At 62.4% G+C, this 57,671-nt stretch carries 45 protein-coding genes and 4 pseudogenes (1 of these 49 running past the window's edge); 20 read left to right on the top strand and 29 right to left on the bottom strand.

Annotation, left to right across the window (positions count from 1 at the left end; genetic code table 11):
- The 3 genes from H5V44_RS10105 to H5V44_RS10095 all read right to left on the bottom strand — a co-directional run.
- Positions 1-462, bottom strand: partial view of a DUF1102 domain-containing protein gene (locus H5V44_RS10105; RefSeq protein ID WP_185192992.1) — the start only. The gene continues 657 nt to the left of window position 1, outside the view; 462 of the gene's 1,119 nt are visible here — the first part of the coding sequence; it begins with the start codon at positions 460-462; its stop codon lies beyond the left edge, outside the window.
- Positions 463-535: 73 nt separating this feature from the next.
- Positions 536-1,117 carry a hypothetical protein gene (locus H5V44_RS10100; RefSeq protein WP_185192991.1) on the bottom strand — a complete coding sequence of 194 codons (582 nt, stop codon included), beginning with the start codon at positions 1,115-1,117 and terminating at the stop codon, positions 536-538.
- 95 nt (positions 1,118-1,212) lie between these two features.
- Complete coding sequence (locus H5V44_RS10095; RefSeq protein WP_185192990.1) at positions 1,213-1,734, bottom strand: hypothetical protein; 522 nt, start codon at positions 1,732-1,734, stop codon at positions 1,213-1,215.
- A gap of 635 nt (positions 1,735-2,369) precedes the next feature.
- On the opposite strand from H5V44_RS10095, the gene H5V44_RS10090 reads away from it, so the two are divergent.
- Positions 2,370-2,945, top strand: coding sequence for a DUF7344 domain-containing protein (locus H5V44_RS10090; RefSeq protein ID WP_185193262.1), 576 nt, complete (start codon positions 2,370-2,372; stop codon positions 2,943-2,945).
- A gap of 156 nt (positions 2,946-3,101) precedes the next feature.
- On the top strand, positions 3,102-3,872 hold the full coding sequence (locus H5V44_RS10085) for a hypothetical protein (RefSeq protein WP_185192989.1): 771 nt from the start codon (positions 3,102-3,104) through the stop codon (positions 3,870-3,872).
- Between the two features lie 365 nt (positions 3,873-4,237).
- Here H5V44_RS10085 and H5V44_RS10080 read toward each other — a convergent pair whose 3' ends face one another.
- On the bottom strand, positions 4,238-4,522 hold the full coding sequence (locus tag H5V44_RS10080; RefSeq protein WP_185192988.1) for a hypothetical protein: 285 nt from the start codon (positions 4,520-4,522) through the stop codon (positions 4,238-4,240).
- Positions 4,523-4,760: 238 nt separating this feature from the next.
- Here H5V44_RS10080 and H5V44_RS10075 point away from each other — a divergent pair, with 238 nt between their 5' ends.
- Positions 4,761-5,279, top strand: coding sequence for an NUDIX domain-containing protein (locus tag H5V44_RS10075; RefSeq protein WP_185192987.1), 519 nt, complete (start codon positions 4,761-4,763; stop codon positions 5,277-5,279).
- A 260-nt stretch (positions 5,280-5,539) separates the two neighbouring features.
- Here the strand turns inward: H5V44_RS10075 and H5V44_RS10070 are convergent, their stop codons facing one another.
- Positions 5,540-6,595, bottom strand: coding sequence for a winged helix-turn-helix domain-containing protein (locus H5V44_RS10070; RefSeq protein WP_185192986.1), 1,056 nt, complete (start codon positions 6,593-6,595; stop codon positions 5,540-5,542).
- Between the two features lie 856 nt (positions 6,596-7,451).
- On the opposite strand from H5V44_RS10070, the gene H5V44_RS10065 reads away from it, so the two are divergent.
- Positions 7,452-8,669, top strand: a complete 1,218-nt coding sequence (locus tag H5V44_RS10065) for a glycosyltransferase (RefSeq protein ID WP_185192985.1) — start codon at positions 7,452-7,454, stop codon at positions 8,667-8,669.
- Positions 8,670-9,164: 495 nt separating this feature from the next.
- Here H5V44_RS10065 and H5V44_RS10060 read toward each other — a convergent pair whose 3' ends face one another.
- Together H5V44_RS10060 and H5V44_RS10055 are read right to left on the bottom strand one after the other, a co-directional pair.
- Positions 9,165-10,589 (bottom strand): hypothetical protein, encoded by a 1,425-nt coding sequence (locus H5V44_RS10060; protein ID WP_185192984.1) that lies wholly within the window; start codon positions 10,587-10,589, stop codon positions 9,165-9,167.
- A 395-nt stretch (positions 10,590-10,984) separates the two neighbouring features.
- Positions 10,985-12,763: an ABC transporter ATP-binding protein gene (locus tag H5V44_RS10055; RefSeq protein WP_185192983.1), complete on the bottom strand. Its 1,779-nt coding sequence runs from the start codon at positions 12,761-12,763 to the stop codon at positions 10,985-10,987.
- Between the two features lie 160 nt (positions 12,764-12,923).
- Here H5V44_RS10055 and H5V44_RS10050 point away from each other — a divergent pair, with 160 nt between their 5' ends.
- Positions 12,924-13,370 (top strand): lasso peptide biosynthesis B2 protein, encoded by a 447-nt coding sequence (locus H5V44_RS10050; protein WP_185192982.1) that lies wholly within the window; start codon positions 12,924-12,926, stop codon positions 13,368-13,370.
- A 111-nt stretch (positions 13,371-13,481) separates the two neighbouring features.
- Here the strand turns inward: H5V44_RS10050 and H5V44_RS10045 are convergent, their stop codons facing one another.
- Entirely contained in the window at positions 13,482-13,625 is a 144-nt protein-coding gene (locus tag H5V44_RS10045) for a putative RiPP precursor (RefSeq protein ID WP_185192981.1), read from the bottom strand.
- Positions 13,626-13,664: 39 nt separating this feature from the next.
- Entirely contained in the window at positions 13,665-13,826 is a 162-nt protein-coding gene (locus H5V44_RS18150) for a lasso RiPP family leader peptide-containing protein (RefSeq protein WP_185192980.1), read from the bottom strand.
- A gap of 122 nt (positions 13,827-13,948) precedes the next feature.
- Here H5V44_RS18150 and H5V44_RS10035 point away from each other — a divergent pair, with 122 nt between their 5' ends.
- Complete coding sequence (locus H5V44_RS10035; protein ID WP_185192979.1) at positions 13,949-15,433, top strand: sulfatase-like hydrolase/transferase; 1,485 nt, start codon at positions 13,949-13,951, stop codon at positions 15,431-15,433.
- Between the two features lie 66 nt (positions 15,434-15,499).
- Positions 15,500-17,380: an asparagine synthase (glutamine-hydrolyzing) gene (gene asnB, locus H5V44_RS10030; protein ID WP_185192978.1), complete on the top strand. Its 1,881-nt coding sequence runs from the start codon at positions 15,500-15,502 to the stop codon at positions 17,378-17,380.
- Between the two features lie 27 nt (positions 17,381-17,407).
- Here asnB and H5V44_RS10025 read toward each other — a convergent pair whose 3' ends face one another.
- The 7 genes and pseudogenes from H5V44_RS10025 to H5V44_RS09995 form a co-directional block, all read right to left on the bottom strand.
- The gene (locus tag H5V44_RS10025) at positions 17,408-19,294 is read right to left on the bottom strand and encodes an asparagine synthase-related protein (RefSeq protein ID WP_185192977.1); all 1,887 of its coding nucleotides are present in this window, start codon (positions 19,292-19,294) and stop codon (positions 17,408-17,410) included.
- A 148-nt stretch (positions 19,295-19,442) separates the two neighbouring features.
- Positions 19,443-20,396, bottom strand: coding sequence for a hypothetical protein (locus H5V44_RS10020; RefSeq protein WP_185192976.1), 954 nt, complete (start codon positions 20,394-20,396; stop codon positions 19,443-19,445).
- Between the two features lie 212 nt (positions 20,397-20,608).
- Positions 20,609-20,896, bottom strand: a complete 288-nt coding sequence (locus H5V44_RS17825) for a PqqD family protein (protein WP_221625672.1) — start codon at positions 20,894-20,896, stop codon at positions 20,609-20,611.
- Positions 20,897-21,048: 152 nt separating this feature from the next.
- Positions 21,049-22,179 carry a nucleotidyltransferase domain-containing protein gene (locus tag H5V44_RS10010; RefSeq protein ID WP_185192975.1) on the bottom strand — a complete coding sequence of 377 codons (1,131 nt, stop codon included), beginning with the start codon at positions 22,177-22,179 and terminating at the stop codon, positions 21,049-21,051.
- 155 nt (positions 22,180-22,334) lie between these two features.
- Positions 22,335-22,477 (bottom strand): annotated as a pseudogene (locus H5V44_RS17565) (ISH6 family transposase); the annotation flags it as partial.
- 299 nt (positions 22,478-22,776) lie between these two features.
- Positions 22,777-24,273: a hypothetical protein gene (locus H5V44_RS10000; RefSeq protein WP_185192973.1), complete on the bottom strand. Its 1,497-nt coding sequence runs from the start codon at positions 24,271-24,273 to the stop codon at positions 22,777-22,779.
- A 442-nt stretch (positions 24,274-24,715) separates the two neighbouring features.
- Entirely contained in the window at positions 24,716-26,503 is a 1,788-nt protein-coding gene (locus tag H5V44_RS09995) for a hypothetical protein (protein WP_221625671.1), read from the bottom strand.
- Positions 26,504-26,669: 166 nt separating this feature from the next.
- Between H5V44_RS09995 and H5V44_RS09990 the strand changes: the two are divergent.
- Positions 26,670-27,969, top strand: a pseudogene (locus H5V44_RS09990) (ISH6 family transposase).
- An 87-nt stretch (positions 27,970-28,056) separates the two neighbouring features.
- A pseudogene (locus H5V44_RS09985) lies at positions 28,057-28,911 on the top strand (IS4 family transposase); the annotation flags it as partial.
- A gap of 12 nt (positions 28,912-28,923) precedes the next feature.
- Here H5V44_RS09985 and H5V44_RS17980 read toward each other — a convergent pair.
- Positions 28,924-28,998: pseudogene (locus H5V44_RS17980) on the bottom strand (IS6 family transposase); the annotation flags it as partial.
- A gap of 130 nt (positions 28,999-29,128) precedes the next feature.
- Between H5V44_RS17980 and H5V44_RS09975 the strand changes: the two are divergent.
- Positions 29,129-30,541 carry a flippase gene (locus tag H5V44_RS09975; protein ID WP_185192972.1) on the top strand — a complete coding sequence of 471 codons (1,413 nt, stop codon included), beginning with the start codon at positions 29,129-29,131 and terminating at the stop codon, positions 30,539-30,541.
- A gap of 343 nt (positions 30,542-30,884) precedes the next feature.
- Entirely contained in the window at positions 30,885-32,357 is a 1,473-nt protein-coding gene (locus H5V44_RS09970) for a sulfatase (protein ID WP_246403899.1), read from the top strand.
- A gap of 1 nt (position 32,358) precedes the next feature.
- Here H5V44_RS09970 and H5V44_RS09965 read toward each other — a convergent pair whose 3' ends face one another.
- Positions 32,359-33,504, bottom strand: a complete 1,146-nt coding sequence (locus H5V44_RS09965; RefSeq protein ID WP_185192971.1) for a glycosyltransferase family 4 protein — start codon at positions 33,502-33,504, stop codon at positions 32,359-32,361.
- Positions 33,504-34,676, bottom strand: coding sequence for a glycosyltransferase family 4 protein (locus H5V44_RS09960; protein WP_185192970.1), 1,173 nt, complete (start codon positions 34,674-34,676; stop codon positions 33,504-33,506). The genes H5V44_RS09965 and H5V44_RS09960 overlap by 1 nt, the downstream gene beginning before the upstream one ends.
- Before the next feature lie 405 nt (positions 34,677-35,081).
- Here H5V44_RS09960 and H5V44_RS09955 point away from each other — a divergent pair, with 405 nt between their 5' ends.
- The 3 genes from H5V44_RS09955 to H5V44_RS09945 are packed head-to-tail and all read left to right on the top strand — an operon-like array spanning position 35,082 to position 37,816.
- A complete protein-coding gene (locus H5V44_RS09955) occupies positions 35,082-36,275 on the top strand; it encodes a DUF58 domain-containing protein (protein ID WP_185192969.1) in 1,194 nt (397 codons plus the stop codon).
- Positions 36,268-36,873 (top strand): hypothetical protein, encoded by a 606-nt coding sequence (locus H5V44_RS09950; protein WP_185192968.1) that lies wholly within the window; start codon positions 36,268-36,270, stop codon positions 36,871-36,873. The genes H5V44_RS09955 and H5V44_RS09950 overlap by 8 nt, the downstream gene beginning before the upstream one ends.
- A gap of 22 nt (positions 36,874-36,895) precedes the next feature.
- On the top strand, positions 36,896-37,816 hold the full coding sequence (locus tag H5V44_RS09945) for a hypothetical protein (protein ID WP_221625670.1): 921 nt from the start codon (positions 36,896-36,898) through the stop codon (positions 37,814-37,816).
- 25 nt (positions 37,817-37,841) lie between these two features.
- Here H5V44_RS09945 and H5V44_RS09940 read toward each other — a convergent pair whose 3' ends face one another.
- The 5 genes from H5V44_RS09940 to H5V44_RS09920 form a co-directional block, all read right to left on the bottom strand.
- Complete coding sequence (locus H5V44_RS09940) at positions 37,842-38,879, bottom strand: DUF1616 domain-containing protein (RefSeq protein ID WP_185192967.1); 1,038 nt, start codon at positions 38,877-38,879, stop codon at positions 37,842-37,844.
- Between the two features lie 52 nt (positions 38,880-38,931).
- On the bottom strand, positions 38,932-41,190 hold the full coding sequence (locus tag H5V44_RS09935) for a DUF4129 domain-containing protein (RefSeq protein WP_185192966.1): 2,259 nt from the start codon (positions 41,188-41,190) through the stop codon (positions 38,932-38,934).
- Between the two features lie 81 nt (positions 41,191-41,271).
- Positions 41,272-42,309 carry an AAA family ATPase gene (locus tag H5V44_RS09930; protein ID WP_185192965.1) on the bottom strand — a complete coding sequence of 346 codons (1,038 nt, stop codon included), beginning with the start codon at positions 42,307-42,309 and terminating at the stop codon, positions 41,272-41,274.
- A complete protein-coding gene (locus H5V44_RS09925) occupies positions 42,302-43,351 on the bottom strand; it encodes a DUF4350 domain-containing protein (protein ID WP_185192964.1) in 1,050 nt (349 codons plus the stop codon). The genes H5V44_RS09930 and H5V44_RS09925 overlap by 8 nt, the downstream gene beginning before the upstream one ends.
- Positions 43,351-43,626 (bottom strand): hypothetical protein, encoded by a 276-nt coding sequence (locus tag H5V44_RS09920; RefSeq protein ID WP_185192963.1) that lies wholly within the window; start codon positions 43,624-43,626, stop codon positions 43,351-43,353. The genes H5V44_RS09925 and H5V44_RS09920 overlap by 1 nt, the downstream gene beginning before the upstream one ends.
- 364 nt (positions 43,627-43,990) lie before the next feature.
- On the opposite strand from H5V44_RS09920, the gene H5V44_RS09915 reads away from it, so the two are divergent.
- The gene (locus tag H5V44_RS09915) at positions 43,991-46,621 is read left to right on the top strand and encodes a right-handed parallel beta-helix repeat-containing protein (protein WP_185192962.1); all 2,631 of its coding nucleotides are present in this window, start codon (positions 43,991-43,993) and stop codon (positions 46,619-46,621) included.
- 57 nt (positions 46,622-46,678) lie between these two features.
- Here H5V44_RS09915 and H5V44_RS09910 read toward each other — a convergent pair whose 3' ends face one another.
- The 3 genes from H5V44_RS09910 to H5V44_RS09900 all read right to left on the bottom strand — a co-directional run bounded on the left by H5V44_RS09910 (position 46,679) and on the right by H5V44_RS09900 (position 49,347).
- A complete protein-coding gene (locus H5V44_RS09910) occupies positions 46,679-48,334 on the bottom strand; it encodes a MinD/ParA family ATP-binding protein (protein WP_185192961.1) in 1,656 nt (551 codons plus the stop codon).
- Positions 48,335-48,463: 129 nt separating this feature from the next.
- On the bottom strand, positions 48,464-48,802 hold the full coding sequence (locus tag H5V44_RS09905) for a hypothetical protein (protein ID WP_185192960.1): 339 nt from the start codon (positions 48,800-48,802) through the stop codon (positions 48,464-48,466).
- A gap of 290 nt (positions 48,803-49,092) precedes the next feature.
- Positions 49,093-49,347, bottom strand: coding sequence for a hypothetical protein (locus H5V44_RS09900; protein WP_185192959.1), 255 nt, complete (start codon positions 49,345-49,347; stop codon positions 49,093-49,095).
- A gap of 226 nt (positions 49,348-49,573) precedes the next feature.
- Here H5V44_RS09900 and H5V44_RS09895 point away from each other — a divergent pair, with 226 nt between their 5' ends.
- Positions 49,574-50,164, top strand: coding sequence for a metal-dependent hydrolase (locus tag H5V44_RS09895; RefSeq protein ID WP_185192958.1), 591 nt, complete (start codon positions 49,574-49,576; stop codon positions 50,162-50,164).
- 59 nt (positions 50,165-50,223) lie between these two features.
- On the opposite strand, the gene H5V44_RS09890 is transcribed toward H5V44_RS09895, so the two are convergent.
- Positions 50,224-52,194, bottom strand: coding sequence for a PGF-pre-PGF domain-containing protein (locus H5V44_RS09890; RefSeq protein WP_185192957.1), 1,971 nt, complete (start codon positions 52,192-52,194; stop codon positions 50,224-50,226).
- A gap of 234 nt (positions 52,195-52,428) precedes the next feature.
- Between H5V44_RS09890 and H5V44_RS09885 the strand changes: the two genes are divergently transcribed.
- The 4 genes from H5V44_RS09885 to H5V44_RS09870 all read left to right on the top strand — a co-directional run bounded on the left by H5V44_RS09885 (position 52,429) and on the right by H5V44_RS09870 (position 56,737).
- On the top strand, positions 52,429-53,334 hold the full coding sequence (locus H5V44_RS09885) for a hypothetical protein (RefSeq protein ID WP_185192956.1): 906 nt from the start codon (positions 52,429-52,431) through the stop codon (positions 53,332-53,334).
- Positions 53,335-53,448: 114 nt separating this feature from the next.
- Positions 53,449-54,210, top strand: a complete 762-nt coding sequence (locus H5V44_RS09880) for an ABC transporter ATP-binding protein (protein ID WP_185192955.1) — start codon at positions 53,449-53,451, stop codon at positions 54,208-54,210.
- 2 nt (positions 54,211-54,212) lie between these two features.
- The gene (locus tag H5V44_RS09875) at positions 54,213-55,436 is read left to right on the top strand and encodes an FtsX-like permease family protein (protein WP_185192954.1); all 1,224 of its coding nucleotides are present in this window, start codon (positions 54,213-54,215) and stop codon (positions 55,434-55,436) included.
- A complete protein-coding gene (locus tag H5V44_RS09870) occupies positions 55,433-56,737 on the top strand; it encodes an ABC transporter permease (protein WP_185192953.1) in 1,305 nt (434 codons plus the stop codon). Before H5V44_RS09875 ends, H5V44_RS09870 begins: the two co-directional genes overlap by 4 nt.
- A 216-nt stretch (positions 56,738-56,953) precedes the next feature.
- On the opposite strand, the gene H5V44_RS17270 is transcribed toward H5V44_RS09870, so the two are convergent.
- Positions 56,954-57,520, bottom strand: a complete 567-nt coding sequence (locus tag H5V44_RS17270) for a TrmB family transcriptional regulator (protein WP_343067732.1) — start codon at positions 57,518-57,520, stop codon at positions 56,954-56,956.
- Positions 57,521-57,671: the final 151 nt, after the last annotated feature.

The following is a 57,671-nucleotide window of genomic DNA, read 5'->3' as shown; positions in this document are numbered from 1 at the left end:
CTTCGCGTTCAGGCTGTTCCCCTCGGCGACGATGTCGCTGCCCGGGTCGCCGTCGCGGTAGAACTCGATCTTCGGGTCGCCGTCCGGCGTCGTTGCGGGGTCGGCGGTCTCCAACCACGCCCCGATCGGCTGCGTGCCCTGGTTCCGAATCTCGAAGACGTCGTCGAACCGAGAGACGGCATTGGCGTTGACGCCGCTTCCCGCCGGCGGGTCGTTGCTGTTTGCGCCGGTGAGATCCAGGGTGAACGTCCCCCCATCGAACTGTGCGTAGGCCGAGTTCGGGGTTTGATTCCCGCTGTCGTCGGTGCACGGCCCGATGCGGAGGAACGCGTCGGCGTCATCGGCGACCTGGACGCTGATGCTTCGGTCGGCGCTCACGCTGGTGAACGCGCCGGTGCCCACTGCTGCCGAGGTGCCTGCCGTCGCCGCGCCGAGCGTGGCGAGGAACGTTCGTCGGTTCATATTTGATCGTCGCTGCGAAGACCCACCGGCGGAATCGAACCGCCGTACGCCAGCGTGGGCACCAGTTCATAACTCAGAATGAACTGGGTTTTTGCGCCTGTGCCTGAATCGTCACCTCGTCTAACAGTGATTCAGGTGTCGAGTCGCCGGTCGTATCGACGACCAGATGGATTTTTACTTCGAGACCGACGCCAACCTGTACGGCGTTGTCGATTCCTTCGACCGTCACCACTTCATTCGGGGTCAAGCGTGAGACAGGATTATCTTTAATGGGATTCCCGCGAGATACCCTGCCCAGTTTGAACGTGACCTGTGGTGACGAGTCTGTGATGTAGAGGTATATCGTCTGTGTCCCCTGATTTCGGATTCGGAACACGTCGAACAGCTCCGTCACGGCGTCGTCGTTCACGCCGTCACCGGGTGGTGTCTCGTCGCTTCCATCGAGTTGCACGACAAGTTCGCCATCGTTACTGCTCGCGTAGTCGCCGTTCGGGCCGGACGAGGGCTCCATCGCGAGGAACGCGTCGGCGTCATCGGCGACCTGGACGCTGATGCTTCGGTCGGCGCTCACGCTGGTGAACGCACCGGTACCTACCGCTGCCGAGACGCCTGCCGCCGCCGTGCCAACAGTGGCGAGGAAACTTCGTCGGTTCATTGTCAAGTACTGTTATACTGTCGGCTATAGTCACGTGAAGGATTTCGACACCTCGGGGTGTCGAAAATTTTCACGTAGTTATAGCCAACAGTATATTATAGGTCGTCGAAGCTAGCAGCAGCCTCAAACGTGATCGGGTCGGCGCTGATCGCGCTAGCGTCGGGGCTGCCGAAGAAGAACACGCCGATGTGCTCCAGCTTATCACCTGGACCAAGGAAGACGAGGTCCGGATTTCCGTCGCCATCGGCGTCGGGGGCAGTGTCGATGTTCAGCTGGCCGTCGTTGTTGTAGTTCCCGGCGCTGGCATCGTAATTGCTCCCGCCACCAGGCCCGCGGAAGTCCTGATCCTCGTGAAAGAGCGCGAAGTTTCCGTTCGGGCTCGCTGGGTGAGTGTAGCCGACGTACACGCCCTGCGTGCCCTGGTTCTCGATGGTGAGTATGTCGTCGATGATTGTCGTGGCGTTGTCGTTGATCCCCGTCGCGCCGGAGTCGGTACCGGTGATGTCGAGGCTGACCGTTCCACCGGAGGTGTCGACGTATTCCTGCGCGTTCGGAGTCTGCGAGCCACTGCGTTCGTCAGGAATAATCCTGAGCAGCGCGTCGGAGTCGTCCGCCACGGTGACTGCGACACTCCGACTGGCACTCACACTCGTGAACGCACCCGTACCCACTGCAGCTGCGCTACCTGAAACCAATGCGCCCAGACCGGCGATGAACTTCCGTCGGTTTGCCATAGTTGGTCTTACCTCGTTTACCGCACACGACCCACAGCCGACGCGAGACATCCCGCGTCACCCCGGATCGCTTCACTTCTCCCATTGGTATGTACCCATATCATAATGATTCGCCAGAAACATTTCCGGGAGAGTTTGAAGATCACCCGCGCGGGTTCTGCCTCGGCCTGAATCCACCCACCCGAGGCTTAACTTTGGCCTGAATCCACGCACAGGTGTTTATTCCCTGATTAAACCGCGACAGCGCCGACCACCAGCCCGAAGTTCACCGGCCTCGTCGCGGATCACCCGGATCGAAGCGTCGTCGGACCCAGCCGCTCCAGCGACGACAGGCGCGTTATCGACTCGTTTCTATATGTGGGAATGGTAGCGGCGGTAGCAACAGCGGCTTTTTCAGTACAGAACGTCTTATCCTTAGCGCGAGCGCCGACAGAAAGCACAGTTATCAAATTTAATATTCCAAATAACGGCAACAGCCGCAGAATTTATTGTTATTGACACAAATTAATATGACGGAAATGGCGTCGGCACAGCAGGTGGATGGGGGTAGCAAACCGGCGACAGAACTATCGGAGGACGAGCTGTTCGACTTGCTCTCGAACCAGCGGCGGCGATTCGCGGTGCATCTGCTGAAACACGAGTCGGAGACGATGGAGATCGGCGATATGGCCGAGCAGATCGCCGCGTGGGAGAACGACATCGACACCGCGGAGCTCACCGGCAGCGAGCGCAAACGGGTCTACACCGCGCTCCAGCAGTCACACCTGCCGAAGATGGACCGCGCGGGCGTCGTGGAGTTCAACAAGAACCGCGGCGTCATCGAGCCCACGCCGGCTGTGGAGGACGTCGACCTGTATATGGACGTCGTCGAGGGGAAGGAGATCCCCTGGAGCAGCTACTACCTGGGTCTCTCGGGGGTGGCCGTGGTGCTCACCGGCGCGGTGTGGGTCGGCGCGTGGCCGTTCGCGCTTCTCCCGGACGTGGCGTGGATGCTCGCGGCCGCCGTTGCGTTCACCTTCTCGGCGGTCGTACACAAGTACTACACCGCCGAGATGAAGGTCGGCGAACCCGAGGAGCCGCCTGAACTCCAGTGACCCGGCTCGGTCGCGTCGGACAGCTCACACACCGGTTCAAGCCCTCCCGTACGGTCTTCAAGCAGTGCAATACGGTGATTCCAACGGGGCATAACCATATGGGCCCACAACATATAGCCTGACAGTGCGGAACGGGTTCGGGGGAGTTCGACCGAGATGAAACGACGGCACTTCATCCTGCTGCTCGGCGGGGGGAGTTCGGGGGCGCTGAGCGTCGGCACCGGCGCGTTCAGCAGCGCCAGCGCCGAGCGCGACGTGGCGGTGAATGTCGTCGACGACGAGAAGGCATACGTCGGGTACGAGGAGGCGGACAAGACGATCCCGGCGGATCTGCGCAACGACGGGACCGTTCATCTGGTTACGATCACGAACCGCTTCAGTCGGCCGATATCCATCGTCAACGTCGAGATCGGCGACAGTGCAGACAAGCTGACCGACGTATCGTACGACGACTCCTCGTTCGAACCTGGGGAACGAGCGGAGATCACGGGCGAGGTCGAGGGTCTCGATCACGGCGAGAGCGTCGAGGTCGAAATCACAGTCACCGTCCAAGGGACTGGCGTCACAGCACAGCTGTTCGGCGATACGGAGACGCGACGGTTCACGATCGCACGCGAGGAACTGAAGGTGGAGTTCTCCGGAACCGGGGACGCGGAGGTCCTCGGCGCCGAAGGGACCGTGTCCGTCGATGTCCACCTCCTCGGGGAAAACGCGACCTCGGTCACTGACATCACGAACGAGGATGTCGATGCGAGTACGACGCTCAGAAACCAGGTGTCCGACGCCGACGACAGTGACAAGATCGTCGGTGTCACTCTCGATGACACGACTTACATCCACCCGGAGTGGAACCCGGACGACTGCGGCCTCGACGGGTCTACTGGTGGGCGCGGTGACCCGTCCGATAGCCCGCCCAGTTGTACCTGATACTGTCGGCTACAACCACGTGAAGACCTTCCACACCCCGGGGTGTAAATCCATCACGTGACGATAGCCGACAGTATGAGCACTCCGCGGCGCTCTCGACCGGTTCAATCGGGTTCCCACGTGCCACTGCCATCCGTTTGCTGTAGTTCCGATCCGGAACCACGAGCCGGTTCAACCCGCGATCCGTACCCGTTGGAGCCGTCCTCGGGTTCCAGCGTGTGTCGTAGCACCGTTTGCACCCGGTTGCACAGCCGAGCGCACGACGGCGTGCGAGTGAGCGAAGCCTTGGAAACGCTACTATACGACGATCTGATACAGGTGTAGAGAGTCGGCGGGAGGCGTCTTCAGACACGCACAGATCGGTTTCAGCGGAACCAGACACCACCCGCAAGATCCCGTTGAGCGGGATCGGGGCCGACGTGGTCCCGAATCTCTGCGACCACGACGTCGGTCAGGAGGGTTGAGACGACGGCCGAAAACGGCGTTAAGGGTCGGACGTTGATCCCGTCGGGACCGGACGGGACGACCAGCCCCGTGATCGGCCAACAAAGGTCCGGAGGGACTGTCGGGGCCGGCGGCTGTCCGTCCCGGAGCAGAACGTACGCCAGCAGGGGGAGAAGCGCCACGACGAAATGCTCGACCGGGTGCATACCGCGTGATTCCGGTGCCGGGTGGAAAAGTTGCCGCGACGCTTGTGGTGAACCTCGGGATCAGGCAGTCGAAAACCCCAGCACATCGGCGCAGGGTTTCGGTTGGAGGTACTCCTCAGCGTTTGTCCGACGTTTCGAACGGGATGGTAAACACACCGAAACAACCGCAGGCGCCGCTCGGTACGACCGTAGCAGGAAACCCGCGGATACATCATCATACGTCGCGACGGATCGACCGATGACACCGTTCCCGAACTACTGCTCCACTTGTGGATCTGAGCTCGAAATACGGGAGATAGCAGAACGGAGGCGAGCGTACTGTGTCAACTGCGAGCGCCCACGGTACCGGAACGCGAAGCCGTGTGCCGGAGCTATTGTCACTGATCGATCGGACGTACTGCTTGTGAAACGGACGAACCCGCCAGCGGTCGGGTCTTGGAGTCTGCCTGCGGGGTTTCTTGAAATCGACGAGTGTCCCGCGGACGCAGCAGTCCGGGAGTTAGCCGAAGAGACGGGTCTATCGGTCTCGCCGGAGGACTTGTCATTGTTCGATACGAACCTCGTGAAGCACGACGACGGGCGATACGTTCTCGTCATCATTTACAGGACAACCGCGGCAGCGACGGATGGCACGGTGACCGCGGGGTCGGACGCGGCAGAGGCACGATTCTGGAACCTCTCGGAGCTGTCCGATGCGAACGAAGAGATCGAACCCGGTTACGAACCGATCCTGCGGAACGCAGTGCATACCGAGTAAGAACCGCTAGGCTACCCGTGACGTCTGTGCGAGAGTCCTGTCGGTGCCCCGAAGGCGTGTGGTGGGATCCTGCGCGGAGGCGTTCCCAACCGATCTGTTCAATACCCCGTGAGCAATCTGTAGCGTCGGCCCTCAGACATACGCACGCAGCGGATCCTGTGTCTTGCCACCCGTCAGAACACGCTGACACTGCTGTTGTAGCCACACATTCCGGAGGGGAGACAGTTACGTAGCCGGAGGAGCTCCCCGCCACCGAGGTATCAGGTTACGAGTTCCCGGATGATCCGGAGCTCCTCTTCCTCGGAGACGGCGTCGTCGGTCACGCACGCGCGAACGATCTTGTGAACGAGCTCCGGGTCCTCGAACACCGACTCCGGCGTCGACGACCCGCCGGAAGTCCCGGAGGCGTCGGCCACCTCGTCGAGTCGATCCTCAACGGCCGCCACCCGCTCGGACACCTCGTTCAAGCGGTCGAGGATCGCGTCGGCGGACGCCGAACCCCCTACCGTCGGCTGTGACCGATCGTCGGTATCGGTCCCGCGGCTCGACACGGCCGAGGAGGTGCCGTCCGTGATCAGCCCCCGCTCGTCGGCCGACGGCGACGCGTCGGCGGCCGGGCCGGCCGGACTCGCTCCGGGGAGGCCATCCCCCGTGTGCTCCCCCGACAGTTCGGCGTCGTCCAGTTCGTCAAACACGTTGCGGACGAAGCCCTGCCGATCGTCCCACTCCAGTCCGTCGATCCCGCGGATCCGGTTACTCACAGTGGCCCGGGAAACGCCGAGCACCTCCGCGATCTCACGCTGCGTCGCCGACGGATCCGCCCGGATCGCGAGGAGCGTCTCCCGCTCCTGTCGGGAGAGTGCGTCGATGTCGAACTCGTCCGGCGGCGGTGTCGCCGAGTCGGGGCCGGTGGGTTCCGGTGTCTCGCCGGAAGACTCGGGTTCCGCGTCGTCCTCCGGGGGTTCGTCGTCCACCGGTTCGTCCACACTCGCCTCCCCCTCCGGAGGTTCGTCGTCCACCGGTCCGTCCACACTCGCCTCTCCCTCCGGGTCGGTGTCGACCGTTGGTTCCTCCGATTCCGGGGACTCCTCTGCTGGCTGACCCTCCGCCGGGTCGGACGATGGCGGGTCATCAGACGCTCCGTCACCCGGATCACCGTACTCGTTGAGAACCCGTTCGGCGAGTTCCGGGGTCGCACTCGGGACCCGCTCGGCGAGGTCGGCGAAGGACGCGTTCGGATTCTCCGCCGCGAGGTCGAGAATGCGGCGCTGGCGGATCGATCTCGGGCCGGGCGAATCGGTTTCGGTTTCAGTCATGATTTCTGTGGCGTGGCGCGCATCCGACTGATATACTACCGGTATATACTTTGATCGTCTTAACTATTAACCTTAGCTACATCTAGGATCTGCCTCACAGACACAATATCTATAACAATAACGGGATCGGTGGTGACTATAGCCAACAGTACGAATCGTACGAGAACATCTGTCACGGTAGCCGGCGTGCTCCGTAGCGGAGCTCCCACGTGTGCCGGACGGGGCTACCGTTCCGGGCGGAGTGCCACCGGTGGGACGGGTGCAGAGGAGTCCGCGGGGCCGACCGCTGCGACTCTCCGCCACAACACCTGCGCGGCCATCCCGACGATCAGGAGACGACGGGGTGGGAGCCGCGAGTCGACTTCCGGAGGCCGTCCGCCGGGTCTGCGAACCGTACTTCGTCGATGTGTGATGTCGGACTCGCGTCGGCGTGGCACGACGGGAGGCCGGCATCCTGTCGCCGTCCTCGGACCCGTTCATCCTTCTGTGACGGATTCACTCCTGAGAACATACAGAGAATATGGATTGTATAGATTGGTATATATTCGGGAATGATACCCCAGTTGTGGTACGTTCGTACCGGAACCTCTATACGGCGTTCATCCGTATTATTGTTTTATTGTGTGTGATAAATCAGTAAGATTCCCGGTGTTCGGTTCCGTTCGTAGAGAAATATTTTTGTAACCGGAATAACATCATCTGATAACCGTGGTGGGATACTGCAGGGGACATCAGATTTGGGAGAGTGAGACACCCGATACTGTAGGCGTGGACGGTGACGTAGGGCCGTCCATCGAGCGGGAGTCCTCTCCGTGATGGACGGCACACCACCGGACCACGAGTAGCGTCACACATTATGGTCTCCACAACATCAACCAGCAAACAACTGTCAACGAGTGCACACCTGTCGGACGAGGGGTCCGACCTGCTCCTCGGGCCGGATAGCGACGCCGACCCGCTTGTCAGCGTCGTGATGCCGACGATGAACGAGGAACAGGGGGTGGAAACGTGTATCGACTACGTCAAGAACGCCGTCCGGGAGTCGGGCTACCGGACGGAGGTCGTCATCAGCGACGACTCGACCGACCGAACCCCGGAGATCGCCCGCGAGGCGGGGGCGATCGTGGTCGAACCCGACGAACCCGGGTACGGGTACGCGTATCGGTACGCGTTCCGGCACTGCCGCGGCGACTACATCATCATCGGCGACGCCGACACGACGTACGACTTCCAGCAGTTCCCGGAGTTGCTCGATCCGGTCGTCAACGGCGAGGCGGATATGGTGATGGGGAGTCGGCTCGAGGGGGAGATCAAGGACGGCGCGATGCCCCCGCTCCACGAGTACGTGGGGAACCCGCTTCTCACGAAGTTCCTGAACGTCTTCTACGGCGCGGGCGTCAGCGACGCCCACTCGGGGTTCAGAGCCTTCCGCGCGAGTATGCTCGAGGAACTCGACTTGGAGACCACCGGGATGGAGTTCGCCTCGGAGATGATCATGGTCGCCGGAACGCGGGACCTCACGATCAAGGAGATCCCGATCACGTACCACGAACGCGAGGGCGAGGCGACGCTCGAAAGCTTCCAGGACGGGTGGCGACACGTCCGGTTTATGCTGTTGAACGCGCCGAACTACCTCTTTTCCGTTCCGGGCGCGGTACTGGGCCTGCTCGGTATCGCGGTGATGCTCGCAGCACTCAGCGGCGTCTCGGTCGCCGGCGTCAGACTCGGCATCCACTCGGCGATCGCGGGTTCGATGTTCACCCTGCTCGCGTATCAGGTCGCGGCGATGGGCGTGTTCGCCACGATCACCAGCGATCCGATCCAGCGGCCGACCGACCCGGTTACGACCGCGGTCGTGGAGCACATGAACCTCGAACGAATGTCGACCATCGGGTTGCTCATCTTCACGGCCGGCGCGGTGTATGCCGTGTGGCTGGTGGTCCAGTGGGCGGCGACCGGGTTCCAGCAGCTGCCGATGGTCGTCGGCGACGTGATCGCGTTCACCGCCATCGTCCTCGGCGCACAGACGATCTTCAACGCCTTCTTTATGAGTTCGGTCGCCGACCGGGAGTGAGTTCAGGTCGGCGCCGGGTGTCGGGGGGAGTCCGGCGAACGCAACTGTTAGGTGTCACACCAGCCGGGGGCGTGGGCTTCCGAGGTACACAGCGTATGGAGACCCCGTCGGGACGCGGGATCTACGTTAGTATGGGATCATCCACTCCAACGGCCCCGATCGTTCGTAAACACATAATTTCTGACACCTCTAAACGTCGGCGGGGCAGAGCAGCGGCGGTTGCGGCTTCCCCGTGACGGTGATGTCGTGATCCACACGCAGCCGATCAGCGAGATACGAGGTGATGGGGTCCGCCCGTAACCACGACGCGCTGGCCGGTCAACTCCGTATCGCGCGTGTCCGAGTGGCATATCGGGTATAGTGCGGTAGAACGTCTGCCTCCCACAGGTCGGTACAGGATGGTCCCGCCGAGGACCGGTTCGTAGCCGATGCGTCGACGGACGTCGTCGAACTCAGGTGTCGGGATGATGCTCCGAAGGTCTCCCGGAGGACGAATCAGGCCGATGTGGGCCGGTACTCGTAGACGACCGCGCCGCTGTTGGCGTATACGGCATCGAACCGGGGACTTTCTGCGAGGGTGGCGTTGGTCGTCGGCGAGACGGCGTAGGTCCCCTCTGTCTGGATGTACACGTAGTCGGTGTCCTCGGCGAACCCGCTGTCCTCGAGAACGGAGTCGATGCACGACGCGGTGGGGCACTGGACTAGTTGATTCTGCACGACCAGATGCCGGTCCCATACCCCCGGATCCACCCACTCAGTCCCGTACGGGGTGACCACGGAGGTGCGGTCGGAGAGGTACGGCAACCACTCGTTCGTGATTCCGATAGCAACCGCGCCAGCGTCGGGGTCCGTCTCCTCGTTCATCCACGTCATCGCTCGTTGATCGTCGTCGTCGATGTGTACCGGCAGTTGGCTCGCAGCCAGCGCGTTGCCCGCGACGAACGGAATGACGAGCAGCGCCACGATTCCGATCACGATGACCCGTTGGCTGTTGTTGGTTACGAACGACGGAAGCGGGGAACCTCTGATATCGCCGGTGGTGGTGGCGATCAGTTCAGCAGTCGTTACGACCCCGATCGCCGAAAGCGGGGCGATGGCGATCAGCCAGAGCCGCGGGTGAGGCGGGACGAGCATCGCGATAGGGATGAGCAACCACAGCACGTGACGCCAGTCCCCGCGCACAGCCAGGACGACACCGCCGATGAGGGTCATAACACGAGGCCAATCCAGAATGTTCCCCGATATCCAGAAACTTCTCGAAAGGCCAACGACATCCGAAACGTTGCTGGTAAACGAACTGTGGGCACTGGCTCCGGTGACGAACACCTCGACTCCGTGCCTGGAAATCACCGTCCCCCACCACGGACTGGCTACGGCGAGTCCGGCCGCGGCGATTGCGGCCCCGTACCCGAACCCGCGCGCGGAGCGATCCCAGAGGAGCCACGCACTAAACACCCCGATACCGGCGACAGCCGCGTAGACGGGGTGTGTGAGTACGGCAAGACCCCACCCGACGATCGCAATCGAGAGGTTTCGTACGGTGATCGCCTGTCGAAAGCAGAGGTATCCGCCGGTTAGTCCGAGGAGCGCGAAAACGAACCCGAGTCCACGGACGAAGCCAACACCACCGATCAGCCATCGGACGAAGTGTACGTGTGTCCCGACGACGATGCCGGCAACCGCCGCACTTCTGTAGCTCCCAAACATAGTGTACGTGAAATAGTACATCATCGCGACGAACAACAACACGAGTGAGGGGGCGCCGACCCGGAGGACTTGTACCCTATCGATTCCGATCCACGCCAGGAACTCGATCAGGTAGAACGCCAGCGGTGGATACGCAAACGGTATCCCGTTCGTGGTATACCCATCAATCCGGACGGGTAAAACGCCACTCTGTGACGAAATAGCCTCGGCCATCTGCAGGTACAACCCCCCCAGACCCGACGGGAACGGGTGTGTCAGTACGTATACGAGGCTGATGACCGCTGAGCAGACGAGAGACACAGAAACGAACCGGAGATGCTCGGAAGCTCGTAGCGAAGTATGTATTTCTCGAAACGGTGTCACTATGAATCGTGTTAGTGTATTACTAAAAATAAAGCTTCGTGAGTTACCGGTGTTGGTCCCCACGAGAGAGCAGTATCACAGTCGACCGGTGACGGCACGCAGTCGTTGGGTGCTCGGCTGACACCGACACGGTAACCCCCACACTGTACGCGGCGACGAGGCGCTGGCCTGTCGCACAGACACTCCTTGTGGGTCCACAGTTCGTCTGGGGACGGTGCGGGTGAACGCTGCGTCCGGCTGCGAGGTTACGTCTGCGTGGCGTACAGGTCGGCATAGGTCCCATCGCGTTCGAGCAGTTGGCTGTGGGTCCCGACTTCGGTGATCGACCCATCGACGAGCGTGTAGATGCGGTCGGCGTCGCTGACCGTCGAGAGGTCGTGTGCGATGGCGATCGTCGCGCGCTGTCCCTCCAGATCACGGAGGCCGCGGTACACCTCCTGTTCGATGTTCGAGTCCAGGTCGCTCGTCGCCTCGTCGAGCACCAGCACATCGGCGTCCTTGAGGACGGCGCGCGCGATGGCGACGCGCTGCCGCTGGCCGCCGGAGAGCCGGACGCCGTTCTCGCCGAGTTCGGTCTCGTACCCGTCGGGAAGTTCCGGGAGGAACTCCGTGACGCGTGCGATCCTGCAGGCCCACTCGACATCTCGGCGCGAGGCGTCCTGGTTGCCGACTTTGACGTTCGCTTCGAGGGTGTCGTCGAACAGGAAGGGGTCCTGGCGGACGACCGCGACGCGCTCGCGCCACTGTTCGACGTCGAACGCGTCGATGGGCGTCCCGTCCGCGCGGATGCGGCCGGCGTCGGGCGAGCGTAGCCGGCCGAGCAGCGAAACGATCGTCGACTTGCCGGCACCCGAGGGCCCGACGAACGCGATCTTCTCGCCGCGCGCGACCTCGAAGGAGACGCCATCGAGTACCTGATCGTCGTCGTACGCGAAGGAAACGTCGTCGAACGCGACCCGCTCCACGGACGACACCGGCTCCGATCCGGTTTCGGCGGCGCTACGGAGTTCGTCCAGTTCCTGCACCTTCGACCGAATCCGGATCAGATGCGGCAGTTGGCCGTCCAGCGTGTACACGGCGGTATTGATCTGGTTTATGACCGGGGAGAGCCGAAACACGGCGAACAGGAAGACGCTGATCTCCGCGAGCGACAGCGGGGTGAACCGGAAGGCGGCGTACACCAGCCCGAAGATGACGAGCGCGTTCAGTAGTTGGTTGACGTTCCCGAGCGCGGCCTCGTTCCGCTTCATCCGCGCGCCGACCGAGACCCGCTTGTCGAGCGCCGACCGCATTCGGTCGGCGAACCGCGACTCGCGGTTGAACAGCCGGACGTCGTGGATGCCCTGGATCCCCGCCTGCGCGATAGTTTGGACGGTGTCGTTCACGCTCGCAATCTCCTCGCCGACGTCGTAGGCGGGTTCGATGACGTACCGGACCAGCCCCGTGCTGAGTCCGAGCGTCACCACGGCGACGGCGGTCAGCCGCGGCGACAGGTACGTTGCGATCCCCAGGTAGATCAGCCCGCGAAGCGTGATGTTCGCGATCCGAACCATCGACGTGACCACGCTGGCCGCCATCACCGTCTCGGTGATGATGCTGTTGAGCAGGTCGTCGGACCCGCTCCGATCGATGTACTCCACCGGACCGTACAACAGCGCCTCGTAGAGCTGCTGGCGGAGCTCCCGTTGATACTCGAATCCGAGGATCGCCCGCAGCCACGCGGTGAGGAAGCTCAACCCGAACCGAACGGTCATTACGCCTGCGATCCCAATGATGAGCGTTTCGAGCGTGAACGGGACGCCGAGCACGGAGTACGCGCGCACGAAAACCCGGAGAATTCCGTCGGCCTCGGAGAGCGACCCCGACGACTGGGCCACCTCGACGATCGGGAGAATGAATCCCACGCCAACACCCTCCAGCAACGCGGTCCCGAGACTCAGCACAACGATCACGGCTTCCAGCCCGGGGCGGAACTGGATGACCTCACGGACCGCCCCGAGTTTCTCGCGTGTCGTGGCCGTCATAGATTCAGTATGCCCGACAAGTCCGTCGTTGGACCCGATTGGTCGGACTGGGACAAATGCCTTCGGGAACGGTGAGGTCGGAAGCCGGGGTCGTACAGACGCGGGACCCGGCGTCCCGCGGGACAGATTTAGTTTGGTTCGGGCAGAAGGGACAGACTGAATGGGTCGAGTCAGAAGCTTGCTCGCACTCCCGGCCGGCGATCAGCTCCGAGTCCTGGCGGCGGCGGCGCTGCTCGCGTCGCTGCCAGTGATCCTTCGTCTGGTCTCGTTCGTTCGCGTCCGGCGGGCGCTCCTGTGGGGCGGCCGGCAGGTCGGGCGGGGGCGTCGCGGGGATCCGAAGCACGCACGGGTCGTGTCCGCGGTCGGGGCGGCGGACCGCGGCCTGCCGGGAGGCCGCAAGTGTCTCACACGTTCGCTCGCGGCCGAGGCCCTGCTCCGGGCGTACGGCTACGCCCCGGAACACAGGATCGGCGTGGCCAAGGAGGACAACGGGGGACTCCAGGCCCACAGTTGGCTCGAACTGGATGGGGACATTATCCTGGGCGACCTCGACGATCTAAGCCGGTTCGACCCGCTGCCGTCGCTTGACGCTGTCGAGCGGTTATAATCTGTAGTTGCGGGTATAGTAGCGTTTGCAAGTCTTCGCTCACTCGATCGCACGACGGCGTGCGATCGGATGTGCAACCAGTTGCAAACGCTACTATGACAGTCCGGACTGTTATGGAATATCCGATCCGGTGAGTCCGGTCTGTTTCGAGTACTCGTCGGTCGAGCTGCCTTTCTTGTTTGTGATTCCAGCCTCGGTGATCGTCGCGACCGGGCCGTACTCGGTCACTTCTGGGGTGTCGTACTCCTTTGTCATTGTCGTGTCTTCCTTGGTGGTTGTTCGTGCGAACGGCGGCTATGGGCCAATGTTGCTACCAGTCCCGACCGATCCGGTCAGCGATGTACCGCTACTGAACTCGTCGCTTCCGCTTCCGACCTTGTTGGTGCCGCTGCCCTCGGTGACTGTCGATACGGGGCCGTACTCGGTCACTTCCGGAGTTTGGTACTCTTTTGTCATTCCAACTCACATACACGTACAAAACCGAGACATATAATATTAACCCAGTAACATCTACCGTTCGAACCCTCGATCGGTGGAAACGTTTAATTACGTAACCGGTTCACCGGAAGACAGACCAGATGCCCCCGTCAGTGCAGGTTCTCACGCTCGACTGCCTCCGGGAGTCGACAGCCTCCGACGCAGTGACACCGTTCCTCCGTTCCCTGCCGCTCCAGTGGTCGCGGTGTTACTCCTCGGGCGCGTGGACGCTGCCGGCCCACGCCTCCCTGTTCGCCGGCCAGGACCCGATCGACCACGGCGTCACACGCGTCGAACGTCGGATGACTGGACGGCAGGCGGCGCTGACGACGACCGCACGGGAGAACGGCTACGCGACGGCGTTGTTCAGCGAGAATCCCCAGTTCAGTTCGGCGACCGGGTTCGGCGAGTGCGTCGACGACTCCAACGACTACATCGGCACGAAACTGCTCCGCTCGGAGTTCGTCCCAGTCAACCACGTCGACGAACTGAGCGCGAGTGCGGGCCTTTCGCTCCTGCGGACGATACTTGCACAGCCGCACCGCCTGCGAAACCTGGTCAACACGGGGTACGCGGCGTATCGCCGGTTTTCGGACACGGAGCCGACGTATCCACACCACGGGCGGCGAGTCATCTCGCACCTGGAGTCGTACCTCGCGGAGCAAACGGAGCCCGTCCTGACGGTGATGAACCTGCTGGACCCACACAACCCCTACTACGGGGCACCACCGGGACAGGAGTCGTCGCGGTCACCCGAGGAGGAGGCGGCGCTCCGGAACCTCCCGAGCAACCTGTTTTACTTGTTCACCGACGACCCGCTGCCGGAGGACGTTCGCGCCGTCTTCGGGGACTGGGCGGGCGCCTTCGAGGCCGAAGCGGAGATCTACCGGGAGTTCTCCCGGGAGGCCGACCGGCTCGTCGAGCGGTGGCGCGACGACCAGCCGTCCGTATTCGAGGACTCGCTCGTCGTTGTGGTGGGCGACCACGGGCAACTGTTCGGCACCGACGGGGTCGCCGGCCACGGCCTGTCGCTGCACCCCAACGGCATACACGTTCCGCTGATCGTCGATCCGCCGACGGAGTGGGACCGGAGCGACCGAAGGGTCGACGCGCCGGTCTCGATCGCCGGCCTCGGCCGGGCGCTGACCGACGTTGTTGCGGGCAAGATCGCCGACACGGCGGCGTTCGTCGACGCGGTCAACGCGTACAGCCGCGGTCCGGGCGGCGCCGTCATCACGTGTGTCGACGGGCCGACGATCGAGGTGCAGTTGCTCGCCCGCGAGGAGTTCGACGCCGAACTGGTGGACAACCACACCGTGCGGAAGGTCGCCTGTATCTACGACGAGTACGTCGACGTGTACGAGTGCGGTTGGGACGACGATACGGTCGCCGCAACCTCGTACGAGTACGCGGCGGATCACCGGACCGTCCGCCCGGACCGCGAGACGCCGCCGCCGCCCCCCGAGGTTGCGGCGTGGGTGCGGCGCTCGCCGAAGGCGGAGGGCGACGACGTGGCGTGGCGAACAGCGGACGAGGAACAGCCAGCCGAGGTACGGGCCCGGCTCGAGAACCTCGGGTACCGATGACACCGACCCGATCGGTCCGGACGTCGGGGCGCCCGGCCGGGCGTGATGCGTCGTGAGGGTCCACGGGTGAGCGGCATCGTCTGCGTGTTCGATCGCGACGGGGGCGGGCTCGCCTCGGCGGCGCTGCCCGCGGCGCTTGACGCGATCGACCACCGAGGGCCCGACGGACGCGGCGAGTGGGCCGACGGCCACGTCGGAATCGGCCACCAACAGCTCCGAACGACGCCCGAAGCGGCGTTCGCGAACCAGCCCGAACACGAGGCGGGGGTCGTCCTCGCGGCGGACGCCCGGCTCGACAACCGGCCCGAACTGGTGGAGGCGCTGTCGATCACGGAGCAGCCGGAGCGCGTCCCCGACAGCTGGCTCCTGCTCGCGGCGTATCAAGAGTGGGGCGAGGACTGCGTGGACCGGCTGTGCGGCGCGTTCGCGTTCGTCGTCTGGGACGCCGACGCGGGGACGGTCTTCTGTGCGCGCGATCACTTCGGCGTCAAGCCGCTGTACTACCACCTCGACGACGACGTGTTCGCGGTCGCGTCCGCGCCGAAGGCCCTCCTGACGATCCCGGGGGTGTCGACCGACGTCTCGGACGTCGCGGTCGGCGACTTCCTGCTCCACCGGTTCGAGGCGCAGACCACCAGCTACTTCGAGTCGCTCCGGCGGCTCCCGCCCGCACACGCGATGGTCGTTGGAGACGACGAGGAGCGGCGCCGGCGGTACTGGGATCTGGACGTGACGCGCACCGAGACCCTGGAGTCGGACGCGGCGTACGAGCGTCGGTTCCGCGAACTCTTCGAGCGAGCGGTCGAGCGCCGTCTCCGGTCGACCGCCGACAGGCCGGTCGGCGCCGACCTCAGCGGTGGACTGGACTCCTCGTCGATCGCGGTGACGGCGCGGGCGTTGCTCCCGGAGTCGGAGCCGCTCTACACGTTCTCCGATGTGTACGACGAGGCTCCGTCGAGCGACGAGCGCGAGTTCATTGAGACGGTCGCCCGGCGGGACGGCATCACCTCGGAGTACATCTTCCTGGACGATGTCGGCATCGTGGTCGACGCCGACGACGTCCGACAGTACCTGGATCACCCCCCACACGACACGACGCATTTCGGGAAGTGGGAGCGCGCAAAGCGCGTCAGCGATGTCGGCGTGCGGGTGCAGCTGAAGGGGGAACTGGGGGACGAGACGGTCAGTCACGGCCTCGCGTACCTGCCGGAACTTCTGAAGACCGGGCGGTGGCTGCGGCTCCACCGGGAGCTGTCGGCGCTGAGCCAGGTGGTCGGGACGCCGGAACGCCGGTTGCTGCGCGGGAACGCCGTCGCGCCGCTGGTGCCGACGTGGGCGAGGCGGCTCGCTCGACGTGTTCGCGGTGAACCGATCCTCGTCGAACGTATGAACCCGACGCTTGATCCCGACTTCGTCCGCGCGCACGACCTCCGGGAGCGGTACCGGTCGCTGGAGCCGACCGTCTCCCTCTTCGAGCAGAGCGCCCGGTACCAACAGCGGCAGTCGTTGCTCTCGGGGCGGCTCACCGCGACGTTCGAGACACTCGACCAGATCTCCGCGGCGTTCGGCGTCGAGCCGCGGTACCCGTTCGCCGACGTGCGGCTGGCGGAGTTCTGCCTCGCGATCCCCCCGGGCCAGCAGCTGTCGGATGGGTGGACGCGGTCGATCATTCGGCGGTCGCTCGGTGATCTGTTGCCCGACGAGATCCAGTGGCGGCCGTGGAAGGCGATGCCGGGCGAGGCGTTCAACAACGCGCTCAGAAACGACGACCGGCGGCTGCAGGAGTTGCTACGGGAGCCCGGACCCCTTGCCCGGTATCTGGACGTGGAGGCACTCGAAGCGTCGTACGAGCGGTTCGCCGACACGGAGGGGGGCGCCGACTCGCTCGCGCTGCGGAAGGCCATCGCGCTCTCGGTGTGGCTGTCGGACCACGCGACGGACGAGTGAGTCCGCCTGTGAGACGGCACACATCCGTCAGCGATCCGACGCCGACGGGTGATACTCGTCGAGCCAGACCGACAGTGACAGCGCCCGCCACAGCGCGCGGGCGTCCACGGAGGTCGGATCGGCCTCGAAGCGGTCGCGGGCCGCCGCGAGCGCATCGCGGTCGAGATACGCCGCGAGCGCGGTGTCGGGGTCGTCGATGTCGCTCAACCGCCGTTCGCGCGCCAGCGCGTTCCAGAACGCCTCGTTCACCGGCGTCTTCCAGGGGCGCCATTGAACCGTCTCAGGCAGCAGGTCGGCGAGCGCACGCCGGATGATCGAGCGGGTGTAGCCGTCCGCGAACTGTTGTGTCGGCGGGATTGCGAGCGAGAACTCCACCAACCGAACGTCCGTGAACGGATACCGGGGCTCGACCCCGAAGGCGGCGTGGATCAGGTCGAGCGCCTCAAAGTTCGTTGCGTTCCGCCCGGTCAGAAGCGACTGGCGCTGGAGGTTCCGCGCGCTCGGCGCGAGCAGCGTGTTTTGACGTCGGTCCTCCCGGTGTCGGGCCCGGAGGCCGGCGCGCTCCACGAACCCCGGGTCGAGCGTGGGGTTCTCGGCGTCGAGCGGCAGGGGGTCGCCGCGGAGCCGGCGGCGGAGCTGCGTCACCCGGTCGGGGACGAACGCCGACACGACGTGTCTGACGAACAGGTGCCGCTTCGACGCGTCCACGACGTCGGCCATCGCGTCGAGTTCGCGGTAGAGGTGCCGCCACCGGCCGGTCTTCAGGAGCTCCGGGAGCAGGCCGAGTCCGTAGCCGGTGGCGCTGTCGCCGAGCGCGCCGTCGAGCACGGCGGTCATTCCGGTGTCGGCGGCGCGTTTCGTCCGCTCCCAGACCGCAAAGTGCATCGTGTTGTGCGGCGGCTGGTCGAGGTGGGTGCGCCAGGTCGGCTCGTCGACCACGACGCCGGTGTCCTCCGGAAACACGTAGTGGGGCTCGATCCCCTCCCGGGGCGTGACCGACTCGATGAACTCGCGTTCGTCGCTTGAGGGTGCCTCGTCGTACACGTTCGAGAAGGTGGCGAGCGGCACGTCCGCCGGCAGGAGGTCGCGGGCGACGACCGCAATCGACGACGAGTCCATCCCGCCGCTGAGCGTGGTTCCGACACGCCCTCCGGGGTCCGACCGCAGCCGGCTTTCGACGGCCTGTTCGAAGAGTTCGCGGAACCGGCGCTCGTACGCCGCGTCGGAACCGAGCGTGACCGTCCGCGAGGGGTCGAGGTCCCAGTACCGGCGCGTGTCCGTCCGGTCGGCGTCGACCGTCGTCGTGTGGGCGGGCGGGAGCCGCCGGATCGACTCGAAGAACGACCGCGTTTTGTCCTCGTACGTCGCGAGCAGGAAGTCGCCAATCTTGCGTTCGTCGACCGTTCCGGGCACCGACGGGAGGGCGAGCAGCGCCTTCTTCTCGGAGGCGGCAGCGAACACGTCGTCGTCGAGGTGGTAGTACAGCGGCTTGACCCCGAAGCGGTCCCGTGCGAGGAACAGCCGGGACGCCGAGTCGTCCCAGACTGCGAACGCGAACGAGCCGATCAGGTGGGAGACGCAGTCCGTTCCCCACTCGCGGTACGCGTGCGCCACGACTCGACTGTCCGGGACCTGCTCCGGGGGATCGTCGATCGGGAGGGCGTCCAGCAGTTCGTCGCGGTTGTCGATCCGAACGTCGCCGGCGACGACGACGCCGGCGTGTCGGGTCGGCTGGTCGTCGTAGCGCGCCTGCGGGGTGGATCGGAGCTGCTGGTGGCCGAGGGCGACGCCGTCGTCGCGCCAGGTGCCACTCCCGTCGGGCCCCCGGTGGTCGATGGCGTCGAGCATCGATCGGACCCGGTCGCCCCGGACGTCGGCGCCGGTCCGGTCGAAGAGCGCGACGAACCCGCTCATCGAGTGGGGAGCGGCTCAGGGACGGTCGAGCGGTACCACCGCCGCACACGGGGTCGGCGGGCACGTCGGGCGGACGGCGCGGGTGAACCGCAGTGCGGGGACACGGGCCGGACCGGGAAGCGACGGACCGGCCTCAAGGAGACCGCCGTCATTGCCGGTCCGGCACGAAGTGCGTCGAAGTGTTGGCACGTTCGGAGGCGTCGCGGACGTCCGCCGCAACGAGGTCGACGGCCTCCGGAAGCCGGTCGAACCGTTTTGGACGCCGGAGCTGCCGGACGGGCGTCGACGCCACCACCCGCGAACACTGGTCGAAGTGATCCGCGGTCGTCCGCGTGTCGGGCAGGAGCCCCTGGGCGTACGTGTTCGTGACCAACTCGAAGAACGGCGTAGACCCCTCGAACGCTTCGATACCGACATCGTTGGCTTCCTCCAGCGAGTAGATCGCACCCAGCGGGGCGGCGTCAGCCTGTGCCTCGATCGGATAGTAGACCTTCTCGACGCCCCAGTCGTTGTCGTAGCTGCGTACCGGATCGAGCGCCAGCTCGTCGGCGGCTTCGGGCGAGAGTCTGATCTGGGGCACCCCGGGGACGACCGTCGGCCGTCCGTCGCCGAACCGGATCGCGACCACGTCGTCGGCCAGCATCGGATACCCCTCCCGGTGGAACGCCGCGGTCGTGGTGGATTTCCCGGTGGTGCGCTCGCCCACGAACACCACGGCGGTCCCGTCGATCACGGCGGCGCTGGCGTGGAGCACCAGGAGGCCACGCTGGAGCAACAGCACGGTCATCGCCTGGTTCTCCAGGATCCGCCGAAAGATCTTGTGGGTCTCGCTCCCCTCGGAGGCGGGGTCACACCGGATCCGGCCGCCCGCCTCGATCAGGAACGTCCCGATCGAATCGTACGTGAGTCGGCACCGGGTCGGGGTCGCATCGACCCGTTGTGCCCCTGGGTCCGTGTCCGACCCGACAGCGGGATCGAGGTCGGCGAGGCCGATCGTTACGTCGACTCCGCCTTCTGGGGATGCGGGCCGAAGCTCCGGCAGGTCGAACTCCGACCCCACCGTCAGCCCGTAGACGGAATACCTGGCAGGCGGCTGGCTCATCGGTTGTGTCAGATTAGTAAGCCCGGTGTGTTAGTAGTTCCTCATTTCCCGTCCTACCGACGGGGACAGGCCGTCGCTGGCGGTTCGAGCGGCGGCAAGCCGTAGGCACCCCGGGGGGACGCGATGTTTACGAGGGCCCCGATGTTTGCTACGGCGTTCGCTCGGACGTTTGTTTTTTATATTATGGGTGTTCGGCGGCCGCGAGGGCCCGGTCACTCCGGATCGATGCGAGCGAGACCCTTGTCGGCGAGGTCCCTGACGAGCTCCTCGACGTCGGCCCGACACCGGTCGTACTCGACTTCGTACTCGTCGGTCACGTCCTCGCAGACCGCTTCGAGGCTCCGCGGCTCCTGGATCGACTCCCAGACGAACGTGCCGACCTCATTGAACCCGTAGTACTCGTCAGTGCCCATATGCAGGATCACCGACTCGCCGTCGATCGTGGTCGAGAGGCAGTCGTCGGCGGCGACGATCTCTGTTGTGTCAGTTAGTGTGCTCACGCGTGGCCACCCTCTTAGGTGGTAATTCTCATCAATCAAAATAAATTGTGATGTGTTGTCACTCCGCGCGTCCCAGTCGGCGGGAAGTCCCCGGGACGCCGGTTCGGGGAACGGCCGGGACGATGTCGGTTCGGCGGGAACGCGTTTGTGTCTCACTCCAGTAGTTCCCGGCCCTTCCGAACGATTTTCGAGGGAAATTTCAGCACTCTGATAACATAGTAGAGCGGATACAGCGATGGCGGAAGCCGGACGAGTTCAACATCGGCGTAGCGTGGGGCGAACACCACGTCGAAGAGTTCCTTGACTGAGTCGACGATGCCGTCGTTAAGAAAGAGGATTACAGTCCAGGGTTCGAGGTCGAGACGTTTCCCCGTCGGATCGCGCTCGAACCGTGTTACCAACGCCGAGGTCCCCCGCGTGGCGCGGTAGTTGTCCGCCAGTTCGCGCCGGACGTGTTCAGGGAGTTCGACGTGCGCCAGTTCGGCCGTCATCCCGAGACCGAGAAGCGCGGCGGTCTTCCAGCCGTAGTCCTCCGCGCGTTCGAGTACTACCTCCCAGTCGATATCGTGTTGCAGGAGACACGCGATGTCGCAGACCCACGACAGACGAAGCCAGCCGTGCTTCGTCCCGTGGGTCAGAAGCAACAGCGCCCGGTCCTCCGGTGACAGCGCCTGTACAGGCTGCCCCGCAACGGATACCGTCGTCCGCCGCTCCCACAAATCCTCGAATATCGCCGCGTTGGACTGATTGCCGCCGGTAAATTGTGGCCGCAGCTCGATCTGGATTCTGTCGTCGTCGTTCGTGAACCGGAACTCCCGCTCCCACCGGAAGATCGAGTTCTCGACCAGGTGAGAGGGCGGGACGCCGAGAAAGTTCGTCTGTTCGTACCCCCGTTCCTGCAGTACAGTCCGCGCTCGGAGGACGTCTTCCTCGGCGACCAGAAAGTCCAGATCGCCGAACCGCCGTCGTCCGATATCGCCGTAGGCCACCTGCGCGAGGATCGGCCCCTTGTAGGGGATCGTCCGGATATCGTGTTCGTTGAACGTCTCGACGATGTCGTGGAGTCGCTGCGCGAACTGGAGGTTCTGGAGCGCGGCCCGTTCGCACCGGGTGCGTAACGTTTCGTACACCTCTTCGGGGACTTCGGTTTCGATGTCCTGTAGCGAGTGATAGAGGTACGGAAGGATACCGTGGTTGGTTGTGAGTTTAAGTAGGCGGCTCCAATCGGGGTCGTTGCGGACGATCTCGTGGATTCGTGTCGTCGCCTCGTCGGAGCCAGCCAACAATTGAACGAGGCGGAATACGAGTTCTTCTTCGTTCAATTTAAGTGCCAATATAGTGTAGTATCTTAGGCTTTGATAGCTTCACTTCGATATATTGTCCAACCTGAAGTTACATAAGTGTATATGAAATTGAGTAGAAGCGAGAGCCACGCGTCGCTCGCATCAAGGCTCTCGACAAGCGCTTTAAGCAGAACTGGTCCAGCGTTCTGATCGGTAATAAGCTCGGCGAGTATGGCTAGCGTTCCAGTTTTGACCTCGTTGATGTAATAGTCAACCACACGTTGATTGTGGCGTTCATAGGACACCTCTTGGGTGGAGACCAGAGGTGTCCCCTTCCTCAGGGGAGTCGGTTCTCCTGAACTCTAGGGGCTTTGCGACACGACGTATCAATTGTCTCTGGGACGGCAGTTATCTCCGTACCAACGCCGACCTCTTCGGAAAGATATCATCTGTCGTACTCCGATGGGATCAGGTGATCGAATCTGGAGCAAACGCGACGCGAGTGCCGAACATTCGGTTCTGAGAGTATTACACAGCGTAATCTGAGCACTGCCAATTCAGCGGTGGAATCACCGTTGACAGTCACGTCGCCGTACTCTACGTGATAGTTGTGATGCTGCCTGTTTCGTCTTCAACTTTGATTTCTCCTTCGTCAAGGAAGACCCGAGCGCCGTTCTTTCCGAGTTTGACCTCCCCTTGGTTCGCAGTGATGTTTCCAAACTTCGCATCGGCGAGAACACCATCGGCGGAATTAAATACCTCGAATCGCTGCCCCGAATTTGGTAGATACACTGCCAGATCGTTGGCTGGGGTCTTCGAGAAGTACCCATGAGTCGTCCCGTCTCCGTCACGAAACTGGATCCAATCCGTCCGAGATCCCGCAGTACCAAACCGATAGCGGGTTCGCTGATATTGACGGCTACCGAAATGTGAATCCGCAGTCGTCTCGTACAGTTTCGTCCCCCTGTCATATACCACGTCTCCAATCTCTGCACGTTGATGCACGAACGGAATGTCGTTCGGGTCATTGAATTCCGTGGAAACGCCTGAGAACGTGCAAATCATATCGCCTGGATGCCTCCGGAGAGAAACGAGGTCCACACCCGTCCCACCGTCGGTACCCGCCGAATCGAAGTTGACATTGACTTCAGCGCCGCGCAAAGAACCATCAACGCGCCAGCCAGTCACACCAGGGTTCATAAACGTCACAAAGTCAAGTTTGGCGTCAGCCGTGACACGCGCATCACGCATATCGAAACCGATGTTGGCCTGCGAGATGGACGAGTGAAATTGGAGCGATTTGAATGAGTCCGTTCCATCTCCTCCCGTGAAGGTTGCTCCCTCAAGTCGGATACCACTCGAAACTCTCTTTATAACAGGAACATCAAACTTGTTGTTCTCGCAGAAGCTGTCAACATTTCGTACTTGGATACCGTACTCAAACCCTTCTATGAGCGACAGGCTGAAACTATGGTGAAGGGCGTCTTCAAGATAGATCCCAGCTGTACCATTAACACCACTTCCAGGTCCAGTAATGTATCCGCCATTCCACGTGATACGGTCATTTCCGCCGGAATATGAATTCGGGGCGACATCGATAGCTCTTCCAGTCCCGGTATAGTCAATCTCGGCGCCATAGGCTTCAACGACTACCTCACGGGGTTGACTCACATCGATTGTTACCGTTGTGTCGCCACTGTATACCACCTCGGGGTCAAGTTTAATGTAATTATGATTTGCGATTGCCTGCTTGACATCTGCAAGCGTGTTGCCCTTGACGTTATACCACCTGCTGATATCTGCATCGTTTACACTCAGTTTCTCGACGTGCTGCTCAGGTACCGGCCGATTCGCACTCCCGAGTCCACCGACGATCTCTTGCGCCGAGTCAGTCACCCGGACAAAGACGTTATCGGCGCCGACGCGGTAGACTGGCCACTGCCCGCTCGTGCTTTTTGATACCTCCCCGGTTGCAGGGAGATCACTCCAAGTTGGAACCTCATTGATCACCTCGATACCCAGGTCGTTAAAGTTCTCATTAAGTGGTGCGTGCCAATTATCAGTTCCCTCAGAAGGCTGGTTAAATCGTGTCATCGTGATCCTCCAATCCGTATGCTCCGTAGCCTTTCGTTCCGGAGTCAGATCTGTAGGTTTTGATATCGTCGGTTCGAGGGCTAGTATGATAGTGGTCTAAAATCTTTTTCAGCATAGTCTCATATGGATATCGCTGGGATATGGATCTTTTGATAATAATGAGAGTAGTATTTAGCTTACCTGATTCCGTATGAAGACGAAGGCTTGAATCCAATTTTCGACAGTACTTCTTCCGGCGTGGCTGAAACAATTTGAGAATCGATTTGTTCAACGTTTTAGTTTAATAAAACACGTTCGACACTGTTACAACCACCGTATTCCTCGTATCTGTGATCAAACCTGTGTCCGTGAAGAACCGCTTACAGCCGCAGTACAGAATCGACTTGTCCCAAACAGTGTTAATTTACTTTACCTGATAACAGGCCACACGTTTCTTTAATCCCTAGACCCACCATATCGATGATCCGCCGTTATCATACACGGGACTTGCCGCTCTATCTGTTCGGAGTTGTGACATTTCACTGCCTGAAATATACCGCACATACTGGTGGCGGTTCTGTGGCTCAACACCCACCCAGTTCTGATTTCTATCTAAGATGACAATATATCCTCGATTGTCGAATAGACTTGATACAGAATCGGATGTTGAATAACCGAGATCATCTGGGAGTCTATTGTCAGCCTCAGCAAATGGTCGCTTAGTCCAAGGAATTTGGCTGGCACGCCGTGTTCCGATAGTGTACTCTGCTTCAATCTGCGTAATTTTCATCGATCGTGTATTAATGTCGTAGTTTGCGTATGTCATATGATGTTCAATTACTTCGAATTCAGCTTGATTGGCGTGCCGCCGTTCGTCGTAGACAGTGAATATTGCGAGACCACCTGCGGTGATAACCACTACTACAACAGCACATACTGCAACGGAGTTGAGTGACATACTCAGAGGAGACACGTCGTCATATGTATGTAGTGCGGTCATCCCAAAACCTAACAAAAGAATCGCAGCAAGGAGGGTGAGTTGATTTATCCGGTAGAACTCGGTGATTATTGCGGGGAACGCTAGGAATATTACCCCAATAGCACCGCCAGCGACGTAGAGTACAGATGCTGTTGTCTCGCTGAATCTGACATTTCGATCCCGAAGGAATTTGTACCCAACCCGAAGCACAATTAGACCGCCCGCTGTGAGATATAATATGAGTACCCCGTAATCGCCTATTATGTAGCGCTGGATGATTTGCAACACCGTGTAACTTGACTCCTCTGCCCCTTCAACTCTCGTGACTGCGCCAAGTGCGCCCGCTGTGAGTGACAGCACTGTCTGTCGAACTAATCGGCCGAATGTGGCTGTTGAAAAATACCATACTATGAGTGGAACCGTAACTAACATCCCCCACAGCGCACGATAGTAGCGTTCGGAACTCCCTGTACGGAGGTTGTAAGCCGTGGTAGCGAGAATGCCACACCCAATAAGGACTACGACAAAAGCGGCGGACATTGGATGGATAAACACAACCCCGAATAACAGTACGAATGCGGAGATTAACGCTGCTGCTGGCTTCGACTTTGCGAAGCGGCCGTTCCGCAGGGATTCAGCGATAAATAATATAAGAGGTAACAGGGAAAATGCAATAAACCACGGCATTAGATGCTGCATATATTTCCCGAAGATGAGAGGAACCGCCGCAATGCAAACGAACTGTGCCGCGTATCGCCCGCTGAGAGCGCGTCCGAGAAGCGCACAACTAACAATGAATATAGCAGTAATAAGATACATCAAAATAGGTTGAAATATCTCAACTGGGATATCAGTAATAATTGCGGCCTGCGAGATGACGTAGTGCGTACCTGGATACATATTGACCGTCGGATTGAATCCGGTTGAAATAATATATTCAACGTACGAAAAGTGCATCAGGGAGTCGGCCCGCGAGAATGCCCAAAATTCGAAGCCGACCGCTCGCGGGAGAAAGTACAAAATAGCATACGAGGCACCAACGACTATGATTCCACGGACAAACACTGAAAATTGCTCGGAGAATGCACCGCGGGCGAGCAGGATAATGCCAGTTACGGTCGAGAGAGCAAGCGCACTCCATATCCAGACTGGAACAAGGCCATAGAAACTTGGCGTGTACCCAGGGGGCTTCGTGAATGTCACTGCTCCAATCGCAGCAGTACTGACACCAACCGCGCCTACCGCTATTACTCCACGATCAATACGATTCACAGTCATATTAGTGATGTGTCCGTTATTAACATTTTCCTCAGGAGTGGGCAAGTATCTGCCTGCTGGAGATAATTAGTTGGTCCTGTCGCAAAGTCCTCTAGAGTTCAGTAGCAACTGGCTCCCGTGAGGAACGGGACGCCTCTGGTGTCCACCCAAGAGGTGTCCCGTGCACGCCACAATCAACGTGCGGTTCACGATTCGACGAAGACAGAACGGTACCGCTCGCCACGCTTGCCGAGTTCGTTACTGAGCAGAACGTCGAATCTGTCCTGCTCGAATCGATGGTCGAGTGCCTCGACGCGTCTCGCGTCAAGGCGCTCTGTGGCGAGAAACACACTACTGGCAACGGTGACCGACGCTTCCAACGAGCTGGTACCGATACTCGCACAGCCGTCGCAACCGCCGGTGAGCACGAATTCGATCTTCACTATGTCGAAGATACCGCCGCTGACCACGACGAATCCAGCTACTTCCGGCCCGTCGAAGCTGAGAACATCTTCGACGGGCAAAACCGCTATCAGCAGGACATCGCCGTCAAGAGCGTCGATCTCGCTACATCGCTCAGTTATCGTGACGCCGCTGATCACGGCGATGGCTTCGTCTTGATGCTGTCGCCGGCGACCATCAACCGCCGAGCCAAAGAGTACGGGAACAGGCTCAAGCAGTTCCTTCCAGACTGTGTCGCTGAAACAGACGTTAACGCCGTTATTCCTGACGGTACGAGGTGTCACAGCCAAGACGACGACCGCGCGTACCACTCCGTCCAAGCCACGCTCGGCGAAGGTACTGCCGACGAGTCGCGCTCCCTGCTGGATCTCTCGGCCAACGCTGACTGGGACGAAACAGCCACCGAACTCGAAGACATCGAGGCTGAGAAGGGCATTATCACGGCTTTTACCGACGAACACCGCGATCACCAACTTGATCTCGTCCACGTCGGTTGGACGCTTGACTACAACCTCTGGGACGACGGTGTGTTCTCTCTGGACCAGCGGAACGAGATAGTCTCGGAGGTGATCGACGAGGTGTTCCATCTGAAGAACTCGGTCGCCAAACACCGTCCAGACGGGGAGTTCGCGGCGATCCGTGAGCGGATCGCGCGAACGACCGAGCGTATTGAGAAGACAGCGTGGCAGTTAGATCAGTACGGATCAGCGAAGGCTGCGGGGTATCTTCGGCGGTGGGTTCCGTCGATCGTGACGTTCGCCGAGGCTGCTATCGAGGGGTTCGAGGTACCGTGGACCTCGAACTCCGTCGAACGGCTAATGGGTGAGGTCAGCAAGCGACGCAGGAACCAGTGGATGCGCTGGACAGCGGAAGGATCAGAGGCATTGCTCCAGCTTCGGCTGGTGAAGTACGCTGATCCGGAGTACTACTAGGCGTTCCTCGACGAACTACTCCACCGATCGACCAAAACAACAATCAGATGTGACCTCTCAATTGAGAGTACCAGAGGCAGACTCTAGACCGCTTTGCGATGCGACCAATCGATTACGTGAGCAGGTTGAACGGGGTGAGTTCGGCTTTGACCGCCACTAAACTAGAACCGATGACGGCTCCGCACAACCGACGGAACAACGCATGAACGGAGTCAGCTACCCACCGGAGAGTGGGTAGCTGACGCCCTCATACTCCTTGATTTAGGCTTCTACGACTTCTGGCTGTTCGACCGAATCGACCAGAACGGCGGATGGTTCGTCTCCCGCGTCAAGGACAACGCGAACTTCGAGATTGTCGAAGAACTACGGACGTGGCGGGGCAACAGTATCCCGCTGGAAGGGGAGTCGCTGCAGGCCGTCCTTGACGACCTGCAGCGACAGGAGATTGATATCCGCATCACGCTCTCGTTTGATCGCAAACGAGGGTCGGGCGCAAGCGCGACCCGGACGTTTCGGCTGATCGGTCTGCGCAACGAGGAGACCGACGAGTACCATCTGTATCTGACGAATCTCGGCAAAGAGGACTATAGCGCGCCCGATATCGCGCAGCTCTATCGGGCGCGCTGGGAAGTCGAGTTGCTGTTCAAGGAATTAAAATCGCGGTTCGGTTTGGACGAGATCAACACGACCAACGCCTACATTATCGAGGCGCTGGTTATCATAGCAGCAATTTCGCTGATGATGAGCCGTGTAATTGTGGACGAGTTGCGGTCAGTTGAGGCCAGACAGCGTGAGGCCGAAGCCGCCGCAGACGCCGACGAGTCGGCGTCGCGGCTCCCTCGGCGTCGCTGTTCGCTAGCCGTGGAGCGGCACGCTCATCTGATTCAGCTATATCTTATGGTTGAGTTGGGTTACGAACTACCGGATTTAGACGAGCTGTTGCTGTGGGCGTCACGAAATCCAAATCCACACAGGAAACGGCTACGCAGCCAGGTTGAATCGGGTGAGTTCAGCTTTGCTCGCCACTAAACTAGAACGGATGGGTGTCCGCCATCGTTCCACAAAATCCAAATCAATCCAGTCTGTACGTCCGCTGAGGCGGTTGATTTCTGCTATAGACCAGCACAAAATCACACCGCCTCACTCTTCATCCTTAACTAAACACGACCACACGACCATTATTACTGAGCACTCGGTTTCAATACAGAATACTAATAAAGAAACAAGACAACCTGCAAAACAGCCAATGGACTTGGCAAAGTCTATTACCAAGCTATTCGGCGCAAAACTCCTATCTTCGATTATATCATTTGTCGGGCTTGCGTTCTTTGCACGGGAGTTGGGAGCAAGCGAGCTTGGTACATTTTTTTTGTTCCAAGCTGCTGTTGGCATACTAAAATTGCCCGCAAATTTTGGAATTAATGGCGCACTGGAAAAGAGAATCAGCGGAAGCAATCAGCCAGGGATTTTCCTATCTACAGCTATCTTCTTAAAATTTCTACCGCTGACATTGATCTCAATAGCTATTTTTGCTTTTCGTGAGGTTATAAATGAATATGTTGGCACAACAGTTGGGGTATCTCTGATTGCTGGACTAATTGCCGCGGAAGCATATCAGATGGTTATGCATCTATTACGTGGTGAATTAGATGTCTCCAGATCTGCCGATCTCGTGCTACTTAGGAGGATGTTGTGGATAGCTTTTGGGGTAACTAGTATATCGATTTTAAATTACAAGGCAAATGGTCTAATATACGCCTGGATACTAGCTACAGTGTGCGCATTCATATCTGGGATTTATTTAAAATCCACTTCTACTGGATATCCATCTTGGTCAAAAGCACGGTCACTATTCAGTTTTGCTAAGTTTGATGTTATCTCGGGTGCTGGATCAGTTTTGTTCAACTGGCTTGATGTACTTATAATAGGACTTGTATTGAGTCAGGCAGAGGTGGGCGCGTACGAAACCGCTTGGAGACTTGCATCCGTGACCATACTCCTCGGTATTGCAGTGCGCAACAGTATGTTTCCTCAAGTTAGTGTATGGCATAATGAAGGTAATTGGGACAAAATATCAAGTACTGTGAGTAATATGATAACTGCCTCACTTTTTTTCGTCATTCCATCGTTCGTCGGTGTTGCCATATTGTCGGAAGAATTATTAGGATTAATTTTCGGCGAGGAATTTGTATTAGCTTCTACAGCATTGTCAATTCTAGTTGCTCAGAAGATGTTTCAAGCTATAAATCAAGTTATTGGTAGAACTTTGCAAGCAACCGGTTCCGCAGATCTAGCCGCCTATGCTATGATAGGTGGCGCATTGGTCAATATTATGTTGAATATCATATTAGTTCCCACATATGGGCTAGAGGGTGCTGCGCTAGCCACGTTCTTTTCTTATCTATGTATGACGACGATCAGAGTTCATTTCTTCAAAAGATATATTTCTATGAGTCCGGATTGGACTGGGCTAGGCTGGTTAACCCTTTCATCAGCAGCAATGGGATTAGCCGTATGGGTTGCTACTCTTGTAGTTGTTCCCAATAGTCTATTCAAGCTAGCTACTGTTGTTTCGGTTGGAGTGACAGTGTATTTTGTAGTTGTCCTTGCATCAGAGAGGATGCGTGCAAGAGCAGTCAAGCAAATAATGGATATATAGGTACACAACCATCCGTCTTTAGTTAATACCCTCAGTAATACTGTTCTGGCCCAGTTTCTGTTCGAATTCTGCCGATTTACTCCCGCTATGGCGAGAAATTCGTGTTTATAGGGTCAGTTTATTGCTTAATTTCAGTAGATACAATGTCTGGCTCGTTTGATTAGTACGCTTCAATACTATGCGGCATATTTCTATCTGTGTATATTACTATCAAGCTTAACTAAAGACGAATGGGTACACAACTACTCTAAATAACCTACACAGAAGATAATACACTTGGACGGTTCACTCAACCACGCCAATTTAGCAGTGTATTTAAATAGTAAGTGCTCACTCACACCATATGATGGAGGAGAAATCCAACGTAGTACTCGTGGTGATGGATACTGCCCGTGCGGACTTCGTTGATACCCAGTATGCAGAAAAACCCGTCACTCCTAATATTTCAGAAATAGCAGAGGAAGGTTCGTCATTCTCTAGCGTGTACAGTACTGCACCGTGGACATTGCCCTCCCACGCATCGCTGCTGACTGGGACGTATCCGTCAACGCATTGTGCACACGCCGGTCACAAGTTACTCGATAGTGAACATACGATGTTACAAGAGGTCCTTGCTGGGTCAGGCTACGAAACCGTTGGTGTATCCAACAACGTTTGGGTAGGTCCTTCCTTTGGGTTTGAAAGTGGATTCGAGAAGTTCATTAAAGGATGGGAGTTGCTACAGTCAGGTACTGATCTCGGCGGCATCGGTCTTACTACAAACGGCCGCGAACAGATTATTTCGATCGCGAAAAACATTTTTCGAGGGAACCCGTTTAAAAATTTTATAAATGCAGTATTCGCTAGATACTATATGGATAGAGAGCTGGACAACGGTGCACACCGCACTAATAGGCGTATTAACAGTTGGTTAGGTTCTCGAGAAGACTCCAAGCCATTCTTTTTATTTATTAACTATTTGGAGCCGCACCTAGAGTACCGACCGCCAAAGGAATATGCAAAAAAGTTCCTTCCAGAAACCGTTTCGTATCAGCAAGCGATGAATGTCAATCAGAATGCCTGGGAATATGTAACGGAACAAGTAGATCACTCGAAAAAAGATTTCAAAATTCTAAAATCATTGTACGCTGCCGAAACTGCATATCTTGACTCTAAGATCGGAGATTTAATTGCGATATTAAAAGAAAATGACGAGTGGGATGAAACAGTCTTTATTTTACTTGGAGATCACGGAGAGAATATAGGTGAACATAATTTGATGGATCATCAGTATTGTCTATATGATACTCTTATGAACGTTCCTCTGGTAACAAACAAAGAACAATTTGGGGATAGTGTGAAGTCCGATGAATTAATCCAATTAGTTGATATTGCTCCAACAATATTAGATGAGGTTGATATCGGGGCACATAATTTTCGGGATCAGATTCAGGGCTATTCGCTACACAATTCAGATTTCGGCCGTAAGTTCGTTATAGGAGAGTATGCTGCACCACAACCATCTCGAGATGCCATAGAAGAGCGTGTTGGTGACCCACACGGCATTATGGACCGATTCGATCGGTCTATTCGATGTATTCGTAATAATGAGTTCAAATATATTCGTGGATCCGATGGAGAGACTGAATTGTACAATATTAAAAGTGATCCCGGGGAATCACAAAATGTATCCAATGAATATCCGGAAATGTGCGAACAGCTAGAACAACAACTTGACCATTGGCTTGATTCAATAAACAAAAGGAATGTATCTGGTGAGGTATCAATGGGTAAGTCAACGCAGCAGCGATTGGAGGACCTTGGTTACCTGCAATAGCCTACGTACGCTCGTTCGTAATACTTGAAAATAATAGGTCAGATTGGCTTTGGAAAGAGTCAAATGAGTGTGACTCAGCCAACCTTCGACCGGTACGCGCCATAGATTGTAACTCTCCTCGGTTTTCAATTGCATAACGAAGAGTGCCCGCAAGTTGCATCGGCTTATTTGTTTCAAATAGGAGCCCGTTTTTTCCATCTATGATATAGTCATTGATTCCGTGCGTATCAGATCCAACAACAGGCGTACCTGAAGCAAGCGCTTCAATGCCGGTTGTCACGTAACCTTCGATAAGTGACGGGAGAACGAATACAAACGCGTTACGGAATAACTCTAACTTCCTTTCTTCGGTTACAAATCCGGTAAAGGTAACATTCTTAAGCCCTAGATTATCCGCAAGCTGTTTCAATTGACGGTCCCTGTTCCCCGTCCCAGCAATAGTGAGAGTATATTCATCATACGTATCTTCGATGTGTTTCCAAGCTCGGAGAAGGCAGCCCGCATTTTTACGCTGGGTAAGTCGGCCAAGGAAGAGGATGTTTTTTGAATCTGGATCGAATTCATATTCGAATTTTTCTAAATCAATACATGGCCTGAGTACATAAGTGTTAGTACAATCACCTATCTCCTCCATTCGGTTCGCTGTGCTTGGCCCAGCACAGATTATATGAGAGTCTAAATAAGACAAAGATCTATCAATAAGATTTATCACTGTTCCACCGATTTTAGTGTCAAATTCCCAAGCAGAATCGAAAAATGCAGTGTGCATAAATGTTGCATCAACTGCGGTACCCGGGTGATCAAAATGAAGTGGGTAAAACGGAATATGAGAGATGTCATCCAGTATTATGTCATAATTATTATTATAGACAACATTCCGGTATGTTTTCCAGCCCCGGACAGAGTTCACCATCTTCCTTACTGGGCTCTGCGGTTCACTGTACTTGAAATTATGATAATTTATGTCACTTTGTCCCATATTATTTCGAATCTCTGAATCATTCGGTTGGGGGCACAAAATATCAACATCCCAGCCACTATTAGTGAGTGCAGTTGCAATATTATGCATAAGTAGGTCAGCACCACCTGTTGGTTGGTTATGTAGGGACCAATGTGAGCGGATTAACAAACGGTGGCCACTAGCCATTATTTTACCTCCGAGAGACAGGATTCATATACACTACGAACTTCCTGTGCACGCCTCTCCCAGCCGTAGTTCTCTACCATATGATTTCGCGCGTTTTGACTAATGCGATTTGCAAGTGCAGGGTCATTAAGTAGTTTGATTAAACCCTCTGCAACTGAATCTGGAGTAGGTTGATCAATCAAAATGCCCGAATAGCCGTCAGTAACAACCTCAGGCACGCCAGCAACCGCTGAAACCACTGGTGGTAATCCACAAGACATTGCTTCAAGTAGTGTCAACGGCATACCTTCAGAGAGCGATGGACGACAAAATAAATCCGCCTCACGCATCGTCTTGGGCATATTCTCAACATAACCAGCAAACTTAATCCTATCAAATATGCCCAGTCTTTTCGCTTTATCACGTAGCCGGTCTTCCATTGGCCCTTCTCCCACTACACAAGCAGAACACTTATTATTCCTATTGAAAACTTTTTCCAGTGCCTCGACAAAGATATCTGGTCCCTTGTTTTTGACTAGACGTCCAACAAATAAAATAGTACGTTCATTGTTTGTGGTCATTATATTCGAACCGGAAGGTGAGAACTTACCTGTATTAACACCGTTTGGTATTACTGTGATTTTGCTTTTTTTAACTCCAAGGCTAGTTGTGTGATCCGCGACTGCGTTGCTGACAGCGATTATTCTATCAGCGTAATTTAATAATATACGGCCGACTGTCGCTTCTAAAGCGCGCGCAAACGTACTAGCTAGTCCATCAATCCCGTCAATGGGTCCAATGTGTAGCGTCAATATGAGTGGGACTGTATACGTATTTTTGATAGCCGTAATAATAGGCGCGACAAAGCTTGTAAAGAAGAAACGATTATGTATATGTATTATGTCTGGCTGGTACTCATTCATAGTCTGTATAAATTTTGTAAATGCATCTGTAGAAATTCGTGTTTGTAATCCAATGGTCTCTGTGAGTTCAATTGGGTCGGCGAACACCACATCGATATTCTGGTGCTCAAATGATGAGGGAATGTTGCCAGCTCCAAGCGAGAATAGTATTATATGAGTCCCTGATTGTGCCAAACTGACTGCTAACTCTTCAACAACCACCTCAACGCCCCCACCACTTGGAGGGAGATAGTCAGTACAAATGAGTATATCTGAGGGTTGGTTATTCATATATGATCATTTTATAATTCTTGGTTATTAGACACTGGCGTAATCTATACATTCACTCGTTATAACTCTAAGTATGTGCAAATGAATTTTCGGTTTCATACAGTAATGGCAGTTGTTTTATTATTACTCTCGTTCGGGGTCTTATTTCGTAATGTCTTATATATTACTTCCGGGATAGCAATTTGTATATGGCTCATTGCAAATCAGACGATTTTCATCTATGAATGTATAGATCTGGATGGACTAAATGTGATACTAGACATTCCAGATCAGACAGTTAGCGGAGCGATCATATCGTTCAATTATTCTGTGATTCGTAGTAATAGTGATAGTGTTAATCTCAATTTAAACATTGGGTTTTCGGAATGTCTCCAGTCACACTCACAACAGCAGATTGTGTTATCTATGGGTGATAAACAAATTGAGGCTACTATAAGAGCCAAAGTTGATACTACAGGTCTGGCATATGTTGGCCCCCACGACCTCGAATTCACCGACCCCGGCGGCTTCTTCACGAGTACCCTCCAGTACGGCGACACACACACGATCACCATCCAGCCGCGAACCACCGGCAACCTCCACGTCGGCGAAGGTGGCCAGCCCGTCGCCACGCGCTACGGCGAGCATAAGGCCGGCAGGGCCGGGGCAGGACTCGAACCGTATGAAGTAAGGGAGTACGCCCCCGGAGACCAGCTCTCCCGGATCGACTGGAAGGCGACCGCCCGCCTCGGCGAGCCACACATCCGCGAGTACGAACTGACGACCACCCACGAAACCGCACTGGTCGTCGACCACCGGGCGTCGATGGGTGTCGGCGACGACGGCGAAACCAAACTCGACTACCTCCGGGAGGTCGGCCTCGCGTTCGTCGAGTCGGCCGAGCGCTTCGACGACCCGCTGGGACTGTACACCGTCGGCGACGACGGCGCGACCACCGCCGACGGCCCGGCAGCGGGCACCGAACAGTACAACGCGGCCCGCGGCGTCGTCAGAGCCCTCTCGCCCACGCGCCCGGAGTCGTCGGACCCGACCGACGACCCCACGCCGCCGGCCACCGCGCGGCGGAACGCCCGCCGGCTCGCCGACGACCGAACTCCACTCGGGGAGACCCTCCGGCCGTACTTCGACGCGACCGACGTCTACGTCCGCCGACTGGCCGACCAGCCGCTGTTCCGCACCGTCCAGCTCGCGCGGTCACAGTTGCGTGCCGGGTCGTGGACGGTGATCATCACCGACGACACACACCCGAAGGAGGTTCGGGAGGCGGCCAAACTCGCCCGCCGGAACGACTGTCGCGTCCTGCTCTTCCTCGCGCCGTCGGTACTCTACGAACCGCACGGCCTCGACGACTTAGACCGCGCGTACGGTCGCTACCGCGAGTTCGAGGAGTTCCGGGCGTCGCTCGCGCGGCTGGACCGCGTGACCGCACTCGAGGTCGCGCCCGGCGACCGTCTCGAAACCGTCGTCGGGCGGCATCGGGCGGGAACCCGACGGCGTCGCGGCGCCGGTCGGTCGGCCGGCACCGACCGGTCCCCGACCGGATCCAGGTCCTCGGACGCCGAGCCCGCCACGCCGCCGGAGGGCGCGGCCGATGAGTGAGCAAAACCCCGCGGACGATCCCGCCGGGGGCCGGCGGCCGTACACCCCGTTCGTTCGGCTGGAGGGCGGACTCCGCCGGGCGCCGGAGTTCGTCGCGCTGGGACTCACGTTCCTCGGGCTGCTCCTCCAGGCGGAACTCCGCGGGGTCGCGGCGGGGATCGCGCTCGTCGTGCTGTGGACGCGGCTCCGGGTGGAGTTCGTCTTCGCCGCCGGGGCCCTCCTGGTCGTTGCGCTGGGCGGTGACGCGCTCACGCTCCCGACGGGGGTCGCGGCGGCGGGGCTGGTGGGGTTGCTCGCCATTCACCTCGCGCGAACCTGGGGTTCGGTGCTCCTCGGCGTGGGCTTTCTCGCCGTGGCCGCCCTCGCCGGCGGCGGCGTCGTGGTCGCGAGCCGGGAGGTCTCGCTGGCGTGGATCGCGGCCGGGTCGGCGGCGATCCTCGTGGTCGCGTCGTACGCACTCCACCGGTATCAAGTGGTTCGCTTCGCCACTATCGAGGCGACGGACGCCGAGGGGCCGACCGACGACGCCGCGGGGGCGGACGGATCGGGCGGCACCACCCCGTCGGGGGACGGCGACGCGAGGAGTGAGACTGTATGAGACCCACACGGAGTGACCCCGTATGAGCACACAGGAGGAAACCACCGCGGACGCGACCGAAGCGGACGACGAGGCCGAGCGCAACGCACGCACCGCCGCAGCGTCCGACCCCGGAATCGACGACGCCTCCGACCTCGACAGGGATGAACTGACCGCGGTCGTCGAGGAACTCCGTGCGGAAAACCGGCGGTTGCGCGAGGAGTACGCCCGCGCCCGCCGCAGCGAGTACCGCCGGTCGGCGGTCGCCCTCGCCGTTCTCGGGATCGTGGGCGTCGCCGGGGGCGTCCTGTTTCCGGTCGCCCGCGAGGTGCTGCTCGTGCTGGGCGCCGTCGGCCTCTTCGGCGGCGTCCTGACGTGGTACCTCACCCCCGAGCGGTTCGTCACCGCGACCGTGGGCCAGTCGGTCTACGAAGCCGTCGCGGAGACGGGTGCGGCCCTCCGCGACGAACTCGGGCTGGCGGACCCGAGCGTCTACGTCCCGGTCGATCGGGACGGCGAGTCGGGCGTGCCGGTTAGACTGTTCGTGCCGCAGTCGCCGGGGTACGACCTCCCGGACGACGAGGCGCTCTCGTCGCTGTTCGTGCTCCCCGACTCGGCCGACCGACGCGGGATCGCGGTCCGACCCACGGCGGCCCGGCTGGTCCGGGAGTTCGAGCAGGCGACGACCGAACCCGTCGCCGACGATCCCGGGACGCTCGTGACGCAGGTGGGGGACGCGGTCGTCGAACAGTTCGAGCTCGTCGACGCCGCCGACCCGGAGGTGCACGCCGACGACCGCAGAGCCACGGTGGCGATCCGCGGCGGCGTCTACGACGACGCCACGGGGTTCGATCAGCCGGTCGCGTCCTTTTTCGGCACCGCGTTCGCGCTCGGGCTCGACCGACCGGTTTCGGTGGAGGTAGCGGACGCCGACGACCGGACGCTCGTCACCTGCGAGTGGTGACCCCAGGCGCGCCTCGTAAATCCGGTCACGTCGCGGTCACGTTCACCCACAGGTGAAGTTCGCGGTAAGCGTTCTCCGTGGTCGGCGTCGCCGGCGGGTCACCCCGATAGAGCAGATACGTCAGCCGGAGCCGCTCGCCGGTCAGGGTGGGCGCGACCCGGTGCTGTCGGGTCCAGGTCTCGTTGTGTGCAAGTGTTGGGGAGAACCGCGGCCCCGACTCCGATTCCAGTACCGTCGTGGAGTTGTTCGCCGTCTCCACCCGTTGCACCTCGGTCACCACCGTGTAGGAGACTTCTTCGTGTTCCTGGTTCGTCACGCCGACGACCAGCGACTCCGGCTCGCCCGCCACGAAGTCGGTCGGGTAGCCGTCCGCGACGAGGTCGCCGTCCTCGCCCTCGGTCAACAGGTAGAACTCCGTGAACGACTCGCCCTGTTGGGGGACGGCCACGGCGTAGCCGACGCTTCCCACGGCGAGCAGGATGCTCACCGCGAGGAGAACGTTCAGCGCCAGGTCCGTCCTCGTGTCCGGCTCGAACAGTTCCCGGCGCGCGCGGGCGATCCACTCCCGGTACGGCACCGCGAACCGGTCGTCGGGGTCGAGCGCGGCCCGACGCCGCGTGCCCACGAACGCCGCAACGAGAGTGAACCCGCTTACGGAAACCAGGATCGGGACCAGCCGGATCCCCCACGGCGTGAAGTTGAGCGCGAGCCCGATGAGCGGGACGATCGCGATGCTGGTCCCGAACGACAGCGCCACCCGCTCGATGCCGTCGATCCCGCGATCGCGGGACGGCGCGGCCGACTCCTCCGCAGAGGGGGCGTCCGCGTCCGACCCGTGCGTTCCCGCCTCCGGAAACAGCGCGGCGATGAAGGCATACCCCGGGACGAACAGGACGAACGGGAGGCCGAGCACCACCCTGATCGGCGTCTCGCGGACGCCCGGAAGCACCGCCGACAGAACGGTCAGGACGACGAGCGCGACGACGGCCGCCAGGTCCGCCGGCAGAGCCTGCACCGCCGGCGGCAGGTACGCGCGCCACCCCGGATCAGTGTCAGCCGCCATTCACCGTACACTCCGCACGGATCGACAAAAGTCGGTCGGTGCGGGCGACCGGTCAGTCACCGGCCGACCCCGGTTCCACTCGCTCCCCGACGACGACGCTCGCGCTGTCGATCGCGTCCTGTGCTGTCTCGGTCGTGCTCCGCGCGGGGGAAAAGGCCGCCCGCTCGTACGCCTCCGTGAGGCGTTCGAGGGCGTCGCGGCGTTCCGCGTCGAGCGAGCCCCCGTACCGCCGCAGCAACTCCCAGTGGGTGAGCGCGGGTTCGACGCCGAACCGGGCGTCGAGGTGGCGTCGCACGGCCCCGTACGCGCCGATGATGGACTCGTCGGCCCGACCGCCGGAGAGCCGCTCCGTCGCCGCACCCAGCAGCGCGCCGGCCTCGTCCGCCGCGTCGTCGTCGGTATCGGAGTCGTCGGTCTCGTCGGGCGGTCGGATCACCGTGTCCGGCCGACTCGCGGCGTAGCCCCCGCCCAGCAGGGGGCCGACGGCGGCCGGCAACCCACGGACGACGGCGCGCCACACCCGTCTGAGGACCCCGCTGGAGGCGATGACGAAGACGACCAGAAACGCCACCAACCCGCCGCCGAGCAACACCGGGTCCGCGCTCCGGACCGACTCGAACTCCAGTTCGTCGACCGGGTTCCCGAACCCGGACACGAATCCGCCGGCGGGGTTCTCGACGTCGGGGACGAGACCGGTCGACGCGGAACTCACGCCGACCCGCAGGTCGACCCCCTCGACGTTCCCCTGCGGCGGATCGTACGCCACGGTGAGGGCGGTCGACTCGTTCGCCGCCACCTCCGGGACCGACACGTTCGTCTCGAACGTGCCCTCGTCGCTGACCGCGACCGTCCCGACCGTCTCGCCCCCGCGGCGGACCGTCAGCCGCGCGTCCGAAACCGGATTTTGGCCGACGAACATCCCGCCGAACACCCGAGCCGTGTCGGCGTCGAGCCGTTCGGTGTTCACCACGAGGGTGGGTGTTGACCGGGTGACCGTGACGTTCGCCGCGGCCGGGTCTGCGGCGAACGCGCGGTCCTCCTGCGGAACTGCCACGCGGAGCGTGGGGGAGCCGGCCGGGATGGACGCAGGCAGGCGTCCGGACGCGGAGAACGCCCCCGAGTCCGTCGTGTTCGTCTCCGCCAGCAGAACCCCGCCCAGCGTGACCGTCACCGGAACCCCCGCCGCACCCGTCCCGTTGGCGCGGACGGATCCGCGAACCGTCACGTCGTCGCCGTAGGCGACGCCCGAGGGGGTCCCGTTCAGTTCGACCGCTCCGGTGGTGGCGCGGATCGTCACGTCGGTTCCGGCGGTCGTCCGGAGGTACTGCGAGTCGTTCCGCGGACGGTACGCCGCTTCGACCGTGGCGGCTCCGACCGGCGCGGTCGTGGGTCGGTACGTCACGGTGTACTCGCCCGCGGCATCAGTCGTCGTTCGGATGGTCCGCTCGGGCGTCCGCACTTCGACGGTGCGGTTGGCGAGCGGCGTTCCGTCCTCGGCCCGCAACTGTCCCCGGACGACTGTCGGGTCGGCGAACGACACCTCGCGGGTCGTCGCCGACACCGTCAGTTCCGGCGGGACGAACTCCCGGGTCCGCACCTCGTCGGTTGTCCGGTTGACGTTCGTCGTCACGTTCGTCGTGATGTCGCGGGCCGGCCCGACGTCGATGGTGCTGTTCTCGGCGATGACTTCGTGGCTGGTCGCCAGGTCCGTGCCGAGTTCCTCGACCCGTGACCCGTACCGCGAGACGTTTCGGGCGAGCGACCGGCGGCGCTCGTCGCTGACATCGTCCGCGTTCCGGTACGCCTCGAGCGCCCGACGGTAGTTCCGCACCGCCGCCGCGAACTCCCGCTGGTTCTCGCCCGTCCGGTTCAACACGCGGCTCACGTTGTTGTCGTCGGGATCGGCCGTCTCCTCGGCGACGGCCGCGTACCGCCCGGCCAGGGAGGGGTACTCCTCGGCCAACTGTTCGCAGGTCCCGTTACCGTTAGTCCGACTCTCCCGGGCGCACGCGACGAGCAGCGTCCCGATCCGATCCCCGAGCCACCGCCGGACGGCGGTCAGGTCGCCCGCTTCGCCCGACCCGTCGCCCCCGCCGTCACCCTCGCCCGCCTCCGCCGGGTCGGTGTGCTGGATCCCGACAGGACCCGAGGGGGGTCCCTGCTGGAACGCGACCGGTCCGGAGGCTGGCCGATCGACGGCAGCATCCGTCCCTGTGGGCGGTGCGGGCGACAGCGCCCCGACCGTCCCGACCGATGACCCGACGATCGCGAGCGCCAACAGGACCGGAAGGAGTCGGGCGGTGTCGGTCATCCGTTTCGCGGGGTCCCGACGGGATCGTCCGTCATCGTCGGCCGTCCGACCAGGAGATCACGGTACGACACGGTCCTGCGGTCACTCCTCGGAGTCGACGGAGGCCTGTTCGTCCGGATCGGCGCCCGAGCCGCCGTCACCGACTGCGGTCCCCTCAGCCCCGTCGGTCCCGCCGATCCCGTCGGACGGCGTCACGGAGTCTAAGACCTCCTCGATCACGTCCCTCGGGGTCACGTCGCTGAGCTCCGCGTCCGTCGACAGGACGAGCCGGTGGGCCAGCACCTGGTCGGCCAACGTCTTGGGGTCGTCCGGGATGACGTAATCGCGGCCCCGGATGGCCGCCCGGGCCTTCGAGGCTTGCAGCAGCGCGATCGCCGCGCGCGGCGACGCGCCGTGGGCGACGCTGGAACTCGCCCGCGTCCCCGCGACGATGTCGAGGATGTAGTCGCGGACCGCGTCCTGGAGGAACACCTCGGTGACGGTTTCGCGGGCGGCGAGGATGTCCGACCGATCCGCGACGGGGCTGACATCCTTCGATCCCATATCGGGGGTCGCATCGAAGGCGTCCAACAGCCGTGTTTCGAGCGCCCGGTCGGGTATTTCGACCCGGAGTTTGGACTGAAACCGGTCGCGCTGCGCCTCGGGCAGCCCGAAGGTTCCCTCCATCTCGATGGGGTTCTGCGTCGCGATCACGATGAACGGCGACGGGAGTTCGTGGGTCTCACCCTCGATCGTCGCCTGTCGCTCCTGCATCGCCTCCAGGAGGGCGCTCTGCGTCTTCGGCGTCGCCCGGTTGATCTCGTCGGCGACGACGACGTTCGAGAAGATCGGCCCCTTCTGTAAGTCGAACTCGCCGGCCTCCGATCGGTAAATCCGGGTTCCGGTGATGTCCGCGGGCAGCAGGTCCGGCGTCATCTGGATGCGACGGTACTGCAGGCCCAACGTTCCGGCGAAGAGGTTTGCGATCGTCGTCTTGGCCACGCCGGGAACCCCTTCGAGCAGCACGTGCCCCCGGGTCAACAGCGCGACGGTCAACCCCTCCAGAACGTCCTCGTTTCCGATGAGGACGCGGCCGGCCTCCTCACGGATCCCCTCGAGCAACTCCTCGGGGTCAGTCATCGTCCCCCTGTTCAGACTCGTCTGTCATAATCTCTTGCATAACGCGGTCCAGTCGCCCCGGATCCCAGTCCGGGTGACGGTTCGCGAGACCTCGTCGCAGCCGCTCGCGGGACGCCCGCGGGCCGTCGTTCGTCCGCCCGCGGCCCGACCGAGCGGCCGAGACTCGCGCGGAGACGACGAGGATCACGCCGAGCGCCGCGAGCCCGACGGTTCCCTGGAGCAGCGGGCTCCGCCGGAGCGTCAGGACCGCCGCGACGAACGGCGGCGTCTCCCCGACGTGTGAGTAATCGAGCAGGACCCGCTCGTGGCCGGAGAACACGCCCCGGGTAAAGCGCGCGTTTCCGTCTTTCTCCAACATCCCGTTGATGAAGACGCTCGGGTCGCTGACGACGACCGCACGTCCGTCGCCGATACGCTCGACGGTGACGACGGGGCGGCGTTCGAGCGACTCCTCGTCGTCGAGCGCTCCGTTCCCGTTCTCGTCGACGTACGCGAACGAGGAGGTCTCTACCACGACACGCGCGCCGTTGGGTTCGAGCACGCTCCCGTAGTTGAGCGTGAGCTGGTCCGCGCCGCCCGTCAGGCCCGACTGGTTCACCTCGGTCGCGACCACGAGGTTCGGCGACCGGAAGTTGTTCCGTTCGTCTCGCACCAACCGGCCGTCGATCCGGGTCGACGCCCCCACACCCTCCAGAAGTGCGTTGCCGTTCGAACCGAAGTCCTCCGCGATCACGAGCGTGCCGCCCCGCCGCACGAACTCCCGGAGGCGTTCGGTCTCCGCATCGGTGTACGGGCTATCGGGGGAGAGGACCACGGCGACCGTTCCGGACGGCGGCACGCCGCCGTACTGCGCGGTGTCGGTCACGACCGTCGCCTCCGCGCCGACGGCGTCGGCGTGTCCGCGGAGGTCCGCGGTTCCGTTCCACTCCGAGTTGTACGCGCTGAACCCGGCGACCGATGTCGACCCCGCCCACAGGATGGTCGCCGCAAGGCAGACGGCGAGCGCGACCGCCACGAGCGTCGGGCGGTCCCACCGTGCCATCAGAGCACCTCCGGCGGCAGGATCGCGATGATGCGCTGTACCACCACGTAGGCGAACCCGAGCAGTCCGACGAGGATCACCCACTTCAACCGCCGCCGCCACGCCGGCGTGACTCGAAACGGTGCCGTCAGCTCGACCACGATCAGGAACCCGATGAGCGAAACGACGAAGAACAGTTCGTACGTGAGCGCATCCAGAAGCGCAAGCACGAGCGCCGTCGCGAGCAGCCACGCGAGGTTCGCGTGGACGAACCGGCGGCGTCTCGTGACTGGCATAGTCGTCTAATTCGGACACCTAATCTTGAATGTGACGACTATCCGAAAGGCGGGCTGCATAGGAACAGAACGGCCGGCGCGTTTTGTGGTTCCCGACCACCCGGTTCCCGCCGTCCCGTTCCGAAGCGCTGGAACCAGGCCGAACGTGTCGATCGGATGGATGGATTTATCATCCCTGGTTTCTACATTGATATTGTCACAACACGCTACGCGACGTTGTCAATGACTGGCTCGGCCGGTTGAAAAACGGATTTCAAAGGTGATATCACAAATGTCGGCGGAATCGAACCGTACGCGCGTCGCGCTTCAAATATTAGTTTTGATAACTGGGGTAGCGTGCCTCGGCGCCGTCGCGGTCGGCGAGGTGGCCGCAGCACCGCCGGGGACAGACATAGTCGTTGACGACGACTGGCGGAACAAAAGCACCGGCGACGTCGTCGACGGCGGGTACGTGATCGGCACGAACGCGACGGCGACCGTGTCCAGCGCGCTCGACAACGCGAGCGAGGGTGACACGATCAGCGTCTACCCGGGGACGTACCGGGAGGCTTCCGGACCCAACGGCGCCGGGGTGTACGTCGACACGCCGAACGTGACTCTCCGGGGAGTGACGGAGCAGGGCGGGGTGATCAACGACCGCGAGAACGTCGAAGCCGAGGTCGTTCCGGAATCGGGTGCACAGGCGATGTACGTCGACAGTGAGGGTGTGACTGTCAGCGGGCTCGAACTCACCGCCGACAACGCCTCCGAGCCGCTCCGGAACGTCGAGGTGACCGGCGATCGGTTCACCCTGACGCGGTCGGTCCTGCCGGGATTGGGCGGGACGGTGTATGTCACCGGTGACGAGGTGCAGAAGTTCACGATCACCGGCTCGGAGGTCGGGATCCTCACCGTGTCGAACGGTGTCGGAGACGACCTCGGTCGGTCGAATCGGATCATCACGGACAATCTGATCAGAGTCGCCCAGTTCGCCGGTGACGTCTCCGCGAACGATCGGTGGAAGTCCACGTACGGCGACAGTCCGATCGGAAACGTGACCGCCAGCGGGAATACGATCACGGAAGCCGTGTTTGCGTACAACACGACGACGCCGGATCTACGGCACATAGCACGCCAGAACACGATCCGTCGGGGTGCGATCCCGCTGACGCCTTCCGGTGACGTCCGGGCGAACGAGAACGAGGTGCGGTTGGTTTATAAGCTCCCGAGCGCGGTCGCCGCCGCCGAGCCGGGCGATACGGTATCGGTTCTCCCCGGCAGGTACGCGCACTCACGACCCGTGGTCGTGGACAAACGGGTCTCGCTCGTCGCCTCCGGCGGGCCGGACGCCACGACGATCGCGGCCGGTCACGCCGGGCCTGTCGTCGACGTCCGCGCATCGAACGTCACCGTTGACGGGTTCACGATCACAAACAGGAGCGGCAACGAGCCCGCCCGGGGGCTTACCCTCTCCGGGCCGGGGGTGGAGAACGTCACGCTCCGGAATCTGGACGTCACTGGGGTGCGAAACGAGGGGATCGTCGTTACCCGGTCGGACGGCACGCTCGTGGAGAACGTCCGCGTCCGCCACAACGACGGGACGGGACTGCTCGTCACCGGGAACGACACCACGCTGGTCGACGTGGCGGCGGCCGGAAACGCCGGTCACGGGGTTGCAGTCGGCACCGACGGCCACCACGGCCGGTCGCCGCCGACATCCGGGCTGACGGTTTCGAGGTCGACCTTCGAGGGCAACGGGAAGGCCGGGCTCGCGGTGCGAGGCGCCGAACGGGTCACCGTCAGGGACTCGGCGTTCCTCGGCGCCGGAGGCGTCGTCGCGGTCAACGTCACGACGCCCGTCGACGGTGGCCACAACTACTGGGACGCGCCGACCGGCCCCGGCGGTGTCGCTCCCGGAACCGGGGCGACCGTGTCGGGCAACGTGACGTACGCGCCGTTCTACACGAACGCCACGCTGACGACGCTCTCGACTGATCCACCGACGCTCTCGAACGTGACGCTCACCGACGTGGCTGACGGCGACGGCACCGTCGGTGACGGCGACACCCTGCGGGTGCGCGCCCGGGCCGCCGATCCGGTCGGCGTCGCAAACGTTACCACGAACGCTACCGCGTTCGGCGGGAACGGGAGCCTGTCGCTGACACACGACGGCGACGACCCCGCAAACGTTTACGACGCAAACGTCAGTGTCAACCTCGACAGCGCGACCGGATCAGCCGGGAACGTGTCGCTGACCGTCGTCGCGCGTGACGACAGCGGCGGTACGGCGAACGCGTCCACGAACCCACTCACGCTCGCCGTTCCGAATCGTGACGATGACGATGACGACAATCGCCCGTCGAACAGCAGCCGGAGCGACAGGGTCACGGCGCTGATCATCGACGGACGTGCCGATCTGAACGTCGGCGAGCGGGTCAGTCGGCTCCGGATCGAGTTCGGCTCGGGCGGAACGGGTGGCTCCGCCGCGGCGGAGCCGCTGAGCGGTCCGCCCGATTCGGTGCCGCCGGTGCCGGACGCCTCGAACGCGGCGTACGTGGACGTGAGCGTGCCGCAGGATCGGACGGCCGCCGAAGCGACACTGCGCTTCACCGTCGATATAACCACCTTCGACGGTGCTGCGCCGGAGGATCTCGTCGTGTATCACCACACCCGCGGTCAGTGGACCGCACTCGAAACGAGCGTGGTGGGTGTGAACGGCGACCGGGTGACCGTCGCGGCGGCGACGTCCACCTTCTCGCCGTTCGCTGTCGGAACGCGGGACGCTCCCCCGGAGCGACGGACCGCGACGCCGGTCGAACCCGCGGCGCCGGACGATCGAACGACCACGGACGCTCCGTCGGGTGATCGGACGACGACCCGAGGCGTGGAGACCACTGACGGCGTCGAGACGACGGGTGGGCCCGTCGAAGAACGGGCCGGGTTCAACCCCGTCGCCGTCGGCGGGATCGTCACTCTCGTAGTCGTGGCCGGCTTCGTCGTCTTCCGCCGGAAGTAGCGGTACCTCGACGACCCTTCGACCCGCCGTGTCGAGCGCCGTCCCCCGGCGCGATCATCAAACCGTCCCCCCGTACCCACCTTCGCCGTATCCAACCTCCCCGTAGTCGTCGTTGTCACCGTCGTCGGTCGGGGTCGAGGTAGTGGTGGTCGTGGTCGTCGAAGTCGACGCGGCCGTGGATGTCGTACTCTCCGCTCCACCGGAGCCACCACCCGCAGGGCCTCCGGCACCGCCCTGTGGGGCTGATGGTGCAGACGTCGGAGTCGATGTGGGAGTCCGGGTCGCTGTCGTGGCGTTCGTCGGAGTTGCTGTCGTGGTGTCCGTCGGGGTTGCTGTCGTGGTGTTCGTCGGAGTTGCTGTCGTCTCCGTCGCGGTGGTTGTCGGGGTTGAGGTCGACGGGTTACTCCCGCCTCCAGTCCCTCCGTCCTCTGTCGTCGCGATGCCGGTGGCGGTCGACATCGCGGCCGCGCCACCCTCGGTGATCGGCGTTCCGCCGTACCCGAACCCCACGACCTCCTCCGACGCAGTTTCGGGTGACGACTCTGCGGACCCGTCGTCCTCGGAATCGATCCAGAGGCTGCCCCCGGAGACCGCGGCGAGCAGTCCGGTGATCAGCGTGAGCGCCGCGCGTCGGCTGACCCGCATTCGGTCGTCGTCGCCGTCGGTCGAGGCCGCCTGACTGCCACCCTCGGCCGCGGTGGCCGGAGCCGCCGCGTCCGCCGCCGGATCATCGTCGGCCTCGGTCGTCGTGGACGTCGCCCGCGCTTCGTGTTCGTTCCCCGCTGTCGACGCTCCGCGCTCGACCTCCCCGGCCGCGTCCGTCGCTGACTCCCTCCCGTCACCGCTGCCGACCGCACCCTGCTCCCCACCAGCACCGCCGTCCACCTCCCGCTCCCCATCATCAGCGGCCGTCGCGCTGCTGTGCCCGGAACTCGGGCCTGCCGCGCGATCGGAAGGATCGGCGAGCGATGGCGTCACGAACCCGTCCGCCGACTGCTGCTCCACCGCCGTCGGACCGGCGGCGACCGTAGATCGGGTTCCGTCGGTATCAGGGGCGGACTCGACGCGCTCCAGTTCGTCCGCCAACCGCCGGTAGGCGTCGGCTCTCGCATCGTCCGACCCGCCAGGTAGCGTACCGAAATTGTCGACCTCCGGGACGCGGGCGAGGACGCCGTCGGCGTCCGGAGCGGTGTCTTCGGTCCGGTTCAGAACGGTCCCGAGCGGCCGATGCCCGTCGTTCCGGAGGGACTCTCGAAGGACGGCGGCGTGGCGGCGTGCCGTCGAATCCGGAGTCGACACGACGAGGACGCCGTCGGACGCCTCGAACGCGTCGGCCGCCGCGGGCGTGAACGCCTCGCCCGTATCGATCAGGATCGTGGCGTCGACGCCGTCGAGGTCACCGACGATCCCCGCGAGGTCGATTCTCCCGTCGTCGGGGGAGGACTCGTCGACCGAACACCCCGGCAGGAAGCGAACGCCGGACTGGCCGGTGTACGCGACCTCGCCCATCCGCATTTCGCCCGTTTCCAAATCTCGTATCGTGAATTCGGGATCCGGAAGCCCCATCCGCGCGGCGAGATCCGGCGTGGAGCGGTCCCAGTCGATGAGCAGAACGCCCTCTCCCGAATCGGCAAGTGCACGCCCCAGTCCTGCCGTTGTTTCGGTTGCACCGACGCCGCTTGTCACGCCGACGACGGTGTATACGTTGCTCATCCGTTGTTGTACGATTCCACTATACGACGGGTAAATCTTCGTTCCCAATTATCGGCATTGATACTAATACTGCCCGGTTTCGGCGGATTCGGAATTACGGGACTGACCGCGCGAGAGGCGGACGCCGGCTCACGCGACTGCCATCAGAATCCAGAGGTTCCACCCGGTGATCAGCACTCCCATCGCGGCGAGCGCGAGCGGGATTCCCACCCGGTCCGGATCGGGGACTCGCCGCCAAGCGGCGAAGCAGGCTCCCAGAAACCCTACCTTCAGCGCCACCATTCCGGGGAACCCGAGCACTCGGACCACCGGCCCGGCGACCGGCCCGACCTCGACGACCTGTCCGGTCCGGAGTCCGATGCCGGTGGTGACCAGATCACCGATACCGAAAAAGCAGACGGCGAGAATCCAGAGGGACTGCCGGTTCCGAGCGAGAATGCCGAGGCCCGTGGACGGATCGGAGTCCATCTGCGGTTACCGTGACTCCGCTCCCGGAGCTGTGGCGGACGGAATGCCGCGGGCGACGGCGGCCCAACGGGTCGGGATGTGGACGTCGCCGAGTCGGAATGGAAATCGGATCACGCGTTTCGTTCAGCTACCTCGTTCGTAAGTATCAGTTTTCCGTGAAGCGGTATTTAATGATACCGGGAACGTTCGGTTGTGAACGGCGACCCGACCGTTCACCTCTGAGAATCGCGTGATCAGCGTTGCGATAGGGGGGTGAAGTGAGAGAAGCGTAATGACCGAGGCCGGTTCTACTACTCGCTTGGGTGGCCACTGCCGCCGTTGCCGTTGCCGTTCCCGTTGCTGTTGCCGTTCCCGTTCCCGTTCCCGTTGCCGTTGCCGTTCCCGTTGCTGTTGCCGTTCCCGTTCCCGTTCCCGTTGCCGCCTACCTGTGAGGGGTTACCGGGAATCGATCCCATCAGTACGACAGTGCCGGAGGCGGACGCGCCGAACGACCCGAGGGCGGAGCGCCGGGTAACCTCCGGCGGTTGATACTCCTTGTCTTCCATACGTGATAATCGAAGTGATGAATAATAAACGTAGCGGGGACATCTCCCTCTCAAAAATAAGAATGGGGCTGCCGGCGCACGCAACTTTTCCTGGATCGACGGGCTGACTGCGACGTGACAGCCACGGAACCAACCGGTCCGGAGCGAGCCCAACCGCCCCGCGTTGCCGCGAGTGTCTCCTTCGGCAACCTTAGGTTGCTCCACCGACTTCGCACGCTTGTCAAAGATGCTCCCGTGGGGCCACCTCGCCGTCGGCTACGTCGTCTACTCGCTCGGGGGGCGAGCGTGGCACCGGCGGGCGCCCGGCGGCCAGGCGGTCCTGGTTCTGGCGGTGGCGACCCAGCTCCCGGACCTCATCGACAAACCGCTGAACTGGTGGTTCAGCGTGTACGACGGGCGGGCGATCGGCCACTCGCTGGTGTTCGCAATCGCAGCCTGTGTCCTCGCCGTGTACGTCGCACGGAACCGCGACCGGATCGACCTCGGGGCGGCGTTCTCGGTCGGTCTCCTCACGCATCTGCTCGGCGACTCCTACCCCGCGCTGCTCCAGGGGGATCTACGGGCGCTGTCCTTCCTGCTGTGGCCGTTCCGCGCGCCGCCGACGTACCCCTCTGATAGCTTTCTCGATCACCTCAACGTGTGGATCATCAGGCTCCGCTTTCTGCCCTACCAGTCGCCACGGGACCTACTCGCGACCCGCTTCGGGCAACAGCTGGCGTTGCTCGCCGCCCTGGTCGGGCTCTGGGCGGTCGACGGATTCCCCGGACTGAAAGCGCTGTTCAGGATGGTTATCCGGGGGTCGACGAGGACGGAGTAGTCGCGAGCGGAGTATTGAGCCGCGACGGGACAGTCGGGAGACGGTCCGAAGCGCGGTGGTCACCGCCGACGCAACAGGATAGCAGCACCGATCCCGAGCACTGACAGCAGACCGACCAGTACCAGTTCGGAGTCGAACCCGCCGAGTTCGGAGGCGGGCGTGGCCGAGTCCGGGGGCGTCTGCGTCGCGGTCGGCGTCGCCGCCGGTGTGGCGGTGGGTGTCTGTGCGGCGGTCGGTGACGATGTCGCGGTCGGTGACGGCGTCGCAGTCGGTGACGGCGTTGCGGTCGGGGTGGCCGTCGCGGTCGTCGCTTCGGTGCCCCCGCCCGTCACCGCGAACACCGAGAACCCGGTGACTTGGAACTCGACGGTCACGAAGTCGCCGGTGGAACGCACAACCGAGGTTGTGTACGACTCCCAGGACCCCGACGTGTCGTCGTACTTAGAGACCTGCACGTGCTCCGGGGCGAGCCCCACCTCGTCGAGGCGGTCGCGCGCGATCCGCATCCGAACCGTCGCGGGTTCGTCACGGACCGGCTGCGGAACGGAGATGTCAAGGTACGCGGCCGTGGTCCCGTTCGGCGGGGCTGGAACCTCGGCGGCGCTACGGGTGACCTCCTGGACCGACACCGAACCGGTGGTCGCAGACGAGAACTCGAACTCCACGCGGGTGACGTTCTGCTGACGGGAGCTGCCGATCCGCTCCTCGAGGTCGATCCCCACGGAGGACTCCGAGCTGAGCCACTCCTGGCCGCTCGCGATCTCGTCGCTCGACGCCGTCGAGACGGACCCCCCGCCGGAGGTCGCCGCCTCGACGGAGACCGTCCCGGTGTCCGTCACGAACGCCGAGGAGTTGTTCCCGGCCGTTGCGACGTAGACCCACCGGTACGTCCCGGTCTCCCACGCGCCGAGGGTCGCAACGTCGACAGTGGCGTTGCCGGGGCGGTTTTCGAGCGCGACACCGGAGGCGTCGAGGACGTCGCTTGCGGACGCCCCCGACGGCGCCGACGGACTCGTGTTCGTAACGATGTAGTCCGCCAGCCCGCCGACCGTGACGGCCCGCGACACGTTATTGTCGTCGAGCGGCACCCGGAAGACGCTCGCGCCGCTGTCGACCCGGCTCTCGCCGCGAACGGCCGCAATCGACCGGGTCGCGGTGACGTTCGCCCGGGCGTCGAAGTTGCGGTCGATCGGATCGGTGAGGGCGTAGGTGTGCATCGACCCCGTCCAGTCGTCCTCGTCGTAGAGCACCAGCGTGTGGGCGACGCCGCTCGATCCGACGTCCGGCGAGACGTTCACCTCGAAGGTCGCGTTGTCCCCGCGGGTGACGGCGCCGGGAGCGTCGACGGATGCGGGCCCACGCTGGACGGACACCTGGTCGACACCGACGACGGTGACGTTCCCCTCGACGGTGATATTATCATCGTTCGGGCCGGTCGTGACGAAGCCCCGCTCGCCCGACTCGTTCGTCGCGAGGTAGAACACGTACTCGCCGGGTGTGTCGGGCCGGTAGGTGAACTGGGCGTTTCCGTCCCCGTCGAGCGAGGTCCGGCGCACGATGTCGTAACTCGCCGCGGCGTCGGAGCCGTTACTCCACAGCGCCGTGGTCAACTCCGGGACCGAGGTGGGGAGCGACGCGTTCGAGTCGAGGCGGGCGGCCACGAGGTGGACGTCCCGGCCGCTCAGGTTCGCGAGCGCGCGCCGGTCGGTGAAATCGAGCGTGACGGGATCGCCCGCCGTGACGACGCCCACGGTGTCCTTCCCGAGGGGGTTGGACGTGCCGGTCGCGTTCGCCAGCGTGAACGCGGCGTTCGGGACCGCCGTCGGCGCCCCCGAGACGTCTGCACGGAGCGGGAAGACCGCGCGCTCCCAGACGTCGATCTGTGAGTTCGCGCTGAACACTTCGTCGTCGGGGGGCGGTGCCGTGTGATCGCCGGCGACCGGGGCTGTGAGCGCCGAGACGGCGACCAACCCGACCACGAGGAGGGTGGCGAGGACGTGGGTGGTCCCGGGTGACCCGCCAGTGACCATACTACTGGATATAAAAACGTTACTACAAATATACTTTCCGGGGTCGCGTCGGTGTCCGTATCGACCACACGGGCGACGCCCGGTGCCGACCCTGATACTGTCGGCTATCGTCCCGTGACGGATTTCGACACCCCGGGGTGTCGAAAATCTTCACGTAGTTATAGCCAACAGTATGACGATCCGGGGACGGGCGGAGTACAAACCGTTATTCTTGTCGCGACCGGAGCGACACCGATGCGCGGGTCCGATCGGCGTACCGTTGTCGTCCTGTGTCTGCTCGCCCTCGTCGCGCTGGCGGCGACGGGACTCGCCGGCGGGAGCACGATCGCGCGCAACGGGTACAGCCTCGCCGTCGAGGGGAGCGTCGACACGCCGTCGGTCACCCGCTCGTTCGACGGCGTGACCTACGAAGTCGACGCGACCGCCCGGGTTGACCCCGGGCTCGTGTGTGTGACCGCTGAGACCCCGACCGACGGTGCGTACCGGGTCTACGCCTACAACAACCGCCAGCAGATCCTGACCCAACAGCGGGCGGAGGGCAACGGGACGCTGCGCATCGACCTCCGGGACGCCGACGCGGGGTCGTACGTCCTCTCGCTCACCGACGACGGGGTCCACCAGGTCGTCCACCCGGTCCTCGTCCGCGGCTACGAGGTCGATGCGAGCGTGCCCGACCGCGCGCCGGCGGGAGGCCGAGTCAACGCGACGGTCGAAACGCGCCACCTCCGCGGCGCCGGCGCGGCGGCCGTCACCGTGCTGGTTGCGAACGACTCGGCCACCCGGGAGCGCACCCTCACGGCGTCGGGACCCGACACGTACGCCGGGCGGCTCCCGACGGCCCGACTCGCACCCGGGAACTACACGGTGTACGCGACCGTCCGCGGGTCCGACCGGGCGTTCGGCGAACGGGAACTCCTCGGGTTCCGTGCGGCCGGCGACCTCAGGCTCACCCGACACACCGGCACCGCGTCGGCCCCGGCCACGCCGGACACTCAGTCGACCCGCAACGACGTGCTGTTGCCGTCGACCGACGAGAGCGGGACGACGGCGACCGAGACTCCGACCCGCGCCCCGGCCGGGACGCTCGTCGTGGTGCTGCTCGCCGGGCTCGCGTACCGACTGGCTCGACGGCGGGAGTGACGCCCCGCCGAACTCCACCGAACGCCGCTGAGCCGCCGGTTCGACGCGGGCGCGAGTGCGGAGTGTCGCGACGGTAGTGCTAAGAGGCCGTGCCCGTGACACGGGACCGAGGAGATGCGTGACACGACCCGCGGGACGGTCCGCACCGAACCCGACGCCAGCCCGGCGTCCGACGACCCGGACGCGCCGGCGGTATCGTGTCGTGACGTGGTTCGCGAGTACACCCGCGGTGACGGGAGCCTGCTCGGTCGGTCGGACGGCCGGTCGGTTCGTGCGCTCGATGGGGTGTCCCTCGACGTGCACCCCGGCGAGTTCGTCGGCGTCGCGGGGACGAGCGGGAGCGGCAAGTCGACGCTGTTACACCTCCTCGCGGCCCTCGACACGCCCGACGCCGGCACCGTCCGCGTCGCGGGGCGGGACGTCGCCACCCTCTCCCGCCGGGAGCGGACGCGCCTGCGGCTCGACCGGGTAGGGGTCGTCTTCCAGCGGTTTCACCTCCTGCCCGCCCTGTCGGCCGCCGCGAACGTGGCGCTCCCGCTGATCGAACGGGGCGTCGCGAAGCGCCGCCGGCAGGAGCGGGCGAGCCAACTGCTCGAAACTGTCGGGTTGGCCGACCGGGAGACGCACCGACCCGGAGCCTTGAGCGGCGGCGAACAACAGCGCGTCGCCGTCGCACGGGCGCTCGCGACCGACCCCGGCCTGGTCGTCGCGGACGAGCCGACCGGGGAACTCGACTCCGACACCGGCGCCCGGGTGATCGAACTGTTCGCCGACCTCGCGGACGACCGTGGCGTCGTCGTCGCCTCACACGACGACCAGGTGCTGTCAGGGGCCGACCGCGTGGTGCGGCTCCGTGACGGGGCGCGCGTCGCGTAGCGATGTGGGGGACCCGAACCGCGTCGCTTCTCCGACTCGGCGGGCGACGCCTCCTCGGCCGTCTCAGGGGGGAGGCGCCCGCCGGCGTCGTCCTCGCCGTCTGCGGGGTTGCGGTCACGGTCGCGTTCGTCGTTGCGATCACGGGGCTCTCTCTGGGGCTCGCGTCGCAGACGACCGTACAGAGCGACGACGTCGACTTCTGGGTGGTTCCCGAGTCGGGGAGCTCCACCCTCGTCGCCGACACCGACGGACCCCGGCTCGGCGCGGTCCACGATGTGAGCGCGCGGGTCGCCGCCGACGACCGCGTGACCTACGCCACCCCGGTCCTGCTCGGCCTGCTGAACGTCACCAACCCCGCGACCGACGACTCGGCGTACGTCCTGCTGGTCGGGGTGATCCCGCCCCCCGACGGGGCGACCACCCAGGTGTTCGGCCTGTCGACGGCCCCGCTCGCGCCGGGGGACCCCCACTACGCGAACGGTGACTACGACGGCCGCTGGACCGGGGAGCTCGTCGTCAGCGACGGCGCCGCGGGGCTGCTGAACGCGTCGAACGGAAGCCGGCTCACGACGGCCGGCCGGGAGTTCACCGTCCAGCGGGTCGAGGGCGGCGGTCCGACGACCGGCGCCGGAACCGTGCCGGTCGCGCTCGGGCACCTCGCGGAGGTCCAGGCGGTGGCGGGTGCGACCGACGGCGACCAGGCCGATCAGCTGCTGGTGGCGACCACCGACGCGGGGGTCAGGCCGGTGCTCGAGGGACTGTACCCGTCGACGGATGTCGTGACGCGGTCGGGGCTGGGGGCGGCGCAGGTCTCACAGTCCGGGCTGCCACGCGCCCTCGCAGCGGCGGCGTTCGTCGTCGCACTCGCCGTCGGGGGGTTGCTGGTCGCGACGTTGATGGGGCTCGAAGTCACGGGGGACCGGCGCGCGCTGGCGACGCTCGGAGCGCTCGGCTTCTCGACGCGGTCGCGGGCGACCGTCGTGGCCGGGGAGACGATCACGCTGACGCTCCTCGGTGGGCTCGTCGGCGTCGCCGTCGGGGCCGTGCTGGTCCGCGTGATCAACGCGCTCAGCACACGGTTTCTGGGCGTCGCCGAACTGGCGTCGTTCCCCCCGATCCTCGCCGGGTACGGCGTCGTGATTACGGTGCTCATCGGGCTCCTCGCCGCGCCGTACCCCGTCTGGCTGAGCATCCGCACCGATCCCGTCGAGGTGATGTCGGGATGAGCGACACGGACCCGGGGAAATCCGTCGGTCGTCCCGGGAGCGACCCGGGCGACGGTCGCGGACGCGGTCCGGCCGCCGCGAACCGGGCCCGTGGGGCTGTCGAGGTCGCCGTCGCGCAGTTGCGCCACGACGGGGCCCGAACGGGGCTGATGATCGCGGGGATCGCGCTCGCCGTGCTTTCGGCGACGCTGCTCGGGAGTTTGGGCGTCGGCGTCGTCGAAACCGGGAGCGAGAAGTTCGCCGCGGCCGACCGCGACCTGTGGGTGACCGGCGGCGCAATCGAGGTGACACCGGGGGAGATCGGCGGGATACGAAACGGCGTCGTCGACGCCCACGATCTCGCGGCGGAACTCGAACGACGCGACGGGATCCAAACCGCCGTGCCGATCGCGTTCCAGTCGGTGTACGTCGCAAACGAGTCCGGCGAGTTCGTCACCTACGTCGGGACCGGCGGTCCGGCGGGACCGAACGCCGTCACCCTGCGCGCGGGGAGCGGGTTCACCCGCGGGGACGTTCACTACGCCAACGGGACCTACCAGGGACCGATGACCCGAGAGGTGGTCGTCGATCCGGCGACGGCCGAACGGTTCGACGTGTCGGTGAACGACACGCTGTACATCGGGGGCAGCATCGCGGAGGCACGGGAACGCCCGTTCCGCGTCGTCGGCGTTTCACGCACGTACACGCGGTTCCTGAGGTCGCCGACGGTGACCGTGCCCCTGAGCGAACTCCAGGAACTGACCGGCGGGACCGACGCCGACCGCGCGACGTTCGTCACCGTGGCGCTCGCGGAGGGGGTCAGCGCCGACCGGATGCGGCAGGAACTCGAACAAGACTACCCGGCGTACGAGGTCCGGACGAACCGCGAACAGCTGCGCGCGACGCTCCGACAGCAGGCCGTGGTGATCGCGAGCGGTGTCAGCCTGACCGTGCTCGCGGCGGTGGCGGGGGTGGCGCTGACCGTCAACCTCCTGTTTAGTGCCGTTCACCGGCAACGGGCGGAGTTCGCCGCGCTCGTGGCGGTCGGCGTCGGGCCGCGGACGCTCGCCGGCGTGGTCAGCATCCAGGCGATCGTACTCGGCGGACTCGGTGGGGTGGTGGGCGTCGGCCTCACCCTGCCCGCCGCGGCGGCTCTGAACCGCCTGGCGCTCGCTGTCGTCGGGTTCGAGGGACTCGTCCGGACCCCACCGTCCGTTCTTGCCGCCGGATTCGCGATTGCCGTCCTGACCAGCCTCGTCGCCGGCCTCGCCGCCAGTCTCCGAGTGGCGCGACTGCGGCCGCTCGCGCACCTGTCCCGGTAGCCCCGGTGACCACCGCGGGCGGCATACCGGACCGCCCCAAAATTATATATGATAATTGGACCCAAGCCTATTTATATAATGAAAACGAATCCCGAATATGGATGATCCCTCAGGGCTAGCAGAGCACGCCTACGATGTGGGACACATTATTGTCCTGTTCGTCGTGTACGTCGTCGCGCTCGGGTTCGGAACGGCCTTTGCCGCGCTGCGCCGAGGCTACGGACGGGCCCGGGCGGCGGGCGGCAGCGTCGTTAACGGGGTCGGGCGGGCGGGAGCGGGGCTCAGGCGGAACTGATCCCCTGTCCGAACCCGCTTCTCGCTGTCGGCCCTGACGCCGTCGCTCGTTGCTATCGACAGACGTTGCGAATCCGGATCCGACGGCCGAGAGCAGTTGTCGACGCTGATTACGTACACGACTTCGTCGTCGGCGTTCGAGATGAACTCCACCACGCGATCGGTCACGGCGTCCCGGCCGGTCACCGTCCAGACGCCTCGCTGTTCCGTGATGCGACTCGTGGTATCGAGCGCATCGAGCGCGTCCGTCAGAACATCCACGCGGTGGCTGTATTCCTGTTCGAGGTGTCGGCCGGCCGTCTCCGTTGAAATCGCCCAATATCGTTTGGGGCTCGACCGTTTCACGTCGACCAATCCGCGGTTTTGGAGTTCGCTGGCCGCATCGTAGACGCGCGTTCGGGGAACGTCGGCGACTTCACTCACGGCCTGCGCAGTCCCCTCGCCGAGGCTAACGAGGGCGACGAACGTTCGAGCGGCGTAGGTACTGATACTGTCGGCTATCGTCGCGTGACGGATTTCGACACCCCGGGGTGTCGAAAATCTTCACGTAGTTATAGCCAACAGTATGAGACCGAGCGCTTTGAGCTGTGTGACGGCCGTAGACCGTGCTTGGTCGGATGGGTCGTCGGACATCACCTCG

The sequence above is a fragment of the Halobellus ruber genome (assembly GCF_014212355.1).
Classification (GTDB): domain Archaea; phylum Halobacteriota; class Halobacteria; order Halobacteriales; family Haloferacaceae; genus Haloquadratum; species Haloquadratum rubrum.
This window is presented reverse-complemented; position numbering and strand designations above follow the sequence as displayed.

Bases quoted from the DNA above. Each gene is read 5' to 3' on its own strand.
- H5V44_RS09870 (WP_185192953.1), top strand. From the start codon at position 55,433: ATGAGCGACACGGACCCGGGGAAATCCGTCGGTCGTCCCGGGAGCGAC.
- H5V44_RS09960 (WP_185192970.1), bottom strand. From the start codon at position 34,676: ATGAATAACCAACCCTCAGATATACTCATTTGTACTGACTATCTCCCT.
- H5V44_RS09940 (WP_185192967.1), bottom strand. From the start codon at position 38,879: ATGGCGGCTGACACTGATCCGGGGTGGCGCGCGTACCTGCCGCCGGCG.
- H5V44_RS09895 (WP_185192958.1), top strand. From the start codon at position 49,574: ATGCTCCCGTGGGGCCACCTCGCCGTCGGCTACGTCGTCTACTCGCTC.
- H5V44_RS10080 (WP_185192988.1), bottom strand. From the start codon at position 4,522: ATGCACCCGGTCGAGCATTTCGTCGTGGCGCTTCTCCCCCTGCTGGCG.
- H5V44_RS10045 (WP_185192981.1), bottom strand. From the start codon at position 13,625: ATGACAAAGGAGTACGACACCCCAGAAGTGACCGAGTACGGCCCGGTC.
- H5V44_RS09890 (WP_185192957.1), bottom strand. From the start codon at position 52,194: ATGGTCACTGGCGGGTCACCCGGGACCACCCACGTCCTCGCCACCCTC.
- H5V44_RS09930 (WP_185192965.1), bottom strand. From the start codon at position 42,309: ATGACTGACCCCGAGGAGTTGCTCGAGGGGATCCGTGAGGAGGCCGGC.
- H5V44_RS10100 (WP_185192991.1), bottom strand. From the start codon at position 1,117: ATGAACCGACGAAGTTTCCTCGCCACTGTTGGCACGGCGGCGGCAGGC.
- H5V44_RS09900 (WP_185192959.1), bottom strand. From the start codon at position 49,347: ATGGAAGACAAGGAGTATCAACCGCCGGAGGTTACCCGGCGCTCCGCC.
- H5V44_RS09910 (WP_185192961.1), bottom strand. From the start codon at position 48,334: ATGAGCAACGTATACACCGTCGTCGGCGTGACAAGCGGCGTCGGTGCA.
- H5V44_RS10060 (WP_185192984.1), bottom strand. From the start codon at position 10,589: ATGGCCGAGGCTATTTCGTCACAGAGTGGCGTTTTACCCGTCCGGATT.
- H5V44_RS10020 (WP_185192976.1), bottom strand. From the start codon at position 20,396: ATGAGCCAGCCGCCTGCCAGGTATTCCGTCTACGGGCTGACGGTGGGG.
- H5V44_RS10075 (WP_185192987.1), top strand. From the start codon at position 4,761: ATGACACCGTTCCCGAACTACTGCTCCACTTGTGGATCTGAGCTCGAA.
- H5V44_RS09905 (WP_185192960.1), bottom strand. From the start codon at position 48,802: ATGGACTCCGATCCGTCCACGGGCCTCGGCATTCTCGCTCGGAACCGG.
- H5V44_RS10035 (WP_185192979.1), top strand. From the start codon at position 13,949: ATGCCCCCGTCAGTGCAGGTTCTCACGCTCGACTGCCTCCGGGAGTCG.
- H5V44_RS10025 (WP_185192977.1), bottom strand. From the start codon at position 19,294: ATGAGCGGGTTCGTCGCGCTCTTCGACCGGACCGGCGCCGACGTCCGG.
- H5V44_RS09945 (WP_221625670.1), top strand. From the start codon at position 36,896: ATGAGCACACAGGAGGAAACCACCGCGGACGCGACCGAAGCGGACGAC.
- H5V44_RS09920 (WP_185192963.1), bottom strand. From the start codon at position 43,626: ATGCCAGTCACGAGACGCCGCCGGTTCGTCCACGCGAACCTCGCGTGG.
- H5V44_RS09965 (WP_185192971.1), bottom strand. From the start codon at position 33,504: ATGGCTAGTGGCCACCGTTTGTTAATCCGCTCACATTGGTCCCTACAT.
- H5V44_RS09955 (WP_185192969.1), top strand. From the start codon at position 35,082: ATGGGTGATAAACAAATTGAGGCTACTATAAGAGCCAAAGTTGATACT.
- H5V44_RS09875 (WP_185192954.1), top strand. From the start codon at position 54,213: ATGTGGGGGACCCGAACCGCGTCGCTTCTCCGACTCGGCGGGCGACGC.
- H5V44_RS10065 (WP_185192985.1), top strand. From the start codon at position 7,452: ATGGTCTCCACAACATCAACCAGCAAACAACTGTCAACGAGTGCACAC.
- H5V44_RS09935 (WP_185192966.1), bottom strand. From the start codon at position 41,190: ATGACCGACACCGCCCGACTCCTTCCGGTCCTGTTGGCGCTCGCGATC.
- H5V44_RS10050 (WP_185192982.1), top strand. From the start codon at position 12,924: ATGGGTCGAGTCAGAAGCTTGCTCGCACTCCCGGCCGGCGATCAGCTC.
- H5V44_RS18150 (WP_185192980.1), bottom strand. From the start codon at position 13,826: ATGACAAAAGAGTACCAAACTCCGGAAGTGACCGAGTACGGCCCCGTA.
- H5V44_RS09925 (WP_185192964.1), bottom strand. From the start codon at position 43,351: ATGGCACGGTGGGACCGCCCGACGCTCGTGGCGGTCGCGCTCGCCGTC.
- H5V44_RS10000 (WP_185192973.1), bottom strand. From the start codon at position 24,273: ATGACACGATTTAACCAGCCTTCTGAGGGAACTGATAATTGGCACGCA.
- H5V44_RS10070 (WP_185192986.1), bottom strand. From the start codon at position 6,595: ATGACTGAAACCGAAACCGATTCGCCCGGCCCGAGATCGATCCGCCAG.
- H5V44_RS10055 (WP_185192983.1), bottom strand. From the start codon at position 12,763: ATGACGGCCACGACACGCGAGAAACTCGGGGCGGTCCGTGAGGTCATC.
- H5V44_RS09885 (WP_185192956.1), top strand. From the start codon at position 52,429: ATGCGCGGGTCCGATCGGCGTACCGTTGTCGTCCTGTGTCTGCTCGCC.
- H5V44_RS10085 (WP_185192989.1), top strand. From the start codon at position 3,102: ATGAAACGACGGCACTTCATCCTGCTGCTCGGCGGGGGGAGTTCGGGG.
- H5V44_RS09880 (WP_185192955.1), top strand. From the start codon at position 53,449: ATGCGTGACACGACCCGCGGGACGGTCCGCACCGAACCCGACGCCAGC.
- H5V44_RS09975 (WP_185192972.1), top strand. From the start codon at position 29,129: ATGGACTTGGCAAAGTCTATTACCAAGCTATTCGGCGCAAAACTCCTA.
- H5V44_RS10090 (WP_185193262.1), top strand. From the start codon at position 2,370: ATGGCGTCGGCACAGCAGGTGGATGGGGGTAGCAAACCGGCGACAGAA.
- H5V44_RS09970 (WP_246403899.1), top strand. From the start codon at position 30,885: ATGATGGAGGAGAAATCCAACGTAGTACTCGTGGTGATGGATACTGCC.
- H5V44_RS09950 (WP_185192968.1), top strand. From the start codon at position 36,268: ATGAGTGAGCAAAACCCCGCGGACGATCCCGCCGGGGGCCGGCGGCCG.